The organism is Mycolicibacterium sp. SMGY-1XX (assembly GCF_059132455.1).
Genome location: NZ_CP101139.1, coordinates 4,817,105 through 4,874,461, shown reverse-complemented (window position 1 = coordinate 4,874,461; position 57,357 = coordinate 4,817,105). Strand labels below are relative to the sequence as shown.

Here is a 57,357-nt window from a genome sequence, read left to right as displayed (position 1 = left end):
AACGCTGATCGACGAGGCCAACACCATCACCGCGTCGACGGGCAACAGTCCGGTGAAGTATCACTCGTTGACGTTGGCGGCCTGGCGTGGAGACCCCGTCGACGCGGCCGCGGTCATCGAGGCGGCGGCAGCGGACGCCAAGGCCCGAGGGGAGGGCCGGTTGTTCGGCCTCACCCGCTACACCGCGGCGGTGTTGTTCAACGGTCTGGGTCGTTATGACGAGGCCCTGGCCGCAGCGCGCGAGTGCTGCGAATACGAGGATCTCGGTTTCTTCAGCTGGTGCCTCTACGAACTCATCGAGGCGGCGGCCCACCTCGGTGACCTCGATGCGGCCGGGCCGGCCCTGCAGCATCTTCAGCAGCGCGCCGGCGCCAGCGGTACCGACTGGGGGCTGGGTGCCGTGGCGAGTGCGCAGGCATTGCTGGCGTCCAATGAGGACGCCGACGCCTTGTTCGTCGAAGCCCTCGAGCGTCTCCAGCGCGCCGACATCCCGCCGCAGATCGCGCGCACCCACCTGACCTACGGCGAGTGGTTACGCCGGGTCAACCGCCGCAACGACGCCCGCACGCATCTGAGCGAGGCGCACGAGATGTGGAGCACCATGGGCGCGCAGGCGTTCGCCGACCGGGCGCGCCGCGAGCTGATCGCCACGGGTGAAAAGGTGCGGAAGAAGACCGTGAGCTCCGGGAATCAGCTGACGGCGCAGGAGTCACAGATCGCCCGGCTGGCCGCAGACGGGCTGACCAATCAGGAGATCGGCGCGCAGCTGTTCATCAGCACGCACACTGTCGAGTGGCATCTGCGGAAGGTCTTCGTCAAGCTCGGCATCACCTCGCGCCGTCAGCTCCGCACTGCCACGTGGTCCGGCTGATCCAGGGCTGACTACGGGGCCCGCCCGCGGACTACGCACTACGGACTCGTGACCACGTACGGGCAAGGGTCCCCTCACCGGTCTCTCCGACCAGTCTGATGTCAGCAGCCCACGACGGGCTCCCTGAAACATCACCTGGGAGGACTGATCATGACCATCGCCGCTGTCCCCGGCGACATCGAACACGACAGCGAAGCCAAGGCGCGCTTCGTCGCCGATATGTGGCAGCACGTTGACCAGCTGTCCCGAAAGGCACGGGCGCTGACCCGCAACGACGCCGACGCCGAGGATCTGCTGCAGGAGACGATGCTGCACGCCTACACCGGCTTCCACACTTTCACCGACGGCACCAATCTGAAGGCCTGGCTGTACCGGATCATGCACAACCAGTGGGTCAACGCCTACCGCTGGAGGGAACGCCGCCCCGCGGAACTGCTGTCGGGCGAGATCACCGACCAGGCCATCGCCGAGTCCGGGTCGCACGCCTGCGCCGGTCTGCTGTCGGCGGAGGCCGAGGTTCTCGGTGCCTTACCGGACAACGAAATTCGGGCGGCCATGGAGGCGCTGTCCGAGGGTTTCCGGATGGTCATCTACTACGCCGACATCGAGGGATACACCTATGCCGAAACCGCCGCGCTGATGAGCATCCCGATCGGCACCGTGATGTCGCGGGTCTCGCGCGCCAGAATTCAACTGCGCCGGCTCCTGGCTCAGTACGACCGCACCATGGCCGATCTCGCGGCCTGAGAGAGGAGACCCCAATGAACAGCGACTACGGCGACGACTGGAAGGCGGCGGTGACCGTCGTGCAGCAGGCGCATCCGCCCGCCATCGCTGCGGATGCCGAAGCGATGACCGTGGTGATCGAGTATCCGCCGGGCAGCCGCGGTACGCCGGCGCACCGGCACCCCAGCGGCCCCGCGTTCGGCATCGTGCTGGAAGGCGAGATGCTCTTCGAGCTGGAAGGACAACCACCCCGCGTCGTCCGTGCGGGCGAAGCGTTCTGGGAACCCGGGGGTGATGTCATCCACTACCAGGACGGCAACAACCGCGACGACATCCGCACCCGGTTCGCGGTGACGATGTTCTGCGTACCGGGGCAACCCATGCTGGTGCTCGTCGAGAACGACGAGCTGGCGGCCCGCGCCCATCTGCGTGTGAGCTAGCGGCTCGGAATGTACTCCAGCGCCACCTCGCCGCCATATCCCAACTCCCGCAGCAGCGTCAGGTGCCGGTCGATGTCCAGCGTGCCGGTGCCCGGCTCGTGCCGGCCGGGGAAGTCGGCGACCTGGACGTGGACGATGCGGTCGGCGTGTGTGCGCAACACCGCGTTGATGTCCTCGCCGTTGGCGGCGAAGTGGTACAGGTCGGCGAGCAGCCCGACCCTGCCGTCCACCTTTTCGATGATGGCGACGGCCTGAGCCGCCGTGGTGACCGGGTAGCCGGCGATTCCGCTCATCGGCTCCAGCATCGGCAGGGCGCCCGCCGGCCGCAGCCGGGCGCAGGCCAGTGCCAGGTTCTCCAGCGCCAGGTCCGTATCGCTGCCGTCAGGTAACCCGTACGGCGCATTGCAGAGCCGGATCCCCAGCTGGTCGACGATGCCGGCCACCACGTCGCAGTGATCGCGGAACTCCGCGGCGCGGTGTGGATGCGACAGGATGCCGCGCTCGCCGGCACCCGCGTCGCCCAGGGTGAAGTTCATCGCGACCAACTGCGCACCACAGTCGCGCACGGAGTCGACGAATCGTCGTACCTCGGTGTCCGAGGGCACCGAAGAGTCGAAGGGCCACCAGGATTCGATCCGCTGGAAGCCGTCGGCGACGGCCGCCGCGGGCCGGTCCAGCACCGGGCGGTCGCCGTACAGCATGGTGACGTTGGCAACGAACACATCCGTCCTTCCTGCGATTTCGGCGCGCTGGTAACCGCTCAGCGGTTACCAGCGCGCCGAAATCGCTCATGCTATCCGGGCGATGATCCCATCCTCGACGGGGAAGCGGCGCATCACCTCGGGGTCATGGCCGGGAATCACCTCGGCGCCGGCGCTGCGCTGACGCAGCCACTTCAGCCCGGTGTACATGTCGGGCAGGCTGGAGGCGATGTGGAAGGGGCGTTCCTTCTCGAACTCCTCGTACATGTGCGACGCATCCGAGGCCAGCAGCACCGGACGCCCGGAGTTGTGCACCTCCACCACGATCTGGCCCGGGGTGTGCCCGGTGACCTCACGGAACGAGATGCCGGGAAGCGCCGGATCCTCCTCGGGCACCAGGGTCAGCCGTTGGTCGGCCTGCGCCTTGCGCACCAGGTCCACCTCGTCGGCCTCCACCGCGGTGCAGAAGATCGGCTGTTCGGCGATCTCGCCGGTCCAGAAATCGAACTCCAGTCCACCGGTGATGATCTGGCTCTGCGGGAACAGGTCCAGGTTGCCGATGTGGTCGTAATGGAAGTGCGTCAGGACCACATGCGAGACGTCTGCGGGGTCGACGCCGGCGTGGCGCAGCGCCTCGGGCACCGGGGTCACCAGCTCGCGGCGGCGCCGCTGCGCAACCTCGGGCCGGAAACCGGTGTCCACCACGATGGTTCGCGCAGCGTTGCGCACCACCCAGAAGAAGTAGTCGATCTGCACCGGTTCGTCGTCTTCGTGGTAGACGTCGAACGAGTGGTAGATCTTGTGCTTGCTGGTGTGCCACACGCCGTAACGGACGGCCAGCACTTCGTAGTCACTCAAACTGTCTTCTCCGTCTCCACGGCGGTTTCCTCGACGTCGTTCTCCGAACCGGCCGGTGGGCGCCGGGACCAGTAGTTGGCCAGCAGCGAGCCGGTGATGTTGCCCAGCGGGCTGAACACCGCGGCGGCCAGGCCGGCGGTGCCCACCATGCCCATTCCGGCGGCCAAACCTGTTGCCATACCGCCGTTCTGCATCCCGACCTCGAAGGTGACCGACCGGGAGTCGCGCTGGTTGAGACCGGACAGCCGGCTGCCCCAGTAGCCGAACACGTAGCCGGTGACGTTGTGGATGATGCCGACCACCAGCAGCACCAGGCCGACGTCGAGCAACGCGTCGCGGCCCGCCGCGGTGGTGATGGTGTTGTAGTACATGATCCCGAACATCGACGCGTACGGCATCCAGGTCTCGATCACCGGCAGCGGCCCGGTGACCGCCAGATGGTAGAGGCGAGCCAGGGCGATGGCCGCGGCGACGTAGCACAGCGACTGGAACACCCCCAGCCACGTCGGAGACAGATGGGTGGCAGCCAGATTCCACACCCCCAGCAGCAGGGCGACCAGCCACATCCCGGACAGGGCGGCGGCGACGTCGACCTTGCGGATGGCGGCGGGTGTGGCGGTGCGCAGATAGTCCACCAGCAGGGCGGCGGCCACCGGCACCAGCGTGATGCGGATGACGTCGAACATCATGGCGATGAAGCTGACGTCGACGATGCGGCCGCCGAACACCTTCATCAGGAACGGGGTCATCAGCGGCGACAGGATGGTCGACATGGCCGTGATGGTCACGGCAAGAGCGATGTTCGCCTTGGCCAGCAGGCTCATCACGTTGGAGGCCAGCCCCGAGGACACGCAGCCGTAGAGGATCACGCCCAGGCCGATCTCCGGGGGCAGGTTCGCGAACATCACCAGCACCACCGCGGCGATCGGCATCACCGTGTAGTGGCCGATCAACCCGACCAGGACACCGCGAGGATGACGGGCCACCCCGCGGAAGTCCGACAGCCGCATTTGAGTGGCCATCCCGAACATCACCAGCTGGATGACGGTGGTCATCAGGAACTTGCCGCTGAGATTCACCCCGCCCCAACTGCGGAAGGCCTGCGGGAACACCAGCGCGGCCACCACGCAGGCGATGATCCACCCGGTGTACTGGTAGCTCTTCAGCGCGTTGACCGCGCCGATGCCGATGGCTGCGCCGAACACGGCAACCAGCACGGCGGGCTGCCAGATACCCGCCGTGCCGACCGCGAGGCCGACGATTAACACCACGACTGCCAGTCCCGACAGGACCAGGCATCCTTTCCGTACCGCTACCACAAGCGTCTCCGTTTCTTGAAAGGTGTTGCGCGTCAGACGATCGCGCCGAGGATGAACACGCCGATCCCGGCCACCACCGACACCACACAGTCCATGACGGTCCAGGTCCGGAAGGTGTCCTTGACGCTGAGGTTGAGGAACTCCTTGACCATCCAGAATCCGGCGTCGTTGACGTGCGACATGAACCGGGACCCGGCACCGATGGCCAGTGCCATCAGCGCGGCCTGATTGGGGGACATCCCCGCGGCCAGCGGCGCCAGCAGGCCCGCGGTGGTGACGATCGCGACGGTGCCGGAACCGACGGCGATGCGGATCATCGCGGCCAGCAGCCAGCCCAGCACCAGCATCGGCAGCCCGAGCCCGTGGGCCAGGTCGGCGATCACATCGCCGACGCCGGTGCTCACCAGGGTCTGCTTGAAACCGCCACCGGCGCCGACGATCAGGATGATGCCGGCCACCAGCGGCAGCCCGGAACCCATCACGCTGCCGACCTTGTTCTTGCCCATGCCGGTGGCCAGCCCGAAGGTGGACATCGCCAGGACACAGCCGGCGAACAGCGCCACCGTGGGCTCTCCGATCAGCTCGGCCGCATGCCGTAACGAATCGCCCTCCGGCAGAACCATTTCCGCAATGGCGCGTACCAGCATGAGGAACACCGGAAGCAGCATCGTGACTAGCGTGGCAGTGGTGCCGGGAGTCTTGAGTGTGGGTTTGGGCGGTGCGAGGGTCGACGTGCCACCGCCCCCCGACGGCTCGGGGTCGTTCTTCGCGGGAGGCGTGTCGGTGCCGAACATCAGGGTTTTGACGTCGGGGGAGGTCACCCACTTGCTCAGGAGGTTACCCAGCAGCGGGCCGCCGAGAATCACGGTCGGGATGGCGACGATGATCCCGAACAGCAGCGTCTTGCCCAGGTCGGCGTCGAACGCCGAGACCGCCAGCAGCGGCCCGGGGTGTGGTGGCAGGAAGCCGTTGAGCAGTGACAGAGAGGCCAGGGCGGGCATCGCCACCTTCAGCAGCGGCAGACCGGTGCGCCGCACCACCAGCACGATGATCGGGAACAGCAGCACCAGAGCCACTTCGAAGAACAGCGGCAGCCCGATCAGAAACGCGATCCCGGCCATCGCCCAGGGGATCCACCGCGGTGGGACCGCGTGGACGAAACGATCCACCAGTGCCGTCGCCGCACCCGAGACGTTGAGGAGCTGTCCGAGCATCGCGCCCAACGCGATCAACAGCCCGGCGTCGCTGATGGTGCCCCCGAGGCCGTCGGCGAAGGCCTCGATCGTGGTGCCGGCGCCGAGTCCGGAGGTGATGCCCAGGAACGCGGCGCCGACGATCAGCGCGATCAGCGGGTGCAGCTTCGCCCAGGCGATCAGCACGATGATCAGGACGACGCTGCCGATGGTCAGGCCCAGCAGCAGGTCGTCACCGACGGTTGCGGTGGGATCCTCCTCGGCCGCCAGCAGCATCAGGTTCATGCGGGCACTACCTGGGCGATCTCTGCGGCGACGGCGTCACCGAAGGCCGAACAACTCAGCGTGCCACCGAGATCGGTGGTCAGCTTGCCTGCGGACATGGCGGACACGACGGCGTTCTCGATGACCCCGGCGGCGGTGCGGAGTGCATCGTCGTCGTGGCGTTCGGCCAGCCAGTCGAGCATCATCCGGGCCGAGACGATGGTGGCCACCGGGTTGGCCTTGTCCTGGCCGGCGATGTCGGGGGCCGAGCCGTGCGCAGGCTGGAACATGGCGTGGTCGTCACCGATGTCGCCCGACGGGGCCAGCCCCAGCCCGCCCACCAGGGCAGCGGCCAAATCGGAGATGATGTCACCGAACATGTTCTCGGTGACCAGCACGTCGTAGTCTTGCGGGCGCAGCACCAGGTTCATGGTGAACGAATCCACCAGTGCGTGATTGGTTTTCACGTCCGGGTAGTCCGCGGCCACACCGTCGAAGACACGGCGGAAGAACTCCAGCGAGCGAAAGATGTTCGCCTTGTCCACGCACGTCACCAGTTGTCTGCCACCCCGACTGCGCGCCAGGCTCAGGGCGTAACGGCTGATCCGCTCGGTGCCCTTGCGGGTGACCACCATGGTGTCGGCATAGACGTCGTCGCCCACCTGGGCGCCGCCGCCGAACGAGGCGAACAGCCCTTCGGTGCTCTCGCGGACAGTGACGACATCGACGTGCAGACCGTCGTGCAGGCCGCGCGAACCGGGATAGGTCTTGATGGGGCGGACCCCGGCGTACAGGTCAAATGTCTTGCGCGCGTTGACGATGAAGTGGCCTTGTACCTCGGTACCGTCGGGCATCCGGATATCCGGGTGCCCCATCGATCCCATCAGGATCGCGTCGGCCCGGCGCATCGCGTCCCAGGTGCTGGCCGGGGCCACCTCGAGAGTGCGTGCGTAGTAGTCGGCGCCGCCGTCGAGGTAGTCGAGACTGAAATCGACGCCGGGCACGGCGCCGGACACCGCGTCGAGGACTTTGATTGCCTGATCGACGATCTCGGGCCCGATGCCGTCGCCGCGAAGAACTGCAATGTTGTAGGTCACCGATGTTTCCCGTTCTGGGCGCAAGTGCCCGCTTGGTGATGGGTCGGGGTTCATTGCGCGAAACCTGGCACAGATGCCTGTTTCGCATACCAACGTCATATGTCGCATGCCGAACCTTTGATCCGACTCGGCATACGATAAAGTGATCCGCATCTCAACGTCAAGCGTCTCGGTAAACGGGGCTCACCGCCGAGTTCTTGAGCATTGACAGTGTTTGATCGCGTGGTTTAGCTTGAAAATGCGAAGCAATGATTCGCAATCCGAATCTAGGAGAACGATGACGGATCTTGATGCGGCCGACGGAGCCCAATCCGCACGGCGCGACCGTGAGGTGGCTTCGGTGTCCAACGCGATGCGCCTGATCGAGGCGCTCGGGCGGGTGGACGCCTCCGGGATCACCGAACTCGCCCGCGAACTGGAGTTGTCCAAACCTGCGGTCGACCGGCTGCTGAGCACCCTGATGAGCGGCGGCTATGTCGAGCACGTCGCCGAAGGTCGCAAGTACCGGCTCACCATGAAGCTTGTCGCCGTGGCCAATTCGATCAAGGACCGCACCGGTCTGCTCGATCTGGCCCGGCCCAAGCTGCTCGAACTGGCCGACATGTTCCATGAGACGGTCAACCTCGGCACGCTGCATCGCGGATCGATCGTCTATGCCGACAGCATCGCTTCGCGGCAGATGTTCCGGATCGAGCCCATGCCGGGTTCGGAGATTCCCGCCTACTGCACCGCGATGGGCAAGGTGGTGCTGGCCAACTCGCCGGCCGACGAACTCGAGCAGTATCTGCGGGACTACCGGCCGGTGCCTTACACCCGGTTCACCGCGACCACGGCGGGCGAGCTGCGCGAACGTATCGAGAAGGCGCGCGTCGACGGATTCGCGGTTGATGACGGCGAACTCGTCGAAGAGGTGTGCTGTGTCGCCGCGCCGGTGCTGGACCCGCGGGGCCAGGCGGTCGCTGCCATCTCGATCACCACCATCCGCAGCACTTTCGCCCGCTCCGGTGACCAGATGGCCAAGGCCGTGGTGGAAGCCGCACGGCAGGTCAGCGAAGCGCTCGCCCTGGCGGATTCCCGGTGAGCCGCTCCCAGAGCTGGTTCGGCGGTCTCGACAAGACCGGGTTCTTCCATCGCTCCGGCATCAAGGCCATGGGTGTGCCGAACCGGATGTTCGACGGCAGGCCCGTCATCGGCATCTGCAACACCTGGTCACAGCTGACGCCGTGCAACGCGCATTTCCGGGAACTGGCCGAACACGTGGCCCGCGGGGTGTACGAGGCGGGTGGCTTCCCGCTGGAGTTCCCGGTGACCTCCATGGGCGAGACGCTGATGCGGCCGTCGACCATGCTGTACCGCAACCTCGTCAGCATGGATGTCGAAGAAACGTTGCGCGCCAACCCACTTGACGGGGTGGTGCTGCTCTGCGGCTGCGACAAGACCACTCCGGCGCTGCTGATGGGCGCGGCCAGCGTCGACCTGCCGACCATCGTGCTCTCCGGCGGGCCCACCCTGCCCGGCCGGCGCCGCGGCGTGCCGCTGCCCTCGGGCACCGGCACCTACGCCATGTACGACCAGGTGCGCGCCGGGACCATGAGCACCGACGAGTTCGTCGAGGCCGAAGCCTGCATGTGGCGCTCCAATGGACACTGCAACACCATGGGTACCGCCTCCACCATGGCCTCGCTGGTCGAAGCGATGGGATTGGCGCTGCCCGACAACGCCGCCATCCCCGCGGTCGACGCCCGCCGCAAGGTGCTGGCCCAAGACACCGGCGTGCGCGCGGTCGAACTGGTCCGCGAGAACGTCGCCATGTCGCAGATCCTCACCCGTGAGGCGTTCGAGAACGCCATTCGTGTCAACGCCGCCATCGGCGGTTCCACCAATGCCGTGGTGCACCTGCTGGCGTTGGCCGGGCGCATCGAAGTCCCCTTGAGTCTGGACGATTTCGACACCGTGGCCGCAGGCACCCCGTTGATCGTGGACCTGGTGCCGTCGGGTAAGTACCTGATGGACGAGTTCTTCGACGCCGGCGGCCTGCCCATCGTGATCAACGAACTCGGTGACCTGCTGCACCGCGACGCACTGACCGTCACCGGAAAGACGTTGGGCGCCAACGTCGAGAACCGGACGGCGTGGGGATCGCCCGCCATCCGCACGGTGGACGATCCGCTGCAGCATGATGCCGGCATCGCGGTGCTGCACGGCAATCTCGCACCCAGCGGCGCCATCATCAAACCGTCTGCGGCCACCGCCGAGCTGCTGACCCACCGCGGCACCGCCGTGGTGTTCGAGGACATCGACGACTTGAAGGCCCGCATCGACCATCCCGACCTGGCGGTCGACAAGGACTCGGTGCTGGTACTCAAAGGCGCTGGGCCGAAGGGTTATCCGGGGATGCCCGAGATGGGGAACCTGCCCATCCCGGCGAAACTGTTGCGCGAGGGCGTCACCGACATGGTGCGCATCTCCGATGCCCGGATGAGCGGCACCGCCTTCGGCGCCGTCGTCTTGCACGTGGCTCCCGAAGCGGCGGCCGGTGGACCGTTGGCCTACGTCCAAGACGGAGACGTCATCGAGTTGGACGTCCCGTCGCGACGGCTGCATCTCGCCGTGACCGACGAGGAACTGGCCCGCCGTCGCGAGATCGCGCAACTGGCCGGTGGCACCAAACAGGTCGAAGGTGGCTACCTGCAGATGTATCTGCAGCACGTCACCCAGGCCGACACCGGCGCCGACTTCGACTTCCTGCGCGGCAAGCGCGGGGCGGGGGTGCCGCGTGCCAGCCATTGACCGGGTCGCGGTGGTCACCGGCGGCGGCAGCGGTATCGGCCGCGCCGCCGGCCTGGCGCTGGCGGGCAGCGGACACTGGGTGGTGTTCTGCGGCCGCACCGTCGAAAGGCTCAAGGAGAGTGCGGATCTCGCCGGATCCGGAGAGGTGCTCGAACTCGACGTCACCGACGAGGACTCGGTGAACGCGGCGTTCACCCGGCTGGACCGCATCGACGTGCTGGTGAACTCCGCCGGGGTGTTCGGAGCGCAGAAGCCCATCGCGGACACCACCCTGGCCGACTGGTCGCAGACCATGACCGTCAACGTCACCGGCTCGTTCCTGTGCGCCAGAGCGGCGATGAACTGGATGGAAACACACGGTGGCGGGCGGATCATCAACATCGGGTCGTTGTCGGCGCAGGTGCCCCGCCCGGGAGCCACGCCCTATACCGCCAGCAAGTTCGCCATCACCGGCCTCACCCGGGCGCTGGCACTGGAAGGCCGCTCCCGGAACATCGCGGTGGGTCAGATCGACATCGGCAACGCCGCCACCGACATGATCTCCGGTTTCGATGAGGCCTTGCAGCCGGACGGCTCGCGTAAGCGCGAACCGAAGATCGATGTGCGCCACGTCGGTTCCACCATCGCCCATATCGCCTCGCTGCCAACTGATGTCAGCGTTCCGTTCCTCACCATCATGGCCACCGGCATGCCCTTCCTCGGGCGTGGCTGAGACAACCATTAGGAGTTGCGTTCTATGACAACAAAAATCGCGATCATCGGTTCCGGCAACATCGGCACGGACCTGCTGATCAAGTGCCTGCGCGGATATTCGCGGCTCAAACCGGTGGCGATGGTGGGCATCGACCCGGACTCCGACGGCCTGGCCCGGGCGCGCCGGCTGGGTGTGCCCACCACCGACAAAGGGGTGGCCGGGCTGATCGCCATGCCCGAGTTCGACAGCGTCGACATCGTTCTGGACGCCACGTCGGCCCGGGCGCACATCGCCAACGCCGAAGCGCTGGCCCCCTACGGTAAGCAGCTGCTGGACCTGACACCGGCCGCGATCGGCCCGTATGTGGTGCCCGTGGTGAATCTCGAAGCGCACCTGGGGGAGAAGAACCTCAATATGGTGACCTGCGGGGGACAGGCCACCATCCCCATCGTGCATGCCATCTCGCGCATCACCCCCGTCCCGTACGCCGAGATCGTGGCGTCCATCGCGTCTCGTTCGGCGGGGCCCGGTACCCGGGCCAACGTCGACGAGTTCACCGAGACCACGTCGAAGGCCATCGAAGAGGTGGGTGGTGCCCGTCGCGGCAAGGCGGTCATCATCCTCAACCCCGCCGAACCGCCGATGCTGATGCGCGACACCGTGATGGCCATCGTCGAAGAGCCGAAATTCGATCTGATCACCGCCTCGGTGATCGAGATGGTGGAGCAGGTGGCCAAATATGTGCCGGGTTACCGGCTCAAGCAGGACGTGCTGATCACCCCGGTGCCGGCGGATGAACCACTGCGCACACTGTTCGAAGCGCAACCGCGCGACCGGTGGAAGGTGTCGGTGTTCCTGGAAGTCGAGGGCGCCGCGCACTATCTGCCCGCCTACGCCGGCAACCTCGACATCATGACCTCGGCAGCCTTGGAAGTGGCCAGCCGGATCTCGCAGGACAAGCTGAGCGGAGTCGCGTGATGGCAACCAAGATTTTTGTCCAAGATGTGACGCTGCGCGACGGCATGCACGCCATCCGGCACCGCATCGGCATCGACCCGCTGGTGAAAATCGCTGCCGCGCTTGATGCCGCCGGGGTCGACGGTATCGAGATCGCCCACGGGGACGGGCTCGCGGCGTCCACCCTGACCTACGGGCCGGCCAGCCACACCGACGACGAGTGGATCGCCGAAGTGGCCGCCGTGGTCAAGAACGCCCGGCTGACGACACTGCTGCTACCCGGTATCGGCACCATCGGCGACCTGGAGCGGGCCTACGATCTCGGCGCCCGGTCGGTGCGGGTGGCCACCCACTGCACCGAAGCCGACGTGGCACCGCAGCACATCGCCCGCGCCCGCGAGCTGGGCATGGACGTCTCCGGCTTCCTGATGATGTCGCACTACCTGGAGCCCGATCAGCTGGCCACCCAGGCCAAGATCATGGAAGACGCCGGCGCGCACTGCGTCTACGTCACCGACTCGGCAGGCCGGCTGACGATGGACGGCGTGCGCGCGCGGGTGCGCGCCTACCGCAAGGTGCTCAAACCGGAGACCGAGATCGGTATCCACGCCCACGAGAACCTGTCGCTGTCGGTGGCGAACTCGGTGGTCGCCGTCGAGGAGGGCGTCTACCGTGTGGACGCGTCCCTGGCCGGGCACGGTGCCGGGGCGGGGAACTGTCCCATCGAACCGTTCATCGCGGTGGCCAATCTGCTTGGCTGGGAGCACAACTGCGATCTGTTCGCGTTGGAGGACGCGGCCGACGACTTGGTGCGGCCCCTCCAGGACCGGCCCATCCGGGTCGATCGCGACACCTTGACCCTCGGGTACGCCGGGGTGTACTCCAGCTTCCTGCGCCACGCCGAGAAGGCCTCGAAAGACTACAACGTCGACATGCGCGATCTGCTGGTCGAGGTGGGCAAGCGCGGCCTGATCGGCGGCCAGGAGGACATGATCGTCGACGTGGCGCTCACCATGGCCGCCGCCTCCTGACCTCTGGGGATTTCGGCGCGCTGGTAACCGCTCAGCGGTTACCAGCGCGCCGAAATCGCAAGACGGTACCGTGAACCGGTGGCACAGCAGATATCGGTGATCACCGGCGGCGGTAGCGGTATCGGCCGTGCCGCCGGTCTGGCCCTGGCCGCCGCCGGCCATCACGTGGTGTTCTGCGGTCGCACCCTCGAAAGTCTGCAGGGCAGTGTGCAACTCGCGGGCTGCGGTGAAGCGCTGGTGCTCGACGTCACCGACGAGGGTGCCGTCGAGACGGCTCTGGGAAGGTTGGAGCGTATCGATGTGCTGGTGAACTCCGCCGGGGTGTTCGGGTCACAGCAACAGATCACGCAGACCTCGCTGCAGGCCTGGTCGGAGGTCATGACGGTGAACGTCACCGGATCGTTTCTCTGCGCCAGGGCGGCGATGCGGGTCATGCAGAACCAGGATCCGCGTGGGGGCCGGATCATCAACATCGGTTCGGTGTCGGGTCAGGTACCGCGACCGGAGGCCACGCCCTATACCGCCAGCAAGTTCGCCATCAACGGCCTGACCCGTGCGCTGGCGCTGGAGGGCCGCAGCACCGGCACCGCCGTCGGTCAGATCGACATCGGCAACGCCGCGACGGCCATGACAACCGGTTTCGACGGGGCGTTGCAACCCGACGGATCCCGGAGGCCGGAGCCGAAATTCGATGTGCGCCACGTCGGTTCGACCATCGCGCACATCGCGGGCCTACCGCTGGATGTCAGTGTGCCGTTCCTGACCATCATGGCGACGGAGATGCCGCTGCTGGGGCGGGGCTGACTCAGCGCCAGTGGGAGGCGAAGAAGTTCCCCGAGTCCACCGACGCGTCGAATGCCCGGGTGGTGGGCCCGACCTGCTGCACCGAGAGCACGGTCGGCGCACCGGGCCAGGTGTGGCCGCCACCGTCGACGCGGGTGAACACGACCTCGGTGCCGTCGGCGCAGCCCGAACTCGAGCGGAACGCGCGCATGCCGTCGCCGGCGTCGGGTAGCGGCACCTCGGTGGGGGCGCCGCACCCGTTGAGGCTGCGCCACAGATCCGTCATCGCCTGCGCGGGCACCACGGTGCTGCCGCCGCCGCGGCCCAGCATGGGCCCGCCGTTGAACGGCACGATCGGGTCGGCGGTGCCGTGGGTGGCCATGACGGCGACGGGTTCCGACGGCGCGCACGCCATGTTGGTGCCCAGAGTGCCGTCGACCGGCGCCACGGCGGCGAACAGGTCGGCCCGCTCGCAGGCCAGCCGGTTGGCCATGAACGCACCGGCCGACAAGCCTGTGGCGTACACCCGGTTGGGGTCGATGCCGAACTCAGCCACCAGCTTGGTCACCAGGGCGGAGATGAAGCCCACGTCGTCGACGCGCTGCCGGTCAGGCACCGAGGCGCCGCGCCCGTCGGCCCAGCTGAAGTCGATCCCGTCGGGGTAGGCCACCACGAATCCGTGCGCGTCGGCGATCGCGTCGTAATGCGTCAGCGCCTGGTGCGACGCTCCGGTGTTACCCGCGGAATGCAGGTTGATCACCAGGCCGTTGGCCGGGCCCGGCGGTACATGCAGGGTGTAGGTGCGGGGAATCCCGCCGAAGTCGAAGTGCGCCGTGGGCACTGAGCCGAAGACCGGCTCCGCGTGGGCGGGTGACACCGTGGTCAGAGCCGCGACAATACCGAGCATGGCCGCCAGTGCTCGCGCACTGCCGGCGACCGAGATGTGTTCCAAAGCATTCCCCCGCTGTGGTTGCCGTGCGTGGTGAGACGCTAACGTCCGTGACCGGCGTCCCGTGGAGTTTCGGCGGAACACCGCCCGGTGTTACGCCTCGTCGATCAGCCGCAGTACGGCGTCCACGTCGGCCTCGGTGGTGGCCCAGGAGCACACAAAACGATAGACCGGGCGCAGGACGTCGGGGGCGTGGATGGCATACCGCGCCGCGACCCGGGCATGGGTGTCGGCGTCGAGGACGACGAACACTTCATTGGCCTCGACGGGCGCGCCGAGTTGCCGGCCACGCTGGGTGAAGCCGGTGCTCAGGCGGGCGGCCATGGTGTTGGCGTGGGCGGCGAGGTCGAGCCACAGGTTGTCGGTGAACAGCGCCGTGAACTGCGCGGAGACGAAGCGGTGCTTGCTGGGCAGGTGACCGATCTGCTTCTGCACGAAGTGGATTCCGTCGAACAGCTCCGGCCGGCGCACCAGGATGGCATCACCGAACAGCAGGCCGTTCTTGGTGCCGCCGACAGTCACGATGTCGGCGTCGCCGATGGCGTCCAGCGGTGAGACTCCCAGTGCGGCAACAGCATTGGCGATCCGTGCGCCGTCGACGTGCACCAGCAGACCCTGCGTGTGGGCTTCGTCGACGAATTCCTTGATGGCCGCCGCGGTCCACAGGCGACCGTTCTCGGTGGACTGCGTGATGGTCACCACCGCGGGCTGCGAATGATGCACCGGCCCGCGGCGCACGGCGGCCCTGCCCAGCTCTGACGGATCGATGAGGCCGTCCGCGCTGGGCAGCACCGTCAGCATGGCGCCGGACAGCCGTACCGGCCCGCCCGCCTCGTCCACCAGCGAATGCGCGATATCGCTGCACAGGATGCTGTGCCACGGCCGTGTCGCGGCAGCCAGCGCGATGACGTTGGCGCCGGTTCCGGTGAGCGCGAACACGACCTCGGCGTCGGGGGAGTCGAACGCGTCCTTGATCAGGTCGGTGGCCTGCTGGGTCAGCGCGTCGTCGCCGTAGGACATGGCGCTGCCGTGGTTGGCGGCGACGACGGCATCGAGGACGGTGGGGTGCGCCGGTGCGGCGTTGTCCGAGGCGAAAGCGGTGGAGACGGTCACTGTCGCCATGATGTCACGCCGCACGGTGACCCTCGATGGTCAGTTGTTGCCGTTGCCGCGGCCGTTGCTCTTCTTCTCGCCCTTGCCGTTGCCCGGGTTCTTCTTCTGGTCGCTCTTGCCGTTGCCGGGGTCGACCTGCGGTTGCACCGCTACCGGTACGGCTTCAGGGATAAGGGTCTCGGCGGTGACGGGCGCGGGCGGCACCGTGGCCACGGGTGCGGGGGCAGGCGCCACCGGGGTGCTCAGGCCGGCCGTTTCTGAGGCCGGCGCCGCGGGCAGCGGCTCGGTGGCGTACGCCAGGGATGCCACGACGAACGCGGCCAGGATCCCGGCGGCGGCCAACCCCCGCCGCGCGTTCCTGGTGACGCTGCGGCGCGCGGGGACCGCCGTGGGGTGCTCGAGCATCTGAGTCGCGGGGCGACGGGGAAGGGCCACCGCCTGCAGGGCCCGCCCGTCACCGGCCAACGCGGCCCGCATCTGGGTGGCGCTCGTGAAACGGTTTCCGGGCGCGCGTGCCAGCGCGCCGTCGATGGTGGCGGCCAGGTGCGAATCGATGTCGGGTCGCAACGAGGCGATCGGTGGGGGCGGCGCGTCCAGGATGGCCCGGGCCAGTGCCAGCGGGTTCTCCTCGGGGTAGGCGTGCCGGCCCGCGAGCGCCTCGTAGCCCACCAGACCCACCGCGTACAGATCGTCGGCCACCGAAGCCGGTGCGCCAGAGACCCGTTCGGGACTCATGTAGGCCATGGTCCCGATGATCTGCCCGGTGCGGGTATGCGCGGCCCCGCCCGTCTTGGCGATACCGAAATCGGCCACCTGCACCCTGTCGCCGGAGGAGGAGATCAGCAGGTTGCCGGGTTTGATGTCGCGGTGCAGGATTCCCGCCCCGTGCGCGGCTTCCAGGGCCGACAGCACGTCGTCGAGCATCGACCTGACTGCCTCGGGCCGCATCGGGCCCTGGTCGAACACCTCCGCCAGCGTCGTGCCGGGGAGGCGCTCCATCACGATGAACGGGGTGCCGCGGTGTTCGCCGTAGTCGTACACCGCCACGATGTTCGGATGGCACAGCGCGGCCGCGGCCCGCGCCTCGTCTTCGAAACGGCGCCGCACCGACTCCTGGGATTGCAGCGAGGTGTGCAGGACTTTGACCGCCACCGGGCGACCGAGCCGGGCGTCCCAGCCGTCGAAGACTTCCGCCATGCCCCCGCAGCCCAGTAGGTCGTGCAGTTCATAGCGGTCGGCGAGCAGGTCATGGCCGTACACGCCGAGTTGATAACCAGGATCCGGGCCGGCTAAACGAAGCTCGACTAGCCACCCGCTGGTAACGCCGTGGGAACCGGACGCGACAATGTCGGTGACCGATCAACAATCGCGGGGTGCGAAAGAAGAGGAGTCGGAGAGTGTTCGTCAGGAAAATTGCCGCCGCAGCAGCGGTTGCTGTCGGGCTGGGCGCCGCTTCCGCGGTGCTCGGGGCGGGGCAGGCCGCTGCCGACAAAGACGGGTACTGGGTTCCCGTGCCGCCGCCGGGCCATATCGGGCAGATCGTGCACATCCCACCCGGCCACCTCGGCCAGATCGTGGGGGTACCGCCGGGGCAGTGGAACAAGGTGCCCAACCTCTGGCGCTGAGTTGGCGACGACGCCGGCGGATCACAACCGCCGGCGGCTGTCGGCGATCAACACCGAGCAATCGCTGTTGTTCAGCGCGGCACATCCTTTCGGGCCCAGCAGCTGGCCGACACCGGCGCGGTTGTGACCACCGATCACCATGAGCTGTATCTGCGCAACATTTCCGGCGAGGTAGTCGATCGGGTTCCCCCGCACGGTCACCGTACTGACATCGAGGCCGGGATGCTGCCAACGCCACCGCGCCACCAGGCGCTCCAAAGTGGCGTTTGCCCACCGGTTGCCCTCGGCCGCGGTGTGGTCGCCGGGGTGCCACGCCGACAGCACGCGTAGCGGGACCTGCCGCAGAACCGCCTCCTCGACTCCGAGTCGCAGTGCGTCGACGCTTTCGGCTGACTCGTCCATCGCGACGACAACACACCCGGTGTCGGAGGTCTTGCGCACCACGGTCACCGGGCACAGCGCCTGCGCTGCCACGGACGCGGCAGTGGAGCCCACGTGCCCGTCGTCGAAGTGATGCAGTCCGACGGCGCCGACGCAGATCATCCGCGCCCAGTGCGACGCCTTGACCAGCGCAGCGACCGGGGTCTGTGGTACGACGTGCGCCTGGACTTCGGGCGGTGGATCATGGGTGGCCTGCACCACGCTGCGCGCGTGGCGCAGAGCTGTTTCGGCAATCGAGCGCCGACCGGCATCCTCGTCGTCCCGCGGCAGGGCGTAGATCAGGTGCAGTGGAACGTGAAGCTCGGCCGCTTCGTCGGCGGCCCATAGCGCTGCGCTCAATGCCGCACGAGATCCATCGATTCCGACCACAACGGGTGCCGTCATCATCACCACCCCAATTCGTCTCCGTGCTTCATTCTCGAACGTGCACGGGGGTGGATGACAGTGCCATAGGTCCTCGGTTGAGGATCTATGGCCTGTGACGGGGCAATCGGCCTTCGACGAGTTCAGGGGGCAGACGGCAGTACAGAGGTGCGGCTCACGAGATGATGCGGGCCTTCTTCTCCTCGTACATCAATTCGTCTGCGCGCGTCAACAATTCGTCCACGGTGCTGGCGTCCGCCGGCGTCACCAGCATCACCCCGATGCTGGCCGACAGACGGTAGGGGCGTACCTCGGCCTCGTTGAACAGCCGGATTGCGTCGACCAACTGCTCCTTGAGTGATGCCGGGGTGGCCGTGGGGTCGGTGACCAGTACACAGAACTCGTCGCCACCCATCCGGGCCAGCACATCTGACCGGCCGAGCGTGCTGGCCAGCACCCGCGCGACGTCGCCGATCAGTGCGTCACCGACCATGTGACCTTTGCCGTCGTTGACGAGTTTGAGGCCGTCGACGTCGATGAAGGCCAGGATGCAGTTGCGGCCGTCGCGACGCGCTGCGGCCAGGCCCGGCTCGGCCAGATGGTAGAAGCCGCGGCGGTTGTTGATGCCGGTGAGGACATCGGTGACCGAGACCTGGCGGATCTCCTCGTTGGCGCGTTCCAATTCGGCGGTGCGATCACGGACCCGCTGTTCCAGCTCGGCATAGACCTGCACGTTCTCCATGGCGATGGACGTCGCATCTGCCAGCGCCTGCAGCAGGGTGACCTCCTGCTCCGACGGCTGATGTTCGTGGGCCCAGTAGTTGCCGATCGCGCCCACGGGGTCGAGTTTGCGAATCGGGACCATCACCAGGCTCTTGACGAAGGTGGGACGGTACGCGGCGTGCGGAATCCGGTTGTCCAGATAGATGTCCGGAATGACGGCGGCTTCCCGGTTGAGCATGGCCCATCCGCTGATGCAGACCTCCATGGGGAAGCGGTTGCCCTTCCACAGCGGGGCGATCGCGTCCTCGTCGGCGTAATAGCACTTGCCGTTGTCGCGCAGGACGAAGGTGGCGCCGTCGCAACCGGTGAGTTCACGGGCGGCGGTGCGGACGATGCGCTGAACGGTGTCGAGGTTGCGGGCCATCGAGAGTTCCTGGACCGCCCGCAGCAGGCGCTCCATACCGCGGATGTAGTCGATATCGCGGAACGGTTCTGACCACGGATCAACCGGCAAGCTCTCGGCGGTCAATGTCCCATACCTCCGTGCAACACCACATCACATGACAGCGGCTGCCGAGGCAGTTACCGAATGCTAGCCGATCGCAGGAAAACCTGACGGATTGCATGCATCTTTGCCGAGAACAACAGGATCAGCGCCCAGGAAGGGACGCGGCTCGCAGCCCGAAGGCGGTGACGTTGGGGTGTCAGGAGGGCGGATCGACGGCGCGTCGCGCAGCTTGTGGTGTGCTCTGATTCCGGCGCACCCGTCGACGGCCACCGGCAGCAGGCAGCCGAGCCGCCCGACGCCGACGGTCACGGGCACGGGGTCCGCGCATCCCGCAGCGCCGCGTCGGCCGCGGCAAGGTGGAGAAACGACCCCGTGACCACGATCGGTCCGGAGTCTGCGGTGGTCAGCGCATACTGCACGGCCGCCGCGGGGTCGTCGAGGGCCACCGCAGAGATGCCGCGGGCGCGGGCAGCTTCGACGACGTGTTGGGCCGGCACGGACGGCGCCGCCGGCCCGGCGCCGTCATCGGGAAGCCGGGTGGCGATCACCCGGCCCGCGAGCGGGGCGATGGTGGCCAGCATGGACTGCAGGTCTTTGTCGGCTCGGGCGGCGAGCACCCAGGTGGCGCGGGCGCGGGGGTACATGGCGCGGACCGTGTCGGTGAGCGCGACGAGTTTGACATTGTTGTGTGCCCCGTCGAGTATCACGTCGCGTCCAGCAACGCGGTGACGCTCGAATCTGCCGGGCAGCCGCGCGTACGCCAGACCGGTCCGCACCGCTGCGCCGTCGAGGGCCCATCCATCGCGTAGCGCGAGGTGCCGTGCCGCCCGGATGGCCAGGACGGCGTTGACTCCTTGATGGCGGCCCTGCAGCCCGAGCCGGAAATCCTGATCGCCGGTGTGCAGCACCGTGCCGGAAAGGTCCGCTGTGCAACAGATTTCGCGCGGGTCGACGGTGTGTACGGTGCACCGACGGGTCCGTGCCGTCGCGGACATGGTGTTCCGGACGCTGGCCTGGTGGTGACGCAACACGATGCCGTGCCCGTCCGTGGTCAGAATTCTTGCCTTGTGGCCGGCGATTTCGGCGACGGTTTCTCCCAGCAGGTGCGTGTGGTCCAGGCCGATCCGGCCTATCACAGCCACCTTGTCCGGCCTGGTGATGGCGTTCGTGGAGTCCAGCCGGCCTCCGATTCCGGTCTCGATCACGGCGTAGTCCAGCCCACTCGTGGCGAACGTCGTGAAGGCCACCGCATTGAGCGCTTCGAAGAAGGTCGGTGTGCCGAGCGGACTTGCCTGCAGCCGCTCGACAACGGGGCGCAATCTGTTGACGGCATCGACGAAGAACTCCACCGGAACCGGTCGCCCACCGATCTGGACCCGTTCGAGGATCGATCGCACGTGCGGGGAGAGATGGGTGCCCACCCGGAAACCGTGAGCATCGAGGATCGCGGCGACGAATGCGCTGACCGATCCCTTTCCCGCGGTACCCGCGATGTGAACGGTGCGGACGGCATTCTGCGGCGACCCGAGGAGGCCGAACAGTTCGACGGCGCGCGCGAGGCCCACCTGCTTGGAACCGCGGGGCAGGCCGTAGAGATAGTGCGTCGCGGCATCGAGGTCGACCGTGGCCGGGGAGATGCCCGCGAGAACTGCAGTCATGAAGCCATCGTAATATATCAGTCAACAAAAGATTGGTATATTAAGCCCGATCCGAGTGAGAGGGCGGTCGTCGACATGGTGCAGACGCTGCTGATCGACAATTACGACTCCTTCACCTACAACCTGGCCGCGCTGCTGACCGAGGTGAACGGCAGGCCGCCGGTCGTGGTGACCAACGACGCGGCTTGGGGCAGCCTGGACCTCGGCGCCGTCGACAACATCGTCATCTCACCGGGGCCCGGCGACCCCAACGTGCCCGCCGATTTCGGTATCTCCGCGCGGGCGATCGCCGACTCCGGTCTGCCGGTTCTCGGTGTCTGCCTCGGGCATCAGGGTCTGTGTGCGGAGTTCGGGGCGCGGGTGGTGCGCGCCCCGCAACCGGTGCACGGGCGGGTGTCGCGTATTCGGCACACCGGCCGCGATCTGTTCGAAGGGCTACCGTCGCCGATGTCGGTGGTGCGCTACCACTCACTGATCGCCGTCGATCTGCCGGAGGAACTGGAGGTCCTGGCGCGCACCGACGAGGGGCTGGTGATGGCGGTGCGCCATCGGCGCCGCCCGCTGTGGGGAGTGCAGTTCCACCCCGAATCGATAGCCTCCGACCACGGCGCCGCGATCATGCGCAACTTCCGTGCTCTCGGTAACCTTGTCCGTCGGCCCAAAGGTGTTGCCGTACCGAGGCAGACCAATCCTGTGTCGGGCCGACGGCAGGCCGGCTACGCCGTGGATCATCGCCGCATACCGCACCTTCCTGATGCGCCCTCGCTCTACCGGCGCCTGTTCGCCGGGCGTCCCGGCGCGTTCTGGCTCGACGGCCGTGCGGCCGAGCCGGGCGAGCGGTTCACCATCATGGGAGACGCGACGGGACCCCTGGCGGAATACCTGACCTATGACGTCGACGCGCGGCAGGTGCACGTCGACTCGGCGCGTGGACACCAAACACAGTCCGTCACATCGCTTTTCGACTATCTCGAAGTGCAGCTGACGAGTCGGGCGATACCGCCGGATGCGGCGCTGCCGTGCCCCTTCCGGCTCGGTTACGTCGGTTACCTGGGCTACGAACTCAAAGCGGAGTCGGGCGGTGGCCGCAGGCACCGCTCGCCGCATCCCGACGGTGCGCTTGTTTTCGCCGACCGGGCTGTGGTGATCGATCACGACCGAGGCTGCAGTTATCTCCTCGCGTTGCGCCTCGCCGGCGACACGCCACCTCACTGGTGGCTGGACCAGACGGCCGCGGTCCTGCGTTCCGTCGCCGCCGACGACGTGTCCACCGCCGCTCCGGCTGTCAGCAGCGCACCGCTGGACATCTCGGTCGACGCCGGCGTGCATCGGGCCCGGGCCGAAGAGTGCCTCGACCTCATCGGGCAGGGGCAGACCTACGAGGTGTGTCTGACCACCACAGCGCGGATCGACCGTGACATCGACGCCGTCGCGACGTTCGAGCGAGCGTGCGTGACCAATCCGGCGCCGTACGCCGCGCTGTTGCAGTTCGCGGGACTGTCGGTGGTCAGCGCCTCTCCGGAGCGGTTCCTGCGGGTAGGGGACAACCGGGTGGCGGAGTCCAAGCCGATCAAGGGCACCAGGCCCCGAGGGTCAACGCCGGAGGCCGACTTGTTGTTGCGGAACACATTGCACGGCAGCGAGAAAGACCGTGCGGAGAACCTGATGATCGTGGACCTGGTGCGCAATGACCTGACTCGGGTGTGTGTGCCGGAGTCGGTACACGTGCCCTCGCTTTTCGGTGTGGAGTCCTACCCGTTCGTTCATCAGCTGGTCTCCACCGTGCGTGGCACGCTGCGCGAGGATGTCCATCCGGTGGACGCCGTCCGGGCGCTGTTTCCCGCCGGGTCGATGACGGGTGCACCCAAGGTCCGCACCATGGACATCCTGGATCGCCTGGAAGGCCGGGCCCGCGGAGTGTATTCCGGTGCGCTGGGCTATCTTTCGCTCTCGGGCGCCATCGATCTATCCGTGGTGATCCGCACGGTCGTCGCCGCAGGCGGCAGCATCGAGATCGGCATCGGAGGCGCCATCACCGCGTTGTCGGACCCGGCTGAGGAGTATGCGGAGATCCTGCTCAAGGCCGCGTCCTGGCGAAACACGCTCGCCGCGCCTGCGCCGGTGGGTGTGCGAGCCGGGGTTTCAGTCGACAATTGATATACTAGACACGCTCAAACTGATATAGCACAATTGTGTCCTGTTGCCGACCGCACGCTGAATCGTCCACAAGCCAAGGAGATTTCCATGCCACAACAGGTTCGCGGTGTCATCGCCCGCTCGAAGGGTGCCCCCGTCGAGGTCACGACGATCACGATTCCAGATCCCGGGCCGGGTGACGTGGTGGTGCGCATCCAGGCTTGCGGGGTGTGCCACACCGACCTGACCTACCGGGACGGCGGCATCAACGACGAGTACCCCTTCCTGCTTGGACACGAGGCCGCGGGCATCGTCGAGGAAGTCGGCGCCGGCGTCGGCTCGGTCGCCGTGGGCGATTTCGTGATCCTCAACTGGCGGGCGGTGTGCGGGCGGTGCCGGGCATGCAAACGCGGACGTCCGCAATACTGCTTCGACACCCACAATGCCGGGCGGAAGATGACGCTGGAGGACGGCACCGAGCTGACCCCGGCGCTGGGTATCGGCGCGTTCGCCGAGAAAACCCTTGTCCACGAGGGGCAGTGCACCAAGGTCGACCCAGACGCCGATCCGGCCGTGGTCGGGCTGCTCGGGTGTGGTGTGATGGCCGGTCTCGGTGCCGCCGTCAACACCGGCAACGTGTCGCGCGGAGACTCGGTGGCGGTGATCGGCTGCGGTGGTGTGGGTGACGCGGCCATCATGGGAGCGCGGCTGGCGGGGGCGGGCACCATCATCGCGATCGACCGTGACCCGCGAAAGTTGCAGTGGGCCACCGAACTCGGTGCCACCCACACCGTGAACGCGGCCGAAGCCGACACGGTGGCCGCCGTCCAGGAACTCACCGGCGGGTTCGGCGCCGACGTCGTGATCGACGCGGTGGGCCGGCCGGAAACCTGGCGTCAGGCTTTTTATGCGCGTGATCTGGCCGGCACCGTGGTGCTGGTGGGCGTGCCGACCCCCGATATGAAACTCGAGATGCCGCTGGTCGACTTCTTCGCCCGCGGCGGGTCGTTGAAGTCGTCGTGGTACGGGGATTGCCTGCCCGAACGCGACTTCCCGACGCTGGTGGACCTGTACCGGCAGGGGCGGTTGCCGCTCGAGCGGTTCGTGTCGGAGCGGATCAAACTCGACGAGATCGAAGACGCCTTCCACACCATGCACGAGGGCAAGGTGTTGCGCTCGGTGGTCGTCCTGTGACATCACAGATCCAGCGCGTGGTGACCTCCGGGACGTTCGAACTCGACGGCGGCTCCTGGGACGTCGACAACAACATCTGGATCGTCGGCGACGATTCCGATGTCGTGGTCTTCGATGCCGCCCACACCGCGCAACCGATCATCGACGCCGTGGGTGGTCGCAATGTGGTCGCGGTGGTGTGCACCCACGGCCACAACGACCACATCACCGTCGCGCCGGAACTCGGTGCCGCGCTCGACGCCCCGGTGCTCCTGCACCCGGCCGACGCGGTGTTGTGGCAGATGACACACGCCGGCAACGATTTTCGTGCCATCGAAGACGGTGCCTCGCTGAAGGCGGGCAACCTGGAGCTGGTTGGTCTGCACACCCCGGGACATTCACCGGGCTCGGTGTGCTGGTTCGCTCCCGAGCTGAAAGCGGTGTTCTCCGGGGACACCCTGTTCCAGGGTGGTCCGGGGGCCACCGGGCGATCGTTCTCCGATTTCCCCACCATCCTGGAGTCCATCAAGAACCGGCTGGGCACCTTGCCGGCCGATACGGTGGTGTACACCGGCCACGGTGACTCCACCACGATCGGGGACGAGATCGTGAATTACGACGACTGGGTCGCCCGCGGCCACTGACGAGGCGCTGCGAGGAACGAGCAGCGCTGAGGAAGGGGCCCAGAGGCAGAAGCCACTGACGAGGCGCTGCGAGGAACGAGCAGCGCTGAGGAAGGGGCCCAGAAGTGGAAGTCACTGACGAGGCGCTGCGAGGAACGAGCAGCGCTGAGGAAGGGGCCCAGAAGTGGAAGCCACTGACGAGGCGCTGCGAGCACAACCCACTAGCCGGTTCCCAACAGGCGGTGCAGCACCGCATCGAGGGCCGCCGACATACCGGAGTCTGCGGCCGCGGCGTGCACCGCGTCCGCCACTGGCGACTCGGGTTCTCGCGCCAGCGTGATGACCCCGACGGTGGGCCCGGTGCGGTGCTCGCTGATGGGGCGCACCGCCATGCCCGCCGGCACACCGAAGGCGTAGAGCCACGCGTGCGATGCGATGGTCGCCAGCTGCGCGCTGCTCAGGTGTGCGTAGATGGCGCCCACTGTGTCGGCTTCCACCACCGGGGTGAACCGCACCGCCGCAGCGGCCATGTGTGCGTCGATGATCCTGCGGTTACGCATCTCGGAGGTCAGCGCACACAGCGGTAGCGTGGCCGCCTGCGCCCAGGTGAGGCTCGGCTGCGCCATGACGGGGTTGTCCTCGGGGGCCAGGACGACGTAGCTCTCCTGATACAGCACGGTCTGCCGGCAGCCCGGTGGTGTCTCGGTGTCGAGGTAGGTCAGCCCGGCATCGATCTCGAAGTCCGCCAGCCGCCGCGCGATCTCCCGCGAGGACAACGCCTCCACGCGCACCGTCGCCGTCGGGTGCACCTGCAGCAGACGCGTGGACAGCAGCGGAATCGCGGGAACCGAGGTCGGAATCGCGGCGATCCGCGCTGTCATGGTCAGCCGTCCGCGCATGCGTTCGACATCGGCCAACAGTTCGTCTCGCTCGGCGATGATCCGATGAGCCCAGGTGAGAACCCGGGCACCTTCGGCGGTGAAACCCTCGAACCGGTGTCCGCGCAGCACAATCGGAACACCGAGCTCACGTTCGAGACGACGGATGGCCACCGACAGGGTGGGCTGGCTGATGTGGCAGGCGGCAGCGGCGCGGCCGAAGTGCCGTTCGCGGGCCAGCGCCACGAGGTACTCCAACTGCGCGATCTGAACGTCGGCGGCCATGGCGTCGCTCCTTGATAGATATCAACTATCGAAGCATCTGGAAACGTCATGACCAAACCGTTGCCGGCTACTCGGCGGGCCCGTACGGTCAGGGTTTCCGATCGATCTGCAGAGGATGCACGCGTGCCCAGCATCGACAATGACAGCAGGTACCTCTTCGACGAAGGTGACGCCCAGATCACCCATGAGAAGAGTTACGCCGCAGGCGTTCCCGCCGTCATGGTGTCGCTGCGGCGCGGTGTCGAGCAGATGGGAGTGGTGCGCACCGCCCGCACCTTGGCCAAACTCAACCAGCGGAACGGCTTCGACTGCCCGGGATGTGCCTGGCCGGAGACACCGGGCCACCGCAAGCACGCCGAGTTCTGCGAGAACGGCGCCAAGGCGGTGGCCGAGGAAGCCACCACCCGGCGCGTGACACCGGAGTTCTTCGCACGTCACTCGGTGGCCGACCTGCTGGAACACACCGAGTATTGGCTGGGCCAACAGGGCAGGCTCACCCATCCCATGGTGCTGCGCCCGGGTGCCACCCACTATCAACCCATCGAGTGGGATCAGGCCTTCGCGCTGATCGCCGAGGAGTTGCGCGCACTCGGCACCCCGGATGCCGCGGCCTTCTACACATCGGGGCGCACCTCCAACGAAGCCGCATTCCTCTACCAGCTGCTGATTCGGAGCTTCGGCACCAACAACATGCCGGATTGCTCGAACATGTGCCACGAGTCCTCCGGCACCGCGCTGGTGGAGAGCATCGGCATCGGCAAGGGCTCGGTGTCGGTGACCGATCTCGAGGACGCCGACCTGATCCTCATCGCCGGGCAGAACCCGGGCACCAATCATCCGCGGATGCTGTCGGTTCTGGAGAAGGCGAAAGCCAACGGGGCCAGGGTGATCGCCATCAACCCGCTGCCGGAGGCGGGCCTGCTGCGATTCAAGGACCCGCAGAAGGTCCACGGCGTGATCGGCGACGGGGTGGGCATCGCCGACGACTTCCTGCAGATCCGTTCCGGCGGCGATCAGGCGTTGTTCCAGGGTCTGGCGAAACTGCTGTTCGACGCCGAGGACCGCCGCCCGGGCAGTGTGCTCGACCACGACTTCATCGACCGGCACTGCGCGGGATTCGACGCTTACGCCGCGCACATCCGTGCCGTCGATCTGGACACCGTGCTGGCGGCCACCGGCCTGACCCGAGCCGAACTCGACACCACCGCCCAGGCGCTGGTGGACTCGAAGAAGACCATCATCTGCTGGGCCATGGGTCTGACCCAGCAGACCCATGGGGTGGCGACCATTCAGGACGCCACGAATCTTCTTCTGCTGCAGGGCATGATCGGCAAGCCCGGCGCGGGGGTGTGCCCGGTGCGTGGGCACTCCAACGTCCAGGGTGACCGGACGATGGGTATCTGGGAGAAGATGCCGGAGCCGTTCCTGGCGGCTCTGGACACCGAGTTCGGCATCACCAGCCCGCGCCGGCACGGCTATGACGCCGTTGACGCCATCCGGGCCATGCGTGACGGGCGGGTCTCGGTGTTCATGGCGATGGGCGGCAACTTCGTCTCGGCCACCCCTGACACGGAGGTCACCGAGGCCGCGCTGCGCAACTGCTCCTTGACCGTGCAGGTGTCGACGAAGCTGAACCGCTCGCATCTGGTGACCGGGCGCACCGCGCTGATCCTGCCGTCCCTGGGCCGCACCGACAAAGACGTGATCGACGGCCGCAAACAGGTTGTCACCGTCGAGGATTCGATGTCGGTGGTGCACCTGTCCCGCGGTGGGCTCATGCCGCCGAGTCCGCAGGTGCGCAGTGAGGTCGCCATCGTGTGCGGGCTCGCCGGGAAGTTGTTCGGTGTGGCTCATTCGGTGCCGTGGTCGGAGTTCGCATCCGATTACGACCGGATCAGGGACTCCATCGCACGGGTGGTGCCGGGATTCACCGACTTCAATCGGCGCGTGCGCGAACCCGACGGCTTTGTGCTGCCGCACCCACCGCGCGATGAGCGGGCGTTCACGACGTCGACGGGTAGGGCGAATTTTGTGGTCAACCAACTGCACTGGTTGCCGATACCCGAAGGCAGACTGATCCTGCAGACCATGCGCAGCCACGATCAGTACAACACCACCATCTATGGGCTCGACGACCGCTACCGCGGGGTCAACGGCGCGCGCCGAGTGGTGTTGTGCCATCCCGACGACATCGCCGCCGGTGGCTTCGTCGACGGCGAGCGGGTGGACCTGGTGTCGGAATGGCCGCTCGACGGTGGCGCCGTCGAGGAGCGGCGCGCCGAGGACTTCCGGCTGGTGGCCTACCCGACCCCGCGTGGCAACGCCGCAGCCTACTACCCGGAAACCAATCCGCTGATTCCCCTGGACCATACCGCGCGCAGGTCGAACACGCCGGTGTCCAAAGCCATCACGATCCGTCTCGAGCGCCGCCGATGAAGCGAGGGCGCTGATGGGACGGGTCACCGCCCGCACCCGCGTCACCCGGATCACCGCCGAGCGCAGCGTCCATCGCCCCGACACGCTGGCCGTCGAGGAACCGCTGGAGATCAGGGTGGCCGGCCGGCCCCTGGCGGTGACCATGCGCACGCCAGGATCGGATATCGAACTGGCACAGGGGTTTCTGCTCACCGAGGGGTTCATCGCCGACCGTTCGGACATCGCCGCCGTGCGTTACTGCAACAGCCGCGGCGCGGACGGCGCCAACACCTACAACGTCCTCGACATCGATCTCGCCGCAGGGGTGGCACTGCCCGAGACCGGTGTCGAACGCAACTTCTACACCACTTCCTCGTGCGGCGTGTGCGGCAAGGCCTCACTCGATGCCATTGCTCAGCGCACGCGGCACAGCCCCGCCGACGACACCGTCGGCGTCCGCACGCAGGTGCTGACGAGTTTGCCCGACACCTTGCGCGCGGCGCAGAAAGTCTTCGACAGCACCGGAGGCCTGCACGCCGCCGGGTTGTTCACCGCGGACGGTGCACTGCTGACCGTGCGTGAGGACGTCGGCCGGCACAACGCGGTGGACAAGGTGGTCGGCTGGGCTGTCGAACAGCAGCGAATCCCGTTGTCCGGCACGGTCCTGATGGTCAGCGGGCGCGCCTCGTTCGAGCTGGTGCAGAAGGCCGTGATGGCGGGCGTCCCGGTGCTGGCGGCCGTGTCGGCGCCGTCCTCGCTGGCCGTCGACCTCGCCCAGGACAGTGGTCTGACGCTCGTCGGCTTTCTCCGGGGCGCCAGCATGAACGTCTACAGCAGGCCGGACCGGATCACCGGGCTGGGCTGACCGCCCGGAGTACCGCCACCGCATCCACGGTGGCCGCCACATCGTGCACCCGCAGGATCGTCGCGCCGCGCTGGGCGGCCAGCAGTGCCGCCGCCACCGAGGCCGCACACCGGTCGGCCACGCCACGGCCGGTGAGGGCACCCAACATGCCTTTGCGGGACAGCCCCGCCATGATCGGCAATCCCATGGGTGCCGTGTCGGCCAGGCCATCCAGCAGCGCCAGGTTGTGCTTCAACGTCTTGCCGAAACCGAAGCCGGGATCGACCACCAGGTGATCCCGGGGGATGCCGGCCACGCAACAGGCCGCGACGCGGTCGAGCAGGAATCCGCGTACCTCGGCCACCACATCGCCGTAGGCCGGTGCGTCCTGCATGGTGGCCGGCTCACCCTGCATGTGCATCAGGCACACCGGAACCTGCAGCGCTGCCGCGGTTTCCAGCGCACCGGGGATCTGTAATGCCCGAACGTCGTTGATCATCACCGCACCGGCGGCGACGGCCGCACGCATCACCTCGGGCCGCGAGGTGTCCACCGAGACGGGTACCGAAGCCACCCGTGCCAGGGCCGCCACCACCGGGATCACCCGCCGCAGCTCCTCGGCCACCGATGGCGGCGACGCGCCGGGCCGGGTGGACTCCCCGCCCACATCCAGCAGATCGGCGCCCTCGGCGACGAGCTGCATACCGTGCGCGACAGCGGCCACCGCGTCGCGGCCGCCGTCGGAGAACGAATCCGGTGTCACGTTGACGATGCCGCACACCAGCGGTGCGCGGTCGGCCAGTCGGGCGACCAGCCGGTCGCGGACACCGGGGGAGTAGGCGAGCGCCGTCATCCGGGCCAGGACACGCCGAACTCTTCAGCCGCGTCGGTCAGCCATTCGGCGACGTACCGGGCGAACGACGATCTGGCGAGGATCTGGTAGTCGGTCCCGTTGTCGTTCAACGGGATCAAGACCACCGCGGCCAGTCCGAGCATCGTCTGCGCGGCCATACCGGTCCGGAACGCCGAGGAATGCAAGTCCAGTGAGCACCCCTTGGCGAGGACGTTGCGGGCATCGGCGCCCTGCAGTCGCAGGGTGGTGCGTTGGGCGGAGACATCCACCGCGGCGCCGCCGTGCTCGGAAATCGACTGCTGCAGTGCGGCTTCGAGCACCTCGCCGGAACACTCGGTGGAGCACACCAGCCATTCCTCGGGCCCGAACCAGATGGCGCTGGTGTCACCTGCGGTCGTCACCGTGGACGGCGCCTGTGGCAGGGCGGGCAACCCGAGGACGTCGGCCGCCGCCGTGGCGGCGTCGCCGGCCGGGTCGAGCCACAGATCGACCATGGCCACGTAGGGTTCCTCGGTGACGCGCGCCGAGGCCGGCAGCGTCGCGAATCGGGATTCGTAGCCCTGCAACGGGCTTCGGCGTACCAACGGACGGGGCGGGTTCAGGGTTTCAGCCATCTCGGCGTGCTCCTTCGGGATCGACGAGGACGGTGCCGGTGACTTCCACCGGCACCAAGGTGCCGTCCACGGGGACGTGCAGGGTGTCACCGATACGGGCGTGACCCCCCTTGACCAGTGCCAACGCGAACGGTCGGCCCAATTCGGCACTGCGGTAGCTCGACGTCACGTGCCCCAGCATCGGCACCGGTGGCGGGGGGAGCACACCGTCGGCGACGAACTCCACGATCTGCGCGCCCTCGGGCAGCACGGTGTCGGCGTCGGTGGGCAGAAGTCCGACGAACTGCTTGCGCAGCGGATTCAGGTTCTCGCTGCGGGTGAACGAGCGCTTGCCCACGAAGTCGGGTTTCTTCTTCGACACCGCCCAGCTCATGCCCAGGTCCTGGGGTGTGACGGTGCCGTCGGTGTCCTGCCCGATGATCGGATAGCCCTTCTCGGCGCGCAACACGTGCATGGTCTCGGTGCCGTACGGGGTGATGCCGTGCCGCTGGCCGGCCTCGATGAGCCGTTCCCACACCGCGGTGGCGTACCACCCCATGACGTTGACTTCGTACGCCAGCTCGCCGGAGAAGCTGACCCGGCCGATGCGCACGTGCACCCCGTCCAGTGCGGTGTCCCGCCAGGCCATGAACGGGAACGCGTCATTGCTGACATCGAGATCACCGAACACCGCTCCGATCACGTCACGGGACTTGGGGCCCACCACCGGGAAGGTGTGCCACTGTTCGGTCATCGAGGTCAACCTCACCCGCAGATGGGGCCACTCGGTCTGCAGCCATTCCTCCATCCAGTCCAGGATGTGGGCGGCGCCACCGGTGGTGGTGAAGACCTGGTAGCGGTTGTCGGCCAGGCGCATCACCGTGCCGTCGTCGATCACCATGCCGTCCACTCCGCACATGACGCCGTAGCGCACCATGCCGACCTTCAGGGTGCTCATCATGTTCGTGTAGAGCAGATCCAGGAAGGTCCCGGCGTCGGGACCCTGCACGTCGATCTTGCCCAGGGTCGAGCCGTCGAGAATGCCGACACCGGTTCGTACTGCGGCACATTCGCGCAGTACCGCGTCATCCATGCTCTCGCCGGGCAGCGGATAGTAACGGGGCCGCTTCCACTGGCCCACGTCCTCGAACACCGCGCCGCGGGTTACGTGCCAGTCATGCACGGCGGTCACCCGCTCGGGGTCGAACATCCGGCCGCGATCGCGGCCTGCCAGCGCGGCGAACGCCACCGGCGTGTAGGGCGGTCGGAAGGTGGTCACGCCGAGGCTGTCCATCGGCACACCGAGCAACTCGGACGTGATACCCGAAGCCACCACGCCCGAGGTCTTGCCCTGGTCGTGTGCGGTGCCGATGGTGGTGTAGCGCTTGATGTGCTCCATCGAACGCATCCCCGCGCCCACTGCACGCGCCAGGTCGGCCACGGTGGCGTCGCGCTGCAGGTCGACGAACTGGCGTTCGGTGCCGCCCGCATCGGGCACCTGCCACAGCACGACGCCCGGCGCCGGGATACGCACCGGATCGGATTCCGCGACAAGCTGATTGGGAACGATACCGAGCACGGCCGCGACGGCCTCCCGTCCGTTGCGCACACATCCCGGAAGGTCGAACACCCCGGCCGCGGACCCGGCCACGCTCACACCCTGGAGCGGTTCGCCGGGCACGAACGCACCCAGCGCGTCGTCGTAGCGCAGCTTTCCGCGGGCCTGGCTGAACAGGTGAACCGCGGGATTCCAGCCGCCGCTGACCAGCAGCACATCGCAGGCCACGCTCTTGCCTGCAACCACGGCATGGGTGATGCGGTGCTCGCCGAGCGTGCCGCTGACGGTGGCGCCGGCGTAGATGGCGATGTCGCGGATCGCCGCATCGGCCAGCAGGTCCGTCGAAACCTGTTCTCGGGCATCGACAATCGCGTTGACCGTGATGCCGGCGTCGTGCAGCTCGAACGCTGCTGTGTACGCCGAGTCGTTGGTGGTGAACACCACGGCCTGCTCGCCGACCTTGACGCCGTAGCGGTGCAGGAAGGTGCGGGCAGCGCCCGCGAGCATGATGCCGGGCCGGTCGTTGTCGGTGAACACCACCGGCCGTTCGTGGGCGCCGGTGGCGACCACGACGTGTCCGGCGCGGATCCGCCAGACCCGCTGCCTGCTGACCGCGGCGGGTGCGTCGACGCCCAGATGGTCGGTGCGGCGCTCCAAAGCCAGCACGAAGCCGTCGTCGTAATGTCCGAACGCGGTGGTGCGCTGCAGGTGCAGCACATCACGGTGGCCCTGCAATTCGGCCACCACGTCGGCTACCCAGTCGAGCGCGGGCCGGCCGCCGATGGTGTCGGTGCTACCGAGCAGGGAACCGCCCGGTTCACTCTGCTCGTCGATCAGCACCACCCGGGCCCCGGAGCGGGCGGCGGTCAGCGCCGCCGCGAGTCCGGCCGGCCCCGACCCCACCACCAGGACGTCGGTGTGCACGTGGGTGGCGTCGTAGCGGGCGGTGTCGGCGATGGCGGCCAGGCGGCCCTGCCCCGGAATGCCCCGCGCGGCCAGCCCGTCGAACAGCTCGACGGTGGTGGCGAGCAGCATCGGCTCCGGGAACGGGTGCTCCATCTGGACCAGGCCGCCGGTGTCCTCGGCCCAGGCAGCGGTGAAACCGCGGGGCCGTCCCAGCTTGATGCTCGTGGTGACCTGGTGGATTCCGTTGGCCAACAACGCCGATGCCAGCGTGTCCCCGGCGTGGCCGGTCAGTTCGCGGTCGTTGAAGGTGAAGGTGTAGGTGGTGTCGCGGTCGATGCGGCCACCCTCAGCGGTGCGGAAGTTCATCAGATCGTCGGCTTCTGCTCGTCGAGGCGGTAGACGCGCTCGAATCGGTAGGTGGCGGTGTCACGGACGGCGTTGAACCAGCGGCGGCAACCTGCGCTGTGACTCCACCGCTCGGCAAAGCGCCCCTTGGGGTTCTTGCGGAAGAACACGTAGTGCGCCCATTCCTCGTCGTTCAGCGCATACGGGTCCTCGGGGTAAGCGACGTGTGCCTCGCCGCCATAATGGAATTCGGTTTCCTCGCGCGGCCCGCACCACGGGCATTCGATGAGTTGCATCTGATTCTCCTAGTGTGCGACGCCGGCGGCACCGTGTTCGTCGACCAGCGCGCCGGTGACAAAGCGGTCGAGGCTGAATGGGGCGATGAACTCGTGTGGCCGGTCGTGGGCGATGGTGTCGGCCAGACACCAGCCGATCCCGGGGGTGGCCTTGAAACCGCCGGTGCCCCAACCCGCATTGAGGTACAGGTTCTCGTACGGGGTGCGCCCGACGATCGGTGAGGCGTCGGGGCAGACGTCGACGATCCCGGCCCAGGTGCGCAGCAGGTGCGCGCGGGCGAAGATCGGGAACAGCTCCACCGCCGCGGCCATCTGGCGTTCGATGATGTGGAACGCCCCGCGCTGGCCGTACCCGTTGTAGGAGTCGACGCCGGCGCCCATCACCAGCTCGCCCTTGTGGGCCTGAGAGACGTAGACGTGCACGGCATTCGACATCACGACCGTCGGGTGCACCGGCTCGAGCAGTTCGGAGACCAGTGCTTGCAGCGGGTGGCTCTGCAGGGGTGTGCGAATACCCAGCATGTCGGTGAGGGTGGAGGTGTGCCCGGCCGCGCAGAGGGCGACCTGCCCGGCGGCGATGTCGCCGCGGGTGGTGCGCACACCGGTCACCCGGTCACCGTCGGTGGTGAAGCCGGTGACTTCGCAGTTCTGGATGATGTCGATACCCGCTTCGTCGGCGCGCCGGGCGAAACCCCACGCCACGTAGTCGTGTTTGGCGATACCGGCCCGCGGCTGATACGTCGCACCCAGCACCGGGTAACGAATGTCGCTGGAGACGTTGACGATCGGGCACAGCTTCTTGACCTCGTCGGGGTCCACCCACCGCGCGTCGATACCGTTGAGCTTGTTGGCCTCGACCCGCCGCACGCTGTCGCGGACGTCCTGCAGGCTGTGGGCGAGGTTCAACACACCGCGCTGGCTGAAGAGGATCGGATACTCGAGGTCCTCTTCGAGGCCTTCCCACAATTTCAGGGCATGCTCGTAGATCAGGGCGCTCTCGTCCCACAGGTAGTTCGAGCGGATCAAGGTGGTGTTGCGCGCCATGTTGCCGCCGGCCAGCCAACCACGTTCCAGTACAGCGACATTGGTGATCCCGTGGTTCTTGGCCAGGTAGTGGGCCGTGGCCAGGCCGTGCCCGCCGCCGCCGACGATCACCACGTCATAGGACTTCTTCGGCTCGGGGGTGCGCCACAAGAAGTCGGGGTGGTCGGGAAGGTGTGCTCCGGGTGGTGTCTTCACAGTGCCATCTCCTTCGAAGAGGCCGACTTCAGGCTCGGGTACAGCGGGAAGCGGCGGGCCAGCTCGGTCACCCGGTCGCGCAGTGCGCTCAGCGCGACGTCGTCGGCCTCGGGTCGCAGCGCATGGCTGATGACGTCGGCCACTTCACCGAACGCCTCGAGGTCCAGGCCGCGGGTGGCCAGCGCCGCGGTGCCGATCCGCACACCGGAGCTGATCATCGGCGGGCGTGGATCGAACGGAACGGCGTTGCGGTTGACCGTGATTCCCACCTGGTGCAGCCGGTCCTCGGCCTGTTTGCCGTCGAGTTCGGAGTTGCGCAGATCAACCAGGACCAGGTGCACGTCGGTGCCCCCGGAGACCACGCTGATGCCGGCGGCGCGAGAGTCGGCCTGCAGCAGCCGCTCGGCCAGGATCCGGGCGCCGTCGAGGGTGCGCTGCTGGCGTTCTTTGAAGGCGGGCTCGGCGGCGAGTTTGAACGACACCGCCTTGGCGGCGATGACGTGCTCCAGCGGGCCGCCCTGCTGGCCGGGGAACACCGAGGAGTTGAACTTCTTGGCCAGGGCTTCGTCGTTGGTCAAGATGATGCCGCCGCGCGGGCCGCCGAGGGTCTTGTGGGTGGTCGAGGTGACGACGTGAGCGTGGGGGACCGGTGACGGGTGCAGCCCTGCGGCCACCAGGCCGGCGAAGTGGGCCATGTCCACCATCAGGTAGGCGCCCACCTCGTCGGCGATGCGGCGGAATTCGGCGAAGTCGAGCTGGCGCGGGTAGGCCGACCAGCCGGCCATGATCAGTTTGGGCTTGCGTTCGTGGGCCAGGCGTTCGACCTCGGCCATGTCGACCAGGTGGGTGTCCTCGGTGACGTGGTAGGCGGCGACGTCGTAGAGCTTGCCGGAGAAGTTGAGTTTCATCCCGTGGGTCAGGTGTCCGCCGTGCGGCAACGCCAGGCCCAGGATGGTGTCGCCGGGTGACAACAGCGCAGCCATCGCCGACGCATTGGCTTGAGCCCCCGAATGTGGTTGCACATTCGCATATTTGGCGCCGAAAAGGCTGGTGAGCCGATCGATGGCGAGTTGCTCGATGACGTCGACGTGCTCGCAGCCGCCGTAGTAGCGGCGTCCCGGGTAGCCCTCGGCGTACTTGTTGGTCAGGACCGATCCCTGGGCCTGCATCACCGCCAGCGGGGCGAAATTCTCACTGGCGATCATCTCCAGCGTGTTCTCCTGGCGGGCCAGTTCGGCGGCGATGGCACTGTGCACCGCGGGATCGAGGTCGGCCAGTGACTCCCCGAGTATCGGGTTGGCCCCGCGGTCGAGAGCGGCGGTGTGGAGGGTCATGTATGCCTTCCTGACATTCCAGATCAACGGAACTAATATATCAATGTGCGATTAGGATAAGATCACACGGCGACCACGTCAATGGGTGGTTCGGAAAGGGGCAGGCGACGATGACCGTGACGGATCTGATCAACGGTGCCGAGGCCGGCGCGGAGAGCAACGCCGACCGGGCGTACGAGGTCACCCGAGAACGCTTGGTGCTGCTCGACATTCGCCCGGGTGAACCCATCAACGACGAGCAGATCGCCGACGAACTCGGTCTGGGCCGGACGCCGGTGCGCGAGGCGCTCAAACGGCTCGAGCGGGAACGCCTGGTCATCGCCTATCCGCGCCGCGGCACGTTCGCCGCGGCCGTCGACATCACCGATCTGGCGGACATCTCCGAAATCCGCAAACAACTCGAACCCACCGCCGCGGCGCGCGCCGCCCGGTCGGCGACCCCCGCCGCGCGGGCGCGGCTGGCGCACCTCATCGACATCATCGCCGCGATCGACGACGCCGACAGCCCGCGCGACGTCCTGCGGCGCGACGTGCATGTGCACCGCGCGATCTACGAGGCCTCGGGGAACCCGCATCTGGAGCAGATCCTGATCAGTCTCGACGGCCACGCCACCCGCATCTGGTGTCTGTTCCTGGACCGGTTGCCTGATGTGGCCGGCCACGTCCGGGAGCACACCGCGCTGCTGGAGGCCATCATCGCCGGTGACGCCGAGCGTGCCGCGGAGTTGACGCTGCGCCACGTGACCGGATTCGAGAGGGCCATCCGGGCCTTGCTCTGAGCGCTTCGTCGGCAAACCTGCGAGGTGTTGTGCACTCCGGGGCGCATACTGATATATCATCGTCGTGACACGTGTCTGCGGTGGAAGGAATCTGGGTCGTGAGCGTTCCGGGCATAGAGATCTTCGACACCGATTCCGACGGTATGTCCTTCGCCGATCGCGCCTACATCGCGATCCGAGACAAGCTCATCATGCTCGACATCCGGCCCAATGAGGCGATCGTCGAAAGCGAGTTGGCCACCCAACTGCAATTCGGACGCACTCCGGTGCGCGAAGCCCTCAAGCGGCTCGAAGCCGATCGCCTGGTTGTCTCCTACCCCCGCCGCGGCACCTTTGCCACCGGCGTGGATGTTGCTGACCTGCGCCATATTTCGCAGATCCGGGTGAACCTCGAGCCCGTCGCCGCCCGTACCGCCGCCGAATCCGCGTCCCCGGAGATCCGCAAGCACCTGCTGGAGCTGGCTGATCAGACCGGTGCGCTCGATGTCGCCCACATCGACCGTCACGAACTGATGCGGTGGGACCTCAGCGTGCACCGCGCCATTTACCGGGCCGCCGGCAATCCGCATCTCGAGGACGTCCTGGTGCGCTACGACAACCTGGCCACCCGGATCTTCTGCCTGTTCCTGGATCGCCTGCCCACCGTGGCCAGCCACGTGGGTGAGCACACCAATCTCTTGCGGACCATCGCCAGTGGTGACGGGGACGCCGCGGCCGACATCGCCCGCGATCACGTCATCGGCTTCGAGGAGTCGGTGCGCGCGGTTGTCTGACGTGATCGAGTGTCACTGTGTGGCGGGTTTTGACGCGATTTCCCGCCATACAGTGACACTCGATCGCTGAGGGGGTTCAGCCGCACACCCGAAACCGGGCGGCCCTCATGGAGTGAGGGCCGCCCGATTCGGACCTTCCCACGGCTGCCGCTCAGCCAGGGCTGCTCCTGAGCTGTCGCCGCTCTCCCTCGGCGGTGCATCCGTGTGCGGGGGAAGGTCGCGCGGGGGTGATGTCCTAGCTGAAGACGACAGTGCGGTGCCCGTGCAACAGCACGCGGTTCTCACAGTGCCAGCGCACCGCCCGCGACAGTGCCAGCGCTTCGGCGTCCTGCCCCACGGTGGCCAGCCGGTGCGGGTCGTAGGAGTGGTCGATGCGGATGACTTCCTGCTCGATGATCGGACCTTCATCCAGATCGGGTGTCACGTAATGGGCGGTGGCACCCACCTGCTTGACGCCGCGATCGTAGGCCTGGTGATACGGCTTGGCGCCCTTGAAGCCGGGCAGGAATGAGTGATGGATGTTGATGGCACGGCCCTTGAGTGCCTGGCAGGCGTCGTCGGACAGCACCTGCATGTAGCGCGCCAGCACCACCAGGTCGGCCCGGTATTCATCGACGAGGGCCAGCAGTTCGGCTTCGGCCTCGGGCTTGGTGGCCGGCGTCACCGGAATGTGTACGAAGGGCAGGCCCGCCGCCTCGGCCATCGGCCGAAGCACCTCGTGGTTGGACACCACGGCCACCAGGTCCCCACCCAGTGTGCCTGCGCGCCAACGGAAGATGAGGTGGTTGAGGCAGTGACCCATCTTCGAGACCATCACCACCACCCGGGGCAGGCTGTCATCGTCGATGCGGAACGACATGTCGAATCCTGATGCGACGGTGTGGAATTGCTCGGTCAACTGGGCCGCGTCGGTGTCGTCGGCGCAGAGGAAGCGGGTGCGCAGGAAAAAGGCCTTGCTGCCGGTGTCGTCGAATTGCTGGTGTTCGGCGATGTCGCAGCGCCGGGAGAACAGGAAGGAGCTCACGGCGTGGACGATGCCGGGCCGCTGCGGGCAGCTCAGGGTCAGGGTGAAGTGCTGGGTCATGAGGTCTCCTGGAGTACTGACAAGCGAGTGGTGAGAGTGGTTGCGGCCGTGACGGTGTTGGCGAGCAGCAAGGCGGTGGTCACCGGCCCCACGCCGCCCGGGACCGGCGTCAACCCGCCGGCACGTCCGTCGACGGAATCGGCGTCGACGTCACCGAGCAGTCGGCCGTCGTCGGTGGCGGTGGTTCCGACGTCGATCACCATGGCGCCCTCGGCGATGTGGTGATCGGTGACCAGCCCTGGGATCCCGACGGCGACCACCACGATGTCGGCGGCCCGGGTGCTGACGGCCAGGTCCGCGGTGTGCCGGTGGCACAGTGTGACGGTGGCGTCGCGTTGCACCAGCATGTTGGCCACGGGGGTACCGACCACAATGGAGCGGCCCACCACGGTGACGTTGCGAGCGCGCAGTTCGATGCCGTGATGATCGAGCAGTGTCATCACTGCCTGCGCGGTGGCCGGCGCGAAGCACGGTTGCTGTGCCAGCAGGCGGCCGAGGCTGACCGGGTTGGCGCCGTCGATGTCCTTCTCCGGTGCGATGGCGTCACGTAGGGCCGCCAGGTGGGTGCCGACGGGCAACGGCGTCTGCAGGATGATGCCGTGGACGTCGGGGTCGTGGCTCAGTGCGGTCAGCGAGGCGAAGAGATCGGCATCGGTGGCGGCCGGGCCCAGATCCACGATCTCGCAGGCGATTCCGGCCTTCTTGGCGGCCCCCGCGATGGACCGCACGTACCACGCGGTCGATTCGTCGCCGGTGGCCATGACGACGGCGAGCTTGGGCTGGATGCCGAGACGGGCCAGGTCGGCGGCGCGGTCGCTGACCTCCGCGCGGATACTCGCCGAGAGCTGTTTGCCGTCGAGAACTCTGGTCATGCGGTGAGGGCCTTTCGGACGCGGGCGGTGATGTCGTCGGCGCGTGAGGTCAGACTGTCGACCACGGAGATCCGGTCCAGCAGTGACTCGCGAGTGCCGGGCTCGGCGATGCTGGGCAGGTTGATCTCGACGTTGACCCGGGCGGTGGTCGCGGCGGCGCGGGCGGCATCGGCGGCCGCGGCGACATCGCTGATCACATTGCGGTTGGCCACGGGAAGCAGTTCCTCGGCCTGGCTGAGCACGGCGGCGGCTGCCTCGGCGACCTCGACCGGCACGGCCGCGGCGTAGGTCGCTGCCGAGCTGATGGCCGCCGCCCTGGCCTCGGCTTCCTCTGCCGTGGATTTGGGCAGCTTGTAGGACGCGATGACGCCGTTGAATGCCGTCATGTCGTCGTCCATCAACCGAAGTGCCTGCGCGCGTACGGCATCGGCGTTCGCGCAGATCGTGGTCACCAGCTCCTGGTGCTCGGCGTACTTGAGTCCGCTGGTGTACCTGGCCACCATGCTCACCAGCGCCGCTGCCTGCGCGAGGTGCAGTGCCGCCGCCGCGCCGCCGCCGGGGGCGGGCACCTTGGCGGCCAGGGACTCGAGATAGTCGACAACGGTGTCGGTCATGACCGGATCTTCTTCATCTCGGGATCCACCAATGGTTCTGCGGCCACGGTCGCGGTGACGCGGCGGTCGAAGTACTGGATCTCCACTTGTGCACCCACGCCGGCGCCCGCGGGCAGCCAGGCGTAGGCGATCGGAGTGCCCACGGTGTGCCCGAAAGCCGCGCTGGTGACGTAGCCGACCGGTTCGCCGTCGAGGAACACCGGCTCGGAGCCCTGGACCACGGTCCGTCCGTCGTCGATGGTGAGGCAGGCCAGCTTCTTGCTGACCGTCTCAGCGGAGATGCCGTCCAGCGCGTCGCGTCCGATGAAGCCGTCCTTCTGCAACCGCACCGCGAAGCCGAGACCCGCTTCATAGGGGTTGTGCTCGGTCGTCATGTCGGTGCCCCACGCGCGGTAGCCCTTCTCCAGGCGCAGGCTGTTGAACGCGGCGCGGCCGGCGGCGATGACACCGTGGCGCTGTCCTTCGGCCCACAGTGCATCCCACAGGCGCAGGCCGTGTTCGGCGGTGGTGTAGAGCTCCCAGCCGAGCTCGCCGACGTAGGACAGCCGCATGGCGGTGACGGGGACGCCGGCGATGCGGACCTGCTTGGACCGGAAGTACTTGAAGGACTCATTGCTGAAGTCGTCGCGGCTCAGCGCCGTGACCAGATCGCGTGCTCGCGGACCCCACAGCCCGATGCAGCAGGTGCCGCCGGTGATGTCGCGGATGGTGACGCTGCCGTCGGCGGGCGCCTTCCGGCGGAAGTAGTCCAGATCGAGGTTGCCGTTGGCGCCCACCTGGAAGAGGTCGTCGGCCAGCCGGGCGACGGTGAGATCGCTTCGGACGCCGCCGGTTCCGTCAAGTGCCAGAGTGTAGGTCACCGAGCCGACGGACTTGTCCATCTTGCCGGTGGTGAGGCGTTCCAGCAGCGCCAGCGCGCCGGGCCCGGAGATTTCGAGCCGCTTGAGCGGGGTCATGTCGTACATCGCGACCGCGGTGCGGGTCTTCCAGGCCTCGGCGGCGGCGATGGGGGAGTGGAACTTGGCCGCCCAGTCGTCGCGGGCAGGGGGCTGCCACTCTTCTGGAAGTTGTTCCAGCAGTGCGGCGTTGGCCTCGAACCAGTGCGGCCGCTCCCAGCCGTGGCTCTCCAGGAACATCGCCCCGAGTTCCTTCTGCCTGGTGTGGAACGGGCTGACCCGCAGATCCCGCGGTGTCTCGCGCGGCTGCAGCGGATGCAGGATGTCGTAGATCTCGACGAAGTTCTGCTGGGAGGTGGTGCTGACAAAATCGGGATCCAGCTCCACCTCCTCGAAGCGGTGGACGTCGCAGCCGTGCAGCTCGATCTCGGAGCGGCCGTCGGTCAGCAGCTGAGCGACGGCACGGGCCACGCCGGCGGAGTGGGTCACCCACACCGCTTCGGCGATCCAGAAGTTCGCCACGTCGGGGGACTCGCCGATCAGCGGTCCACCGTCGGGAGTGAAGGAGAAGATGCCGTTGAAACCCTCAGCGACAGTGGCGGTTTCCAGGCAGGGCAGCAGCTTCTTGCACTGCTCCCACGCCGGGGCGAAGTCCTCTTCGGTGAACGCCAGCATCGAGGGCATGTTGTCAGCGGTGATCTTGCCGGCGGGTAACTCACGGACATCGACGGGCATGGGCCGGTGGGCGTAGGAGCCGATGCCGAGGCGGTCGACATGCTCACGGAAGTACAGATCCTGATCCTGATGGCGCAGGATCGGGAAGCCGGCCTCGGTCGACTCGCTGTTGCGGCCGGCGAGTTCGGGGATCAGGTTGGTCTTGGCGTACTGATGTGCCAACGGCAGCAGGGGCACGTCCATGCCGATCAGCTCGCCGAGGGCGGCACCCCAGAAGCCGCCGCAGGAGATCACGTAGTCGGCGGGGATCACCCCACCCGAGGTGGCCACCCCGGTGACCCTGCCGCCGCTGTGCTCGATGCCCAGGACCGTTGTCGAGCCTTGGAACACCGCGCCACGGCTCTGCGCGCGGCGGGCCAGCGCGACGACAGCACGCGACGCTTTCGCCAATCCGTCTGTCTCGACATACAAGCCGCCCAGGATGCGCTTGGGGTCAAGGAGCTGATGCACCTTGGCGCACTCTTCCGGATCGATCACCCGAGCCTCGACGCCCCATGAGGTGGCCCAGCCCTGCCGGCGGTGCAGCTCGGCCAACCGGGCTTCGGTGGTCGCGACCTCCAGGCCGCCGACCTGGTTGAAACACCACTGGCCGTCGACGTCCAGCGACAGGAACTTCTCGACGGTGTAGCTGGCGAACGCGGTCATCGTCTTCGAGGGGGTGGTCTGGAACACCAGTCCGGGAGCGTGCGAGGTCGAACCGCCGGTCAGGGGCAGCGGCCCTTGATCAACGACGGTGACGTCGTCCCATCCACGGGCGGTGAGCTCGTCGGCCAGGTTGGTGCCGACGATGCCGGCACCGATGATCACTACACGCGGTGATGCCATGCCTTGGTTCTCCTAGCTGGGGTGGTCGAGCGACTCGTAGAGCCTGGGGGCCGGGCGGCCGAGAGTGGAACTCCATGATTCGGATATTGATCGACAGCTGATATATCAAAACTACGATGCGGACGGTGGTGCGGTCAACCCTTTGGTTCTCTTTGTGCAACTGATGCGCTATGTGAGACAAAAACGCCGCCGTTATGGCGTTACGCCAGGATTTCGTTCCTGTGAAAGTTCTGTCTAGCAGTCGCGTATCAGATTGACGCGGTCTAATATATCAGCGAGATTGTGATCTGCGTCTCGTGGCGCACCCGCAATCCAGGTGTCGCGCAGGCCGGCGAGAGGAAGTACTGCCCGCGTCGCACCCCGCCACCGCCGATCCGGACACGAACCCCTCACACCGTGCCCGCGCCGGCCTCCACTCAGCCCGTAGTCGGACCACCGGTCCACCCGATTCAACGCAGGCGTTCACGCCTCAGGAGTCTGAAGTGACAGCACAACACGAGAAGACAACAAAAACCGACGTCCTCACGCCCTTCGAAGCCACGCCCAATGCCAGTTGCAGCGTGGAACCGGAGTCGGCGGACGTTCCCCTTCACTCACAACGCCCGAGGACCGACTGGCTGGTCTTCGGTGTCACCGCCGCGATCGTCATCGCCATCCTGGCCTGGGGTCTGATCGCCTCCGACGGTTTCAACGCCACCATGTCCTCGATCCTGAACTGGGTGGTGGGCAACCTCGGTTGGCTCTTCATCCTGTCGGCCACCGGCTTCGTCCTGTTCGCAGTATGGCTGGCGGTGAGCCGATACGGCCGGATCCCTTTGGGCAAGGACGGCGAGAAACCGGAGTTCCACACCGTCAGCTGGATCGCGATGATGTTCAGCGCCGGTATGGGGATCGGCCTCATCTTCTGGGGCGTCACCGAGCCCCTGACCCATTTCGTCAATCCACCACCGGGACTTGCTGATTCGGCAGCCGGGACGGCGCTGGCCACCGCGCTGTTCCACTGGGGTTTCCACCCCTGGTCGATGTACGCCGTGGTCGGTCTGTCCATCGCCTACGGCACGTACCGGATGGGGCGGCGCCAGCTCATCAGCTCGGCATTCACCCCGCTGTTCGGGCGTAAGCGCGTCGAGGGTCCGATAGGCAAGGTCATCGACATTCTCGCGATCTTCGCCACCATGTTCGGTACTGCCGCCTCGCTCGGTCTGGGCGCATTGCAGATCGGTTCCGGCATCGAGGTTCTGGGCTGGGTCGGTCACGCGGGCACGCTGCTGCTCGTCGGGGTCGTCGCTCTGCTGACGCTGGCATTCGTGGCCTCCGCGGTGTCCGGCATCTCCCGCGGAATCCAGTGGCTGTCCAACATCAACATGGTGTTGGCGCTGACGCTGGCCGTGTTCGTGTTCGTTGCCGGCCCGACGGTGTTGATCCTCGATCTGCTGCCGACCGCACTCGGTGACTACGCCGCCAACCTGGCGTCGATGTCGGCACGGTCCGCGGCTGCCGGCGCCGAAACCAAGACCTGGCTGTCGTCGTGGACCATCTTCTACTGGGCGTGGTGGATCTCCTGGACCCCCTTCGTAGGGATGTTCCTGGCCCGGATCAGCCGGGGGCGCACCATCCGGCAGTTCGTCATCGGTGTCATCCTCATCCCCACCACGGTGAGCCTGCTGTGGTTCGTGGTGTTCGGCGGCTCGGGGATCGGCCAGCAGCGTGACGGCATCGATCTCTACGGCACCGGTGAGCCGGAGTCGACACTGTTCGGCATGCTCGGCAACCTGCCTCTGGCAGCCCTGTCGTCGCTGCTGGTGATGGCGCTGGTGGCCATCTTCTTCGTGTCGGGCGCCGACGCGGCGTCGATGGTCATGGGAACGCTGTCACAACGGGGCTGTCTGCATCCCACCCGGTGGGCCGTGGCGTTCTGGGGCTTGAGCACCGGCGCGGTGGCCGTGCTGATGCTGTGGGCCGGCGGGAATGACGCCCTCAACGGTCTGCAGACCATGACGATCATCGTGGCCGCACCGTTCGTGGTGGTGATGATCGGGATGTGTGTGTCGTTTTATCTCGACATCAAACGCGACCCGCTTGTCACCGACCTGCCGCGCAAGCACTTGATCAAGAAGCAGTAGTGATTCGAAAGGGGCGGCGCCAGCCCGGGCCGCCCCTTTCGCCGCGTTTTCCGGCAAAGTCAACACATGTCAATAGCTCGACTGTTACGGCGCGATTTCCGAGTTGCTGACTGCCCATTTATCGCGTTCAATCCCAGGTGATCGTTTGCCCCACGAAGCGTGAAAATTGCATTCAACGACATCGTTACGCAAATTGATTTCCCCCGGCAAAGTGACCTTTTTCACCACTTGACAGAGTTTATGACTGCCACCACACTGTTGCGTAATACGAGTCTGTTGCGCAGCACGCACCACAACCTTCAATTGAAAGGTCCGCAGATGCTCGAGATCTGTCCTCTGGCCGACCTGCCGCCCGGAGAAGCCCGTCGCGTGCCCACCGAGCCGCCGATTGCCGTGTTCCACACCGAGGACGGCGAGGTGTTCGCCATCGACGACACCTGCTCGCACCAGGACGCGTCGCTGGCCGACGGCTGGGTGGAGGGGTGCGAGGTCGAATGCCCCTTGCACGCCTCGCGTTTTGACCTCCGTACCGGTGCCGTGGATGCGCCGCCGGCCAAGCTGCCCGTGCGCACCCACACTGTCGAGATCCAGGACGGCGTCATCCATGTCGAACTCAGCACCGACAAGCCGAACCTGCCGCCGGATATCCGCGCCCGGCTCGGTGAGGGAGTCAAGTGATGAAGCACGTCGCCATCGTCGGTGCCTCACTTGCCGGTCTGTCGGCTGCGCGCGCTTTGCGGACGCAAGGTTTCGAAGGTCGCCTCTCGGTGATCGGTGAGGAGGCGCGCCGCCCGTACGACCGGCCGCCGCTGTCCAAGGAGTTCCTGGCTGGGTCCCTGAGCGAGGCCGACCTCGCGCTGGAGGCCGACGACGACGATCTGCAGGCCGACTGGATACTCGGTTCCGCCGCCGTCGGACTCGACTGCCGTTCCGGGGCAATCGAACTGGCTGATGGTTCGCGCATCACCGCCGACGGCGTGGTGCTGGCGACCGGGTCCCGCGCGCGGCGCTGGCCGGGTACCGAGGCGCTCGCCGGTGTGCACGTGGTGCGCACCATCGACGACGCCATCGCCCTGCGCGCCGATCTCCAGGCCGGCGCGCGCCTGGTGGTCATCGGTGCCGGTTTCATCGGCGCCGAAGTCGCCTCGACCGCCCGCAAGCTCGGTATGGAGGTCACCGTCGTCGAGGCCGCGCCGGCTCCGTTGGCGGTGCAGCTCGGCGAGCAACTGGGCGGTGTGATCGCCGGCGCCCACGCACATCACGGCACCACACTGGTGTGCGGTGTCGGGGTGTCCCGCCTCGTCGGCGTCGACCGGGTGACCGGTGTCGAACTCGCCGACGGACGCACCCTGCCGGCCGACGTGGTGGTGGTGGGCATCGGTGGTATCCCCAACATCGAGTGGCTGCAAGGTAGTGGACTGGAGCTCGGCAACGGTGTCGTCTGCGGCGCCGGCGGCGAGACCGCCATCCCCAACGTGGTGGCCGTCGGCGACTGCGCCGCGTGGTATGACCCGTCGGTCGGTGCCGTGCACCGTGTCGAACACTGGACCGGTGCGCTCGAGCGGCCCGCGATCGCGGTGTCCGCGTTGCTCGCCGGGGGAGCGCACCAGGGGGCGGCGGCCAAGGCCCCGTACTTCTGGTCCGACCAGTACGGCGCCCGCATCCAGTTCGCCGGTATCGCCCGGCCTGGTGATGTCGTCACCATCGAAGAAGGCGACTGCGAAACACGTTGCTTTGTCGCCACTTACCGCCGCGACGGCCGGCTGGTCGCCGTTCTCGCGGTGGATCAGCCTCGCCTGTTCAACCGGTTGCGTCGCCAGATCGCGGCCACACCGGCACCCGTCTGACCTATTGCATCAGCCCCCCACCAGCAAACCCCTAGGAGCCATACGCAAATGACCACCGCTGCAGCCCCGAGCCTGCCGGAGAGCCTCATCTCCACCCTGCCCGGGCACTACTACACCGATGCGGGAGTCTTCTCCCTGGAGCAGGAGAAGATCTTCGAGGCGATGTGGTTCTGCGTGGTCCGGTCGGCGGACCTCGACAAGCCCGGCGCGTTCAAGACCGTGCAGGTGGGTCGCGAGAGCGTACTGGTGACCCGGTCACGCAAGGGGGACATCCGCGCCTTCTACAACGTGTGCCGCCACCGCGGTGCCCGATTGTGCACCGAAGAATCCGGTGAGGTCAAGCGCGCGTTCCAATGTCCCTACCATGCTTGGACTTACGATCTGGACGGCAAGCTGATCGCGGCGCCGAACCTGACCAAGATGCCCGATATCGACCGCACCGATTTCGGCCTGGCCAAGATCCAGGTGCGCGAGTGGCTGGGCTATGTGTGGGTGTGCCTGGCCGACGAACCGCCGTCGTTCGAGGACACCGTGATGCAGGAGATCGTCGAACGGCTCGGCGATGTGGAATCCATCGACCACTACAACATCGCGGATTTGAGCCTGGGTCGGCGCATCGTCTACGACGTGAAGGCCAACTGGAAGCTCATCATCGAGAACTTCATGGAGTGCTACCACTGCGCCACCATCCACCCCGAGCTCACCGAGGTGTTGCCGGAGTTCGCCGACGGCTACGCCGCGCAGTACTACGTTGGTCACGGCGCTGAATTCGGCGAGGACGTCAAGGGATTCACCGTCGACGGGTCCGAAGGACTGGACCCGATCCCCGGCGTCACCGAAGATCAGGATCGTCGCTACTACGCCATCACCGTGCGTCCGCAGGTGTTCGTCAACCTGGTACCCGACCATGTGATCGTGCACCGGATGTTCCCACTGGCCGCTGACCACACTGTCGTCGAGTGCGACTGGCTGTACCTGCCGCATGTGGTCGAACAGGGCCGCGACGTGAGCCGGTCGGTGGAACTGTTCCACCGGGTCAACCAGCAGGACTTCGACGCCTGCGAGCGTTGCCAGCCGGCGATGGATTCGCGCACCTACCGTAATGGCGGTGTGCTGGTGCCCAGCGAGCACCACATCGGCGCCTTCCACGACTGGCTGAAGGCCAAGATCGCCCACTGAGTCACCTGACACGGCAACGGCTCCGGTTGAAAACCGGAGCCGTTGCTTTTGGGTTGTGTCAGTTCAGAACCGGCGGGCTCTGACTTGAACTCCACCTCGACCGGAGGACTCGTGCGTTCAACCGACGGGCGTTCTCGATTTCTGCCGGCGCGGCATTGGGTTCGGACCAGATGTTCGTGTTCTCCGTCGCTCTACGGATCTCTTCTCGATCTGCGTCTGGATCCTGCACGAATCGTTGGCTTGTCAATCATTTGTAACCCGTTCTCTCGTGGACGGACCCCCACAGCGCTACGAACAGCCGAGCCGGAGGTCGCGAGAAGCGGACTATCCCAGCTTCGAATTCCCCGACGAGCCCACGTCCGCATAGGAGGCGGTGGAAAGGAGGTAGTGCCCTACCCATGAGATCGGCCGACACGCAGAGCAGTGTCGAGTTGTCAGTCACAGCAGCACGCAAACCTTAGGAGGAAGCAATGGCCGACGAAAAGCTCGAGATCGGCGATGAGGCTGCATCAGCGCTTGCGGTGGGACCGCGGCTACGGGTGGGGCCCGGCACCAATGTCCCGTTGCGACTCCGAACATCGGCGGTCGAAGAGTACGAAACCACTCATGGTGATGCCCTGGGTAGTCCGCGTGAACTCACCCCGGGAGCCGCCGTGGCGACGCCCCGCGCCGTCACCGCAGTTCGATTCACGAACTCGACCGGCAGGTCTATCTCTGTTGCCTACGGCCGCGCTCGACACGAATGCCAGGCAGAGTGTGGTGATCCGTGGGAAGTTCTGGGTTGGATCAATCTTGCGAGCGGGCAAAGTGCAGACCGCGCCAACCCTACGGGCACCCGTTGGTACTACTACTTCGCCCAAGACGGTTCAGGAACCAAATGGGACGGGAATTTCCCAGCGCAGGTTGTCCAGCGTGCGTTTGCTCGTTGCTGGTGTATAGGTTCGACGGACTCATTCACCGTTGGGATGGACGAAGTGGATCTCGTCGCCTTTCCTGGTGGTGTTGAGTTTACGCCCTGACCGGCGGTCGCCAGGGTGTCAATTCTGGTCCTCGTTCGGCACGCTGGTGCTTGGTACGAGGCCAATGCCCTCTTACCGAAGCGCGGTTGCTTTTGGGTTGTGGGGTTCAGAATTGGCGGCGCGTCAGCACTCGATGAAGTTCACCGGCACATTGACGGCCAGGCCGCCGGTGCTGGTCTCCTTGTACTTGGAGCTCATGTCCGCGCCGGTGGTGCGCATGGTCTCGATCACCTGGTCGAGGCTCACCCGGTGGGTGCCGTCGCCGCGCAGCGCCATGCGTGCGGCGTTGATGGCTTTACCCGCTGAGATGGCGTTGCGCTCGATGCAGGGAATCTGGACCAGGCCCTCGATCGGATCGCAGGTCAGGCCGAGGCTGTGCTCCATGGCGATTTCCGCGGCGTTCTCCACCTGTTCGGTTGTGCCGCCCAAGATTTCGGCCAGGCCCGCCGCCGCCATCGATGCCGCCGAGCCCACCTCGCCCTGGCAGCCGACCTCGGCCCCGGAGATGGACGCACGTTCCTTGTAGAGCGAGCCGATGGCGCCGGCGGCGAGCAGGAAGCGCACCGTGGTCTCGTCGCTGTCCTTCCTGCCCGCGGGGGTGTAGTGCATGGCGTAGTGCAGCACCGCCGGGACGATACCGGCCGCGCCGTTGGTGGGCGCGGTGACGATGCGCCCGCCGGAGGCGTTCTCCTCGTTGACGGCCAGCGCCACCAGGTTCACCCAGTCCTCGGCGAACTCCGGAAGCCGTTGCGGGTCTTCCTCGCTGAGGCGTTCATACCAGTCCTTGGCGCGGCGGCGGACCCGCAGTGCGCCCGGCAGCAAGCCGTCGCGGGCGATACCGCGTTGTTCGCATTCCACCATCACGTCGCGGATGTGCAGCAGCCGCCGGCGGATCTCGGCCTCACTTCTGCTGGCAGTCTCGATCTCGAGCATCAGCTCGCTGACGCTGCAACGCTTTTGGTGGCACAGTTCCAGCAGCTCCTTGGCCGAGCCGAAACCGTGTGCCGACGTGGCTGCGACGGTGGCGGGTTCGCGGCTCTCGGCCTCGGTGACGACGAACCCGCCGCCCACCGAGAAGTACGTCTCCCGGTGCAGTTCGGTGCCACCGGGCCCCAGCGCGGTGATGGTCATCCCGTTGGGGTGGAACGGCAACATGGTCAGCGGCCGGAGAATGAAATCACCCTCGGTGAGCGCGATTTCGCGGGCCCCACCGAAGTTGATCCGGCCGGTGGCGCGCATGGCGTCGACCCGACGCTCCATCTGCTCGGTACTGATCTCTTCCGGCAGAAGTCCTTCCAGCCCCAGCAGGACAGCGGTCATGGTGCCGTGACCCGCTCCGGTGGCGGCCAGCGAGCCGTACAGGTCGACACGGATGTCCCGGACGTCGTCGAAGGCGCCGAGGGTGTGCAGATCGGAGAGGAACCGCGCGGCGGCGCGCATGGGTCCCACGGTGTGCGAACTCGATGGGCCGATGCCAATCGAGAACAGCTCGAACACACTGATCGTCATGCGGTCACCGTCCTCGGCTTGTTGATCGACAGTTGATATATCAATGCTGAGTCCACGGTAGGCCAGCTGGGCGTGATGGTCAAGGTCACTGCTTCCGCGCGAGCGCGGCGACGGCCGAGACGACGAGCGCACGGTCAGCCCGGGTCAGCTGCGTGATCCGGTCGCCGTGGGCAGCGACGAGGGCGCAGAACTGCGCGTCGACGCCGGCCGGCGTCGTGCCGAATTCGAGGAAGGTGACGTCGTCGGGAGGACCTCCGTACGGCGTCCACGCCACTGCGAACTCCAGCAGTTGACGGTCATAGCTGTCCAGCGACGTGCATCTGGGTGTGGACAAGGTCGGTGTCGACAAGGCGGCCCCCGGTTCGGTCGCCTCGGCAGGTGCCGTGGCGATGTGGAACTCCCCGCTCTGTCCTGATACCTGAGAGATCTGGCGCACTCAGCGCCGTACACCTTCGGTCAGGCAATTCGGATTGCCTGTCTCCAGAGTTGCCTTCGCGCAACGGTACTGGGGCCTGAGAGATTCCCGGGGAGGATGTTGCTCCTTCGGCGCCTCGGTGTTCGAGGTTCTCCCGCCACGCGTCAACGGCTTTTCAATTGTGACGGGGGTAACGTACCGGGCTGCGCCGGCTTTGTCACGGGACGGGACCCACATCCGAGTGGCGACCCGGTAGGCGGGCCGCGTGTCGCTGCCCCGGGCCAGCGCCGCGGCGGGCGGCGAGCATGTCGGTGACGGCGCCGGTGGCGAACGCATAGACCGCCTTGTGCAACACATCGATGAGAAGTTCTTTGCGCGGCCAGGTCTGTGGTGGCGCGCCGACACCTGTGGCGTTCTCCAGGATTTGGTCATTGGTAAGCCGCACCACGGCGAATTTCGCCGACGCCAGTGGGCCGCGTAACCCGACCTCCGACATGACCGCCCGCAGCACCCCGAGCAGGATGCCCTGCCCGTAATGCATGGCCCAGTTCCGCACCAGCGGCTGCTGCCCGGGTTGTTCGGACATCCCGGTGAGGCGCTCGAGCGTGCGGGCAGGCACATGCGAGTCCGGCCGGCCCGTGATCCGCTGCTCGAGCTTTTCCCCGACCGTCATCACCGCCACCCCGGCCGCACCGGCGACGAGGCCTTCCCCCACAGCGTTTCTCAGCATGGCGCGCGGGTACCCGGGCGCGATCCCGCCAAACGATAGGCACTCATGACTGCGGAACCCCGGTAGAGCAGTCGGTGCTCAGCGGGGCGCTACTGGGCGTGGCGGGGCGACGCCGGCCTCACACCGTGTCGGGCAGCTTGGTCCCGGTCGCCAACTCCGCGTACTGGCGCATCAGCCGCAGGGCGGTGCTGCGGCTGATCTCGGGGTCGCGCGCCACGATGCGGTAGCCGAAGTAGTCCTCCATCGACATCAGCGTCATCCCGATGTCGCGGGCAGGGGAGCGGAGCGTGAACGCCCCGGCCTCGGCGCCGTCGTTGAGGAGGTCGGTGTAGAGGTCCACCTGCCGGTGGTAGATGCCCTGGACGTCCCGGCGCTGGTCGAGTTCGAACCCGGCCGCCAGCACGGCGCGCCAGATCGCTCGCCACTCGGCGTCCTCGGGTCCGCTCGGCAGGCCCGCGGCGATGGTCAGCGCCAGTTGGTGGTGGATGTCGCGGGCGCGGCGACCGAGTTCGAGCCGCTCGTCGAAGAACCGGACGTCGGAGCGCAGCGCCAGCTCACTGAGCAGCTGGGGCATGTCCTTGAAGTAGTAGCGCACCGCGTTGGTGGTCAGCCCCAGTTCGGCGGCGACGTCGGCGAGCTTGAGCGTGGCCAGGTCGTAGCGCTCGATCAGGGCGATCGCTGCGTCCATGATTTCGGCACGTCGCTCTACCTGCCGGTTCGGCCTCGCCACTGCTGGGCTCCTCTCGCGGATTCGGACCAATTTTGCCGTTCCTGTTGCGTGACTGCTCACCCGGGCGCATAGTTCTTTTCCAATTAGGAAAATAACTCTTGAACGAAGAGAAAACCATGCGTGCCAGAGATCTCGGCGTGGTCATCGGTGAACATCCAACCGGACCGTACAACGCCATCACCGACGTGGGGGGTGTCCGGGTCGGACACACCACCGTGCAGGGCGACGGAATCAACACCGGCGTCACCGTCGTCATCCCCCATGACGACATCTGGACCGAACCGGTATTTGCCGGTTCGCACCGTCTCAACGGCAGCGGCGAGCTGACCGGCCTGGAGTGGATCCGGGAGTCCGGCGAGCTCACCACCGCCATCGGCCTGACCAACACCCATAGCGTCGGCGTGGTGCGCGACGAGTTGGTGGCCGAGCAGGTGCGGGTGCGCGGTGACGGCGTGTACTGGTCGCTGCCGGTGGTGGGGGAGACCTACGACGGACTCCTCAACGACATCAACGGCTTCCATGTCCGGCCGGAGCATGTGCGCGCCGCGCTGGCGTCGGCATCGGGCGGCGCGGTGGCCGAAGGCAATGTCGGCGGCGGCACCGGCATGATCTGCCACGGCTTCAAAGGTGGCATCGGCACCGCCTCGCGCACCTTCGGCGACTACACCGTGGGCGTCCTCGTGCAGGCCAACCACGGCCGGCGCGAACGCCTGCAGATCAACGGTGTACCCGTCGGCGCCCGGATCGGCGCCGAACAGGTGCCGCTGCCCGATTACCCGGCCCGGTTCGAGCCGGGATCGGGGTCGATCATCGTCATCGTCGCCACCGACGCCCCGCTGTTGCCCCATCAGTGCCAGCGGCTGGCGCAGCGCGCATCGCTGGCCGTCGGTCGCGTCGGCGGCACAGGCGAGCAGTACAGCGGCGATCTGATGCTGGCGTTCTCCACCGGTAACCGCGGCATCCCGCCCTACGCCTGGGACGAAGACGTCGCGGTCGCCCAGCGCGAGGTCCCCGTGCGAATGGTGGTTCCGCAGTTGATGACCCGACTGTTCGACCTGACCATCGAGGCCACCGAAGAAGCGATCGTCAACACCCTCGTCGCTGCTGAAACCCTGACCGGCCACCGCGGATACACCGCGCACGCCATCGACCACACCCTGCTCACCGCACTATTTCAGGAGAACTGATGAACGCACCTACCCAGACCGAAGGGCGGCGCCTCACCGGGCATCTCGGCCCCATCGGCATCGTCTTCATGGTCGTGGCCGCGGCCGCCCCGCTGACGGTGATCGGCGGCAACATGCCGCTGGCCATGGGGCTGGGCAATGGCGCCGGCGCCCCCGTCGGCTTCGCCATCGCCGCGCTGGTGCTGCTGGTGTTCTCCGTCGGGTTCGTGACGATGACGCCCTACGTGCCCGAAGCCGGGGCCTTCTTCTCCTACGTCACCGTCGGGCTCGGCGAACGGATGGGTAAGGGCGTCGCGGTGGTGGCGCTGATCGCGTACACCGCCATCCAGATCGGCATCTACGGCTACATCGGCTGGGCCATCAGCGATACGGTCGCCTTCTACAACGGACCCGTAATCCCTTGGCCGGTCTACTCTTTCGTGATCCTCGCGATCGTCGCCGTACTCGGTTACCGGCACATCGAACTGAGCGCCAAGGTGCTCGGCGTGGCACTGGCGCTCGAGATCGGCATCGTCGTGGTGCTCGACCTGGTGATGGTGGCCAACCCGGGCCCGTCCGGCATCACCTTCGCCTCCTTCGATCCGGCCGTGTTCACCCAGGGCACCATCGGCATCGCCATCCTGTTCGCCCTCACCGGGTTCATCGGCTTCGAAGCCACCGCGGTGTTCCGAGACGAGGCGCGTGACCCCGAGCGCACCATCCCGATTGCCACCTACGCCGCCGTCATCATCATCGGCCTGTTCTACGCCGTCACCGTGTGGGCGTTCGTGGTCGCGATCGGGCCCGACAACGTGACGGCAGTGGCGAATCAGACCCTCGACGGCGAGGGCAACATGCTGCTGGACACCACTGCCTCGATGCTGGGGACCATCGGCCGCGACATCGTGAACGTGCTGCTGCTGACCAGCCTGTTCGCCTGCGTGCTGTCGTTCCACAACGTGATCGCGCGGTATCAGTTCGTGCTGGCGCGCAAGGGCCTGTTCCCGCAGCGGCTGGCCGCGGTGCACGAGTCACATGACTCGCCGGCGTTCTCGTCGCTGGTGCAGACCGTGACGGCGGCCATCATCGTCGGGATCCTCGCGGTGCTGGGTATCGACCCGCTGGTCGGCGTATTCGGCTCGATGGCCGGCGTGGCCACCGTCGGCATGGTGATCCTGATGCTCACCACCTCGATCGCGGTGCTGGCGTTCTTCCTGCGTAACCGGGACCGGGTGTCCGGCGTGTTCCAGACGCGCATCGCGCCCGCCGTGGCCGTGCTCGGCTTGCTGGGCAGCCTGTGGCTGGTGCTGTCGAACTTCACGCTCGTCACCGGTGGCAGCGTCACTCTGAGCACCATCCTGGCGGCCATTCCGTTCGTCGGGCTGGTGGTCGGTGCGCTGGCGTGGAAGCCTTCGACGTCGATATCTACCCGCGTGAACTGACTCTGGTTTGAGACACCGGTGACGCCGGTGTTTGGCGGGATTTCCGGACGTGGCCGCAGTATCAATCAGACGCATCGAGGTCAACGGCGGCGCGCCTCGCGGATCCGTTTGGCAGGGCTGCGTGGCCGCGTGCGAAGATAGCGGCCGCGCAGACGCGCCACGGGGCGGTAGCTCAGTTGGTTAGAGCCGGGGACTCATAATCCCTTGGTCGCGGGTTCGAGCCCCGCCCGCCCTACAAAGGCCGTGTATTGCTTCGGTTGATGCTGGTCGTTTCTGTTTCGGGTGATGCCTGACAGTTGTGTCGGTTGATCCTTGACACTCCCTTGATGAGGGAGCTGAGCGTGGCCAGGCAGCGGGTTCGAGCCCCGCCCGCCCTACAACCTGGTGGCGCGAGGTCCGAGTCATGCTCGACGCCGACGGGCGTGCAGTTTCCACAAGCCTCAGTCCAAATCCGCCAGTACCCTGCGCGCCGCTTCGAGCTCGGCCTCCAATGCCGCGACCTTCGCGGCCTGTTGCGAGCGTGCCTCTTCGATCACGGCATCGATCGGGGTGGAGAGGTCTTCGTGCAGTTCCCTGGCCGCGCGGGACACGGCGGACGCAGCGACGGCGACGTTGCGGGCCAGGTAGGTGGAACCCTGCTTCAGTTCGGCATGCCATTCACCGTCGGCGGAGCCGGTGACGGTCAGGGTCAGCTCGATGGTCTTGGCTTTCCTGCCGGCGCCCCGTTTGGCAGGGGTCTTCGTCGGAGTCTCCTCAGCGACTGGTGCGGTGGGCGCTGCCTCTGCTGCCGGGGTGTCTACAGTGATCGTCACGGCGTACCTCTCGTCGAAGATGGCCCGCGATGAGCGGGACCGGCGGACGACAGCCATTAGAACACACGTTCGACACCGGGTGGGCTCAACCCCCCGTCGCTGCTTTGAGGTGCGCGGCGGCCGCGAGTTTCAGATGGGTGAGGTCTGAGGCCACCGACGCGAACGTGAAACCGTCGGCCAGTCGGCGAGCGGCCGTCGCACCGTCAGGGGTGTGGATACCGGCCGCGATCCCTGCCGCTGCCGCCGCCTCGCTGACGCGCCGCAGTGCGGATTCGAACTCGTCATCGACAGCGGGATCCTGCGGATGTGTCCCGCCGACAGCGAGGCGCAGATCTGACGGGCCGACATACACGCCAGCCAGACCCGTTGTCTGACAGATGCTCTCGACGTTCTCCAGACCCTGGGGAGTTTCGATCATGGCCAACACCACGGTGTCGGCGTCGGCGACAGCGGGCGTGGGGCCGATGCGCAACTGCGAGCGCATCGGCCCGTAGGAACGAATCCCGTTGGGCGGGTAGGTCGCTGCATTGACTGCCGCGGCAGCTTCGGCGGCAGTGTTGACCAAGGGCACGATGACACCGGCCGCACCGGCGTCGAGCGCACGCCCAATGGGGGTGGGGTGGTTGGCCTCGATACGGATCAGGCCCACAGGGCCGTGGGCGGCGTCGATAGCCGTCAGACCCGCGATCATGCCCGAGTAGCCGATGAGGCCGTGCTGCATGTCGAGGGCGATGTAGTCATATCCGACGTGGGCCAGCCACTCGGTCGAGACGGGGGAGTCGAGCACCGACCAGTAACCGATCAGGCGTTCGCGGCGACGCAGCCGTTCGGCGAATCCGCTTGCAGTCATGGGCTTCCTAGCGGTTGTAGTTGGGCATGGCGCCGCGCAGGCCGACGCCGATGTCGTCACACTGGGCAACGAGTTCGTCGTCGAGTGGTCCGGCGTTGATGGCGGCGATGTTGTTCTCCAGGTGGCTGACCTTGGAGCCGCCGAGCAGAATCGGTCCGGCGACCGGCTTGCTGACCAGCCACCGCAGTGCCAACTCGGTCATCGGGAGGCCGGCCTTGTCGGCCAGGGTGCTCAGCTGCGCGATCGCGTCGAACACCGCTGCGTTCCAGTACCTCTGCTTGTACATCGACGCCAGCCGGGAGTCGCCGAACCGACCTTCGGCGGGGTCGGCGTCAAGAGAGTGCCTGCCGGTGAGCAGTCCGCCTCCCAGCGGGT

The 57,357-nt window shown here is 67.0% G+C and carries 53 protein-coding genes, 1 tRNA gene and 2 riboswitches (2 of these 56 only partly in view); of the genes, 25 read left to right on the top strand and 29 right to left on the bottom strand.

What is annotated here, in order from left to right:
• The 3 genes from NL241_RS23445 to NL241_RS23435 form a co-directional block, all read left to right on the top strand.
• On the top strand, nt 1–871 hold the end of the coding sequence (locus NL241_RS23445; protein ID WP_494395191.1) for a helix-turn-helix transcriptional regulator. 1,910 nt of this gene lie to the left of the window's left edge; the window shows 871 of its 2,781 coding nt (coding positions 1,911–2,781); its start codon lies beyond the left edge, outside the window; the stop codon is at nt 869–871.
• Nucleotides 872–1,021: 150 nt separating this feature from the next.
• Nucleotides 1,022–1,618, top strand: a complete 597-nt coding sequence (locus NL241_RS23440; RefSeq protein ID WP_494395190.1) for a sigma-70 family RNA polymerase sigma factor — start codon at nt 1,022–1,024, stop codon at nt 1,616–1,618.
• 14 nt (nt 1,619–1,632) lie between these two features.
• The gene (locus NL241_RS23435; protein WP_494395189.1) at nt 1,633–2,037 is read left to right on the top strand and encodes a cupin domain-containing protein; all 405 of its coding nucleotides are present in this window, start codon (nt 1,633–1,635) and stop codon (nt 2,035–2,037) included.
• On the opposite strand, the gene NL241_RS23430 is transcribed toward NL241_RS23435, so the two are convergent.
• The 5 genes from NL241_RS23430 to NL241_RS23410 form a co-directional block, all read right to left on the bottom strand.
• Nucleotides 2,034–2,759 (bottom strand): hydroxypyruvate isomerase family protein, encoded by a 726-nt coding sequence (locus NL241_RS23430; RefSeq protein ID WP_494395188.1) that lies wholly within the window; start codon nt 2,757–2,759, stop codon nt 2,034–2,036. The genes NL241_RS23435 and NL241_RS23430 overlap by 4 nt on opposite strands.
• A 66-nt stretch (nt 2,760–2,825) precedes the next feature.
• On the bottom strand, nt 2,826–3,596 hold the full coding sequence (locus NL241_RS23425) for an N-acyl homoserine lactonase family protein (RefSeq protein ID WP_494395187.1): 771 nt from the start codon (nt 3,594–3,596) through the stop codon (nt 2,826–2,828).
• A complete protein-coding gene (locus NL241_RS23420; RefSeq protein ID WP_494395186.1) occupies nt 3,593–4,867 on the bottom strand; it encodes a bile acid:sodium symporter family protein in 1,275 nt (424 codons plus the stop codon). The genes NL241_RS23425 and NL241_RS23420 overlap by 4 nt, the downstream gene beginning before the upstream one ends.
• 80 nt (nt 4,868–4,947) lie before the next feature.
• Entirely contained in the window at nt 4,948–6,393 is a 1,446-nt protein-coding gene (locus tag NL241_RS23415) for a GntP family permease (protein ID WP_494395185.1), read from the bottom strand.
• Nucleotides 6,390–7,469 carry an isocitrate/isopropylmalate dehydrogenase family protein gene (locus NL241_RS23410; RefSeq protein WP_494395184.1) on the bottom strand — a complete coding sequence of 360 codons (1,080 nt, stop codon included), beginning with the start codon at nt 7,467–7,469 and terminating at the stop codon, nt 6,390–6,392. The genes NL241_RS23415 and NL241_RS23410 overlap by 4 nt, the downstream gene beginning before the upstream one ends.
• A 277-nt stretch (nt 7,470–7,746) precedes the next feature.
• On the opposite strand from NL241_RS23410, the gene NL241_RS23405 reads away from it, so the two are divergent.
• The 6 genes from NL241_RS23405 to NL241_RS23380 all read left to right on the top strand — a co-directional run bounded on the left by NL241_RS23405 (nt 7,747) and on the right by NL241_RS23380 (nt 13,745).
• Complete coding sequence (locus NL241_RS23405) at nt 7,747–8,550, top strand: IclR family transcriptional regulator (RefSeq protein ID WP_487687263.1); 804 nt, start codon at nt 7,747–7,749, stop codon at nt 8,548–8,550.
• A complete protein-coding gene (locus NL241_RS23400; protein WP_494395183.1) occupies nt 8,547–10,259 on the top strand; it encodes an IlvD/Edd family dehydratase in 1,713 nt (570 codons plus the stop codon). Before NL241_RS23405 ends, NL241_RS23400 begins: the two co-directional genes overlap by 4 nt.
• Nucleotides 10,246–10,971: an SDR family oxidoreductase gene (locus NL241_RS23395; protein ID WP_494395182.1), complete on the top strand. Its 726-nt coding sequence runs from the start codon at nt 10,246–10,248 to the stop codon at nt 10,969–10,971. Before NL241_RS23400 ends, NL241_RS23395 begins: the two co-directional genes overlap by 14 nt.
• 24 nt (nt 10,972–10,995) lie before the next feature.
• Nucleotides 10,996–11,931, top strand: a complete 936-nt coding sequence (locus NL241_RS23390) for an acetaldehyde dehydrogenase (acetylating) (protein WP_487687271.1) — start codon at nt 10,996–10,998, stop codon at nt 11,929–11,931.
• Nucleotides 11,931–12,941, top strand: a complete 1,011-nt coding sequence (gene dmpG, locus NL241_RS23385) for a 4-hydroxy-2-oxovalerate aldolase (protein WP_487687273.1) — start codon at nt 11,931–11,933, stop codon at nt 12,939–12,941. The genes NL241_RS23390 and dmpG overlap by 1 nt, the downstream gene beginning before the upstream one ends.
• 78 nt (nt 12,942–13,019) lie before the next feature.
• Entirely contained in the window at nt 13,020–13,745 is a 726-nt protein-coding gene (locus tag NL241_RS23380; protein ID WP_494395181.1) for an SDR family oxidoreductase, read from the top strand.
• 1 nt (nt 13,746) lies between these two features.
• On the opposite strand, the gene NL241_RS23375 is transcribed toward NL241_RS23380, so the two are convergent.
• The 3 genes from NL241_RS23375 to NL241_RS23365 all read right to left on the bottom strand — a co-directional run bounded on the left by NL241_RS23375 (nt 13,747) and on the right by NL241_RS23365 (nt 17,046).
• Entirely contained in the window at nt 13,747–14,631 is an 885-nt protein-coding gene (locus NL241_RS23375) for an extracellular catalytic domain type 1 short-chain-length polyhydroxyalkanoate depolymerase (RefSeq protein ID WP_494398374.1), read from the bottom strand.
• Between the two features lie 135 nt (nt 14,632–14,766).
• The gene (locus NL241_RS23370) at nt 14,767–15,795 is read right to left on the bottom strand and encodes a threonine aldolase family protein (RefSeq protein WP_494395180.1); all 1,029 of its coding nucleotides are present in this window, start codon (nt 15,793–15,795) and stop codon (nt 14,767–14,769) included.
• 30 nt (nt 15,796–15,825) lie between these two features.
• A complete protein-coding gene (locus NL241_RS23365) occupies nt 15,826–17,046 on the bottom strand; it encodes a serine/threonine-protein kinase (RefSeq protein ID WP_494395179.1) in 1,221 nt (406 codons plus the stop codon).
• 137 nt (nt 17,047–17,183) lie between these two features.
• Here NL241_RS23365 and NL241_RS23360 point away from each other — a divergent pair, with 137 nt between their 5' ends.
• Nucleotides 17,184–17,411, top strand: a complete 228-nt coding sequence (locus tag NL241_RS23360) for a hypothetical protein (protein WP_494395178.1) — start codon at nt 17,184–17,186, stop codon at nt 17,409–17,411.
• A 21-nt stretch (nt 17,412–17,432) separates the two neighbouring features.
• On the opposite strand, the gene NL241_RS23355 is transcribed toward NL241_RS23360, so the two are convergent.
• From NL241_RS23355 to NL241_RS23345, 3 genes are all read right to left on the bottom strand, one after another.
• Nucleotides 17,433–18,236 (bottom strand): universal stress protein, encoded by an 804-nt coding sequence (locus tag NL241_RS23355; protein WP_494395177.1) that lies wholly within the window; start codon nt 18,234–18,236, stop codon nt 17,433–17,435.
• Nucleotides 18,237–18,390: 154 nt separating this feature from the next.
• Complete coding sequence (locus NL241_RS23350; protein ID WP_494395176.1) at nt 18,391–19,467, bottom strand: GGDEF domain-containing protein; 1,077 nt, start codon at nt 19,465–19,467, stop codon at nt 18,391–18,393.
• Nucleotides 19,468–19,751: 284 nt separating this feature from the next.
• A complete protein-coding gene (locus NL241_RS23345; RefSeq protein WP_494395175.1) occupies nt 19,752–21,104 on the bottom strand; it encodes a bifunctional folylpolyglutamate synthase/dihydrofolate synthase in 1,353 nt (450 codons plus the stop codon).
• A gap of 75 nt (nt 21,105–21,179) precedes the next feature.
• Here NL241_RS23345 and pabB point away from each other — a divergent pair, with 75 nt between their 5' ends.
• The 3 genes from pabB to NL241_RS23330 all read left to right on the top strand — a co-directional run bounded on the left by pabB (nt 21,180) and on the right by NL241_RS23330 (nt 25,057).
• Nucleotides 21,180–23,261 carry an aminodeoxychorismate synthase component I gene (pabB, locus tag NL241_RS23340; RefSeq protein ID WP_494395174.1) on the top strand — a complete coding sequence of 694 codons (2,082 nt, stop codon included), beginning with the start codon at nt 21,180–21,182 and terminating at the stop codon, nt 23,259–23,261.
• An 87-nt stretch (nt 23,262–23,348) separates the two neighbouring features.
• Complete coding sequence (locus NL241_RS23335) at nt 23,349–24,434, top strand: S-(hydroxymethyl)mycothiol dehydrogenase (protein ID WP_494395173.1); 1,086 nt, start codon at nt 23,349–23,351, stop codon at nt 24,432–24,434.
• Nucleotides 24,431–25,057 (top strand): MBL fold metallo-hydrolase, encoded by a 627-nt coding sequence (locus tag NL241_RS23330; protein ID WP_487687296.1) that lies wholly within the window; start codon nt 24,431–24,433, stop codon nt 25,055–25,057. The genes NL241_RS23335 and NL241_RS23330 overlap by 4 nt, the downstream gene beginning before the upstream one ends.
• 200 nt (nt 25,058–25,257) lie before the next feature.
• Here NL241_RS23330 and NL241_RS23325 read toward each other — a convergent pair whose 3' ends face one another.
• The gene (locus NL241_RS23325; RefSeq protein ID WP_494395172.1) at nt 25,258–26,199 is read right to left on the bottom strand and encodes a LysR family transcriptional regulator; all 942 of its coding nucleotides are present in this window, start codon (nt 26,197–26,199) and stop codon (nt 25,258–25,260) included.
• 132 nt (nt 26,200–26,331) lie between these two features.
• Between NL241_RS23325 and NL241_RS23320 the strand changes: the two genes are divergently transcribed.
• Nucleotides 26,332–28,635, top strand: a complete 2,304-nt coding sequence (locus tag NL241_RS23320) for an FdhF/YdeP family oxidoreductase (protein WP_494398373.1) — start codon at nt 26,332–26,334, stop codon at nt 28,633–28,635.
• 13 nt (nt 28,636–28,648) lie between these two features.
• Nucleotides 28,649–29,479 carry a formate dehydrogenase accessory sulfurtransferase FdhD gene (gene fdhD / locus NL241_RS23315; RefSeq protein ID WP_487687300.1) on the top strand — a complete coding sequence of 277 codons (831 nt, stop codon included), beginning with the start codon at nt 28,649–28,651 and terminating at the stop codon, nt 29,477–29,479.
• Here fdhD and folP read toward each other — a convergent pair.
• Genes folP through glyA form a run of 6 tightly spaced genes read right to left on the bottom strand, consistent with a single transcriptional unit; the run spans nt 29,463 to nt 36,582 of the window.
• Nucleotides 29,463–30,311 (bottom strand): dihydropteroate synthase, encoded by an 849-nt coding sequence (folP, locus tag NL241_RS23310; RefSeq protein ID WP_494395171.1) that lies wholly within the window; start codon nt 30,309–30,311, stop codon nt 29,463–29,465. The two genes, fdhD and folP, sit on opposite strands and share 17 nt — an antisense overlap.
• The gene (locus tag NL241_RS23305) at nt 30,308–30,925 is read right to left on the bottom strand and encodes a sarcosine oxidase subunit gamma (protein ID WP_494395170.1); all 618 of its coding nucleotides are present in this window, start codon (nt 30,923–30,925) and stop codon (nt 30,308–30,310) included. Before NL241_RS23305 ends, folP begins: the two co-directional genes overlap by 4 nt.
• On the bottom strand, nt 30,918–33,734 hold the full coding sequence (locus NL241_RS23300) for a glycine cleavage T C-terminal barrel domain-containing protein (protein ID WP_494395169.1): 2,817 nt from the start codon (nt 33,732–33,734) through the stop codon (nt 30,918–30,920). Before NL241_RS23300 ends, NL241_RS23305 begins: the two co-directional genes overlap by 8 nt.
• Entirely contained in the window at nt 33,734–34,009 is a 276-nt protein-coding gene (locus NL241_RS23295) for a sarcosine oxidase subunit delta (protein WP_487687310.1), read from the bottom strand. The genes NL241_RS23300 and NL241_RS23295 overlap by 1 nt, the downstream gene beginning before the upstream one ends.
• Before the next feature lie 9 nt (nt 34,010–34,018).
• Nucleotides 34,019–35,248 carry a sarcosine oxidase subunit beta family protein gene (locus tag NL241_RS23290; protein ID WP_487687314.1) on the bottom strand — a complete coding sequence of 410 codons (1,230 nt, stop codon included), beginning with the start codon at nt 35,246–35,248 and terminating at the stop codon, nt 34,019–34,021.
• Entirely contained in the window at nt 35,245–36,582 is a 1,338-nt protein-coding gene (glyA, locus tag NL241_RS23285; protein WP_494395168.1) for a serine hydroxymethyltransferase, read from the bottom strand. The genes NL241_RS23290 and glyA overlap by 4 nt, the downstream gene beginning before the upstream one ends.
• 110 nt (nt 36,583–36,692) lie before the next feature.
• On the opposite strand from glyA, the gene NL241_RS23280 reads away from it, so the two are divergent.
• Together NL241_RS23280 and NL241_RS23275 are read left to right on the top strand one after the other, a co-directional pair.
• Nucleotides 36,693–37,361 (top strand): GntR family transcriptional regulator, encoded by a 669-nt coding sequence (locus NL241_RS23280; RefSeq protein ID WP_494395167.1) that lies wholly within the window; start codon nt 36,693–36,695, stop codon nt 37,359–37,361.
• A 98-nt stretch (nt 37,362–37,459) separates the two neighbouring features.
• Nucleotides 37,460–38,134 carry a GntR family transcriptional regulator gene (locus NL241_RS23275; protein ID WP_487687322.1) on the top strand — a complete coding sequence of 225 codons (675 nt, stop codon included), beginning with the start codon at nt 37,460–37,462 and terminating at the stop codon, nt 38,132–38,134.
• A gap of 235 nt (nt 38,135–38,369) precedes the next feature.
• Here NL241_RS23275 and purU read toward each other — a convergent pair whose 3' ends face one another.
• The 4 genes from purU to NL241_RS23255 are packed head-to-tail and all read right to left on the bottom strand — an operon-like array spanning nt 38,370 to nt 43,160.
• The gene (gene purU / locus NL241_RS23270; protein WP_494395166.1) at nt 38,370–39,218 is read right to left on the bottom strand and encodes a formyltetrahydrofolate deformylase; all 849 of its coding nucleotides are present in this window, start codon (nt 39,216–39,218) and stop codon (nt 38,370–38,372) included.
• Nucleotides 39,215–40,090, bottom strand: coding sequence for a bifunctional 5,10-methylenetetrahydrofolate dehydrogenase/5,10-methenyltetrahydrofolate cyclohydrolase (locus NL241_RS23265; protein ID WP_494395165.1), 876 nt, complete (start codon nt 40,088–40,090; stop codon nt 39,215–39,217). The genes purU and NL241_RS23265 overlap by 4 nt, the downstream gene beginning before the upstream one ends.
• Nucleotides 40,087–40,704 (bottom strand): cyclodeaminase/cyclohydrolase family protein, encoded by a 618-nt coding sequence (locus NL241_RS23260; protein ID WP_494395164.1) that lies wholly within the window; start codon nt 40,702–40,704, stop codon nt 40,087–40,089. The genes NL241_RS23265 and NL241_RS23260 overlap by 4 nt, the downstream gene beginning before the upstream one ends.
• A complete protein-coding gene (locus tag NL241_RS23255; protein ID WP_494395163.1) occupies nt 40,701–43,160 on the bottom strand; it encodes a GcvT family protein in 2,460 nt (819 codons plus the stop codon). Before NL241_RS23255 ends, NL241_RS23260 begins: the two co-directional genes overlap by 4 nt.
• Before the next feature lie 560 nt (nt 43,161–43,720).
• Between NL241_RS23255 and NL241_RS23250 the strand changes: the two genes are divergently transcribed.
• The 5 genes from NL241_RS23250 to NL241_RS23230 all read left to right on the top strand — a co-directional run bounded on the left by NL241_RS23250 (nt 43,721) and on the right by NL241_RS23230 (nt 49,328).
• The gene (locus tag NL241_RS23250; protein ID WP_494398372.1) at nt 43,721–45,283 is read left to right on the top strand and encodes a BCCT family transporter; all 1,563 of its coding nucleotides are present in this window, start codon (nt 43,721–43,723) and stop codon (nt 45,281–45,283) included.
• Between the two features lie 318 nt (nt 45,284–45,601).
• The gene (locus NL241_RS23245) at nt 45,602–45,961 is read left to right on the top strand and encodes a bifunctional 3-phenylpropionate/cinnamic acid dioxygenase ferredoxin subunit (protein WP_487688113.1); all 360 of its coding nucleotides are present in this window, start codon (nt 45,602–45,604) and stop codon (nt 45,959–45,961) included.
• Entirely contained in the window at nt 45,961–47,130 is a 1,170-nt protein-coding gene (locus NL241_RS23240; protein WP_487687335.1) for an NAD(P)/FAD-dependent oxidoreductase, read from the top strand. The genes NL241_RS23245 and NL241_RS23240 overlap by 1 nt, the downstream gene beginning before the upstream one ends.
• A gap of 48 nt (nt 47,131–47,178) precedes the next feature.
• Nucleotides 47,179–48,309 carry an aromatic ring-hydroxylating oxygenase subunit alpha gene (locus NL241_RS23235; RefSeq protein ID WP_487687338.1) on the top strand — a complete coding sequence of 377 codons (1,131 nt, stop codon included), beginning with the start codon at nt 47,179–47,181 and terminating at the stop codon, nt 48,307–48,309.
• Between the two features lie 470 nt (nt 48,310–48,779).
• Entirely contained in the window at nt 48,780–49,328 is a 549-nt protein-coding gene (locus tag NL241_RS23230) for a hypothetical protein (RefSeq protein WP_494395162.1), read from the top strand.
• A gap of 123 nt (nt 49,329–49,451) precedes the next feature.
• Here NL241_RS23230 and NL241_RS23225 read toward each other — a convergent pair whose 3' ends face one another.
• The 4 genes from NL241_RS23225 to NL241_RS23210 form a co-directional block, all read right to left on the bottom strand.
• A complete protein-coding gene (locus NL241_RS23225) occupies nt 49,452–50,837 on the bottom strand; it encodes an L-serine ammonia-lyase (protein WP_494395161.1) in 1,386 nt (461 codons plus the stop codon).
• Nucleotides 50,838–50,922: 85 nt separating this feature from the next.
• Nucleotides 50,923–51,273, bottom strand: a complete 351-nt coding sequence (locus NL241_RS23220) for a hypothetical protein (RefSeq protein ID WP_494395160.1) — start codon at nt 51,271–51,273, stop codon at nt 50,923–50,925.
• Nucleotides 51,235–51,326: riboswitch (glycine riboswitch) on the bottom strand. (Overlaps the previous gene by 39 nt.)
• A 1-nt stretch (nt 51,327) precedes the next feature.
• A riboswitch (glycine riboswitch) is annotated at nt 51,328–51,419 on the bottom strand.
• 50 nt (nt 51,420–51,469) lie between these two features.
• Nucleotides 51,470–51,982, bottom strand: coding sequence for a hypothetical protein (locus tag NL241_RS23215; protein ID WP_494395159.1), 513 nt, complete (start codon nt 51,980–51,982; stop codon nt 51,470–51,472).
• Nucleotides 51,983–52,100: 118 nt separating this feature from the next.
• Nucleotides 52,101–52,670, bottom strand: coding sequence for a TetR family transcriptional regulator (locus NL241_RS23210; RefSeq protein WP_487687350.1), 570 nt, complete (start codon nt 52,668–52,670; stop codon nt 52,101–52,103).
• Between the two features lie 158 nt (nt 52,671–52,828).
• On the opposite strand from NL241_RS23210, the gene NL241_RS23205 reads away from it, so the two are divergent.
• From NL241_RS23205 to NL241_RS23195, 3 genes are all read left to right on the top strand, one after another.
• Complete coding sequence (locus NL241_RS23205; RefSeq protein WP_494395158.1) at nt 52,829–53,899, top strand: DmpA family aminopeptidase; 1,071 nt, start codon at nt 52,829–52,831, stop codon at nt 53,897–53,899.
• Nucleotides 53,899–55,320, top strand: a complete 1,422-nt coding sequence (locus NL241_RS23200) for an APC family permease (RefSeq protein WP_494395157.1) — start codon at nt 53,899–53,901, stop codon at nt 55,318–55,320. The genes NL241_RS23205 and NL241_RS23200 overlap by 1 nt, the downstream gene beginning before the upstream one ends.
• A gap of 161 nt (nt 55,321–55,481) precedes the next feature.
• Nucleotides 55,482–55,555: transfer RNA gene (locus tag NL241_RS23195), tRNA-Ile, on the top strand.
• Between the two features lie 205 nt (nt 55,556–55,760).
• Here the strand turns inward: NL241_RS23195 and NL241_RS23190 are convergent.
• The 3 genes from NL241_RS23190 to NL241_RS23180 all read right to left on the bottom strand — a co-directional run.
• Nucleotides 55,761–56,132: a DUF6319 family protein gene (locus tag NL241_RS23190; protein ID WP_487687358.1), complete on the bottom strand. Its 372-nt coding sequence runs from the start codon at nt 56,130–56,132 to the stop codon at nt 55,761–55,763.
• Between the two features lie 85 nt (nt 56,133–56,217).
• Complete coding sequence (locus tag NL241_RS23185) at nt 56,218–56,982, bottom strand: HpcH/HpaI aldolase family protein (protein WP_494395156.1); 765 nt, start codon at nt 56,980–56,982, stop codon at nt 56,218–56,220.
• Between the two features lie 7 nt (nt 56,983–56,989).
• A protein-coding gene (locus NL241_RS23180) for an aldo/keto reductase (protein WP_487687363.1) crosses the window boundary here: on the bottom strand, nt 56,990–57,357 show its end. It continues 589 nt past the right edge of the window; 368 of the gene's 957 nt are visible here — the last part of the coding sequence; its start codon lies off the right edge, out of view; its stop codon occupies nt 56,990–56,992.

Coding starts and splice junctions, on each gene's coding strand:
- NL241_RS23440 (WP_494395190.1), top strand. CDS start 1,022: ATGACCATCGCCGCTGTCCCCGGCGACATCGAACACGACAGCGAAGCC.
- NL241_RS23435 (WP_494395189.1), top strand. CDS start 1,633: ATGAACAGCGACTACGGCGACGACTGGAAGGCGGCGGTGACCGTCGTG.
- NL241_RS23415 (WP_494395185.1), bottom strand. CDS start 6,393: ATGAACCTGATGCTGCTGGCGGCCGAGGAGGATCCCACCGCAACCGTC.
- NL241_RS23405 (WP_487687263.1), top strand. CDS start 7,747: ATGACGGATCTTGATGCGGCCGACGGAGCCCAATCCGCACGGCGCGAC.
- NL241_RS23390 (WP_487687271.1), top strand. CDS start 10,996: ATGACAACAAAAATCGCGATCATCGGTTCCGGCAACATCGGCACGGAC.
- dmpG (WP_487687273.1), top strand. CDS start 11,931: ATGGCAACCAAGATTTTTGTCCAAGATGTGACGCTGCGCGACGGCATG.
- NL241_RS23375 (WP_494398374.1), bottom strand. CDS start 14,631: ATGCTCGGTATTGTCGCGGCTCTGACCACGGTGTCACCCGCCCACGCG.
- NL241_RS23370 (WP_494395180.1), bottom strand. CDS start 15,795: ATGGCGACAGTGACCGTCTCCACCGCTTTCGCCTCGGACAACGCCGCA.
- NL241_RS23355 (WP_494395177.1), bottom strand. CDS start 18,236: ATGACGGCACCCGTTGTGGTCGGAATCGATGGATCTCGTGCGGCATTG.
- NL241_RS23345 (WP_494395175.1), bottom strand. CDS start 21,104: ATGACTGCAGTTCTCGCGGGCATCTCCCCGGCCACGGTCGACCTCGAT.
- pabB (WP_494395174.1), top strand. CDS start 21,180: ATGGTGCAGACGCTGCTGATCGACAATTACGACTCCTTCACCTACAAC.
- NL241_RS23335 (WP_494395173.1), top strand. CDS start 23,349: ATGCCACAACAGGTTCGCGGTGTCATCGCCCGCTCGAAGGGTGCCCCC.
- NL241_RS23325 (WP_494395172.1), bottom strand. CDS start 26,199: ATGGCCGCCGACGTTCAGATCGCGCAGTTGGAGTACCTCGTGGCGCTG.
- fdhD (WP_487687300.1), top strand. CDS start 28,649: ATGGGACGGGTCACCGCCCGCACCCGCGTCACCCGGATCACCGCCGAG.
- folP (WP_494395171.1), bottom strand. CDS start 30,311: ATGACGGCGCTCGCCTACTCCCCCGGTGTCCGCGACCGGCTGGTCGCC.
- NL241_RS23305 (WP_494395170.1), bottom strand. CDS start 30,925: ATGGCTGAAACCCTGAACCCGCCCCGTCCGTTGGTACGCCGAAGCCCG.
- NL241_RS23300 (WP_494395169.1), bottom strand. CDS start 33,734: ATGAACTTCCGCACCGCTGAGGGTGGCCGCATCGACCGCGACACCACC.
- NL241_RS23295 (WP_487687310.1), bottom strand. CDS start 34,009: ATGCAACTCATCGAATGCCCGTGGTGCGGGCCGCGCGAGGAAACCGAA.
- glyA (WP_494395168.1), bottom strand. CDS start 36,582: ATGACCCTCCACACCGCCGCTCTCGACCGCGGGGCCAACCCGATACTC.
- NL241_RS23280 (WP_494395167.1), top strand. CDS start 36,693: ATGACCGTGACGGATCTGATCAACGGTGCCGAGGCCGGCGCGGAGAGC.
- purU (WP_494395166.1), bottom strand. CDS start 39,218: ATGACCCAGCACTTCACCCTGACCCTGAGCTGCCCGCAGCGGCCCGGC.
- NL241_RS23265 (WP_494395165.1), bottom strand. CDS start 40,090: ATGACCAGAGTTCTCGACGGCAAACAGCTCTCGGCGAGTATCCGCGCG.
- NL241_RS23260 (WP_494395164.1), bottom strand. CDS start 40,704: ATGACCGACACCGTTGTCGACTATCTCGAGTCCCTGGCCGCCAAGGTG.
- NL241_RS23255 (WP_494395163.1), bottom strand. CDS start 43,160: ATGGCATCACCGCGTGTAGTGATCATCGGTGCCGGCATCGTCGGCACC.
- NL241_RS23245 (WP_487688113.1), top strand. CDS start 45,602: ATGCTCGAGATCTGTCCTCTGGCCGACCTGCCGCCCGGAGAAGCCCGT.
- NL241_RS23240 (WP_487687335.1), top strand. CDS start 45,961: ATGAAGCACGTCGCCATCGTCGGTGCCTCACTTGCCGGTCTGTCGGCT.
- NL241_RS23235 (WP_487687338.1), top strand. CDS start 47,179: ATGACCACCGCTGCAGCCCCGAGCCTGCCGGAGAGCCTCATCTCCACC.
- NL241_RS23230 (WP_494395162.1), top strand. CDS start 48,780: ATGGCCGACGAAAAGCTCGAGATCGGCGATGAGGCTGCATCAGCGCTT.
- NL241_RS23225 (WP_494395161.1), bottom strand. CDS start 50,837: ATGACGATCAGTGTGTTCGAGCTGTTCTCGATTGGCATCGGCCCATCG.
- NL241_RS23215 (WP_494395159.1), bottom strand. CDS start 51,982: ATGCTGAGAAACGCTGTGGGGGAAGGCCTCGTCGCCGGTGCGGCCGGG.
- NL241_RS23210 (WP_487687350.1), bottom strand. CDS start 52,670: ATGGACGCAGCGATCGCCCTGATCGAGCGCTACGACCTGGCCACGCTC.
- NL241_RS23205 (WP_494395158.1), top strand. CDS start 52,829: ATGCGTGCCAGAGATCTCGGCGTGGTCATCGGTGAACATCCAACCGGA.
- NL241_RS23200 (WP_494395157.1), top strand. CDS start 53,899: ATGAACGCACCTACCCAGACCGAAGGGCGGCGCCTCACCGGGCATCTC.
- NL241_RS23185 (WP_494395156.1), bottom strand. CDS start 56,982: ATGACTGCAAGCGGATTCGCCGAACGGCTGCGTCGCCGCGAACGCCTG.